Annotated in this window: 45 protein-coding genes (2 of these 45 cut by a window edge); 13 read left to right on the forward strand and 32 right to left on the reverse strand. The window is 45.8% G+C overall.

Annotated elements, in window-relative coordinates; genetic code table 11:
• From JT717_RS05275 to nirB, 3 genes are all read right to left on the reverse strand, one after another.
• Positions 1–1,329, reverse strand: the 5' portion of a protein-coding gene (locus JT717_RS05275) for an alginate export family protein (RefSeq protein WP_240347850.1). The gene continues 213 nt to the left of window position 1, outside the view; the window shows 1,329 of its 1,542 coding nt (coding positions 1–1,329); its start codon is at positions 1,327–1,329; its stop codon lies off the left edge, out of view.
• Positions 1,330–1,590: 261 nt separating this feature from the next.
• Positions 1,591–1,947: a nitrite reductase small subunit NirD gene (nirD, locus tag JT717_RS05280; protein ID WP_205509159.1), complete on the reverse strand. Its 357-nt coding sequence runs from the start codon at positions 1,945–1,947 to the stop codon at positions 1,591–1,593.
• Positions 1,948–2,443: 496 nt separating this feature from the next.
• Positions 2,444–4,945 carry a nitrite reductase large subunit NirB gene (nirB, locus tag JT717_RS05285; protein WP_205509160.1) on the reverse strand — a complete coding sequence of 834 codons (2,502 nt, stop codon included), beginning with the start codon at positions 4,943–4,945 and terminating at the stop codon, positions 2,444–2,446.
• A gap of 327 nt (positions 4,946–5,272) precedes the next feature.
• Between nirB and JT717_RS05290 the strand changes: the two genes are divergently transcribed.
• The 7 genes from JT717_RS05290 to JT717_RS05320 all read left to right on the forward strand — a co-directional run bounded on the left by JT717_RS05290 (position 5,273) and on the right by JT717_RS05320 (position 10,351).
• On the forward strand, positions 5,273–5,962 hold the full coding sequence (locus tag JT717_RS05290) for a Crp/Fnr family transcriptional regulator (protein WP_205509161.1): 690 nt from the start codon (positions 5,273–5,275) through the stop codon (positions 5,960–5,962).
• Between the two features lie 72 nt (positions 5,963–6,034).
• Complete coding sequence (cobA, locus tag JT717_RS05295; RefSeq protein ID WP_205509162.1) at positions 6,035–6,775, forward strand: uroporphyrinogen-III C-methyltransferase; 741 nt, start codon at positions 6,035–6,037, stop codon at positions 6,773–6,775.
• Between the two features lie 349 nt (positions 6,776–7,124).
• A complete protein-coding gene (locus tag JT717_RS05300) occupies positions 7,125–7,736 on the forward strand; it encodes a GNAT family N-acetyltransferase (protein WP_205509163.1) in 612 nt (203 codons plus the stop codon).
• 701 nt (positions 7,737–8,437) lie between these two features.
• The gene (locus tag JT717_RS05305; RefSeq protein WP_205509164.1) at positions 8,438–8,902 is read left to right on the forward strand and encodes a hypothetical protein; all 465 of its coding nucleotides are present in this window, start codon (positions 8,438–8,440) and stop codon (positions 8,900–8,902) included.
• On the forward strand, positions 8,902–9,765 hold the full coding sequence (locus JT717_RS05310) for a glucose 1-dehydrogenase (protein ID WP_205509165.1): 864 nt from the start codon (positions 8,902–8,904) through the stop codon (positions 9,763–9,765). The genes JT717_RS05305 and JT717_RS05310 overlap by 1 nt, the downstream gene beginning before the upstream one ends.
• A gap of 16 nt (positions 9,766–9,781) precedes the next feature.
• Entirely contained in the window at positions 9,782–9,997 is a 216-nt protein-coding gene (locus JT717_RS05315; RefSeq protein WP_205509166.1) for a hypothetical protein, read from the forward strand.
• Between the two features lie 141 nt (positions 9,998–10,138).
• Positions 10,139–10,351 carry a YtxH domain-containing protein gene (locus JT717_RS05320; protein ID WP_205509167.1) on the forward strand — a complete coding sequence of 71 codons (213 nt, stop codon included), beginning with the start codon at positions 10,139–10,141 and terminating at the stop codon, positions 10,349–10,351.
• Between the two features lie 163 nt (positions 10,352–10,514).
• Here JT717_RS05320 and JT717_RS05325 read toward each other — a convergent pair whose 3' ends face one another.
• The 9 genes from JT717_RS05325 to JT717_RS05365 form a co-directional block, all read right to left on the reverse strand.
• Positions 10,515–14,153, reverse strand: coding sequence for a PKD domain-containing protein (locus JT717_RS05325; RefSeq protein WP_205509168.1), 3,639 nt, complete (start codon positions 14,151–14,153; stop codon positions 10,515–10,517).
• Positions 14,154–14,923: 770 nt separating this feature from the next.
• On the reverse strand, positions 14,924–15,688 hold the full coding sequence (locus JT717_RS05330) for a polysaccharide deacetylase family protein (protein WP_205509169.1): 765 nt from the start codon (positions 15,686–15,688) through the stop codon (positions 14,924–14,926).
• A 71-nt stretch (positions 15,689–15,759) separates the two neighbouring features.
• Positions 15,760–16,590, reverse strand: coding sequence for a polysaccharide deacetylase family protein (locus JT717_RS05335; RefSeq protein ID WP_205509170.1), 831 nt, complete (start codon positions 16,588–16,590; stop codon positions 15,760–15,762).
• Between the two features lie 217 nt (positions 16,591–16,807).
• The gene (locus tag JT717_RS05340) at positions 16,808–18,796 is read right to left on the reverse strand and encodes a polysaccharide biosynthesis protein (protein ID WP_205509171.1); all 1,989 of its coding nucleotides are present in this window, start codon (positions 18,794–18,796) and stop codon (positions 16,808–16,810) included.
• 424 nt (positions 18,797–19,220) lie between these two features.
• The gene (locus JT717_RS05345; RefSeq protein WP_205509172.1) at positions 19,221–20,393 is read right to left on the reverse strand and encodes a DegT/DnrJ/EryC1/StrS family aminotransferase; all 1,173 of its coding nucleotides are present in this window, start codon (positions 20,391–20,393) and stop codon (positions 19,221–19,223) included.
• 102 nt (positions 20,394–20,495) lie between these two features.
• Entirely contained in the window at positions 20,496–21,122 is a 627-nt protein-coding gene (locus JT717_RS05350; protein WP_205509173.1) for an acetyltransferase, read from the reverse strand.
• A 155-nt stretch (positions 21,123–21,277) separates the two neighbouring features.
• Complete coding sequence (locus JT717_RS05355) at positions 21,278–22,552, reverse strand: DegT/DnrJ/EryC1/StrS family aminotransferase (RefSeq protein ID WP_205509174.1); 1,275 nt, start codon at positions 22,550–22,552, stop codon at positions 21,278–21,280.
• A gap of 15 nt (positions 22,553–22,567) precedes the next feature.
• Positions 22,568–23,176, reverse strand: a complete 609-nt coding sequence (locus JT717_RS05360) for a sugar transferase (RefSeq protein ID WP_240347851.1) — start codon at positions 23,174–23,176, stop codon at positions 22,568–22,570.
• Positions 23,160–24,335: a glycosyltransferase family 4 protein gene (locus tag JT717_RS05365; RefSeq protein ID WP_205509176.1), complete on the reverse strand. Its 1,176-nt coding sequence runs from the start codon at positions 24,333–24,335 to the stop codon at positions 23,160–23,162. The genes JT717_RS05360 and JT717_RS05365 overlap by 17 nt, the downstream gene beginning before the upstream one ends.
• A gap of 138 nt (positions 24,336–24,473) precedes the next feature.
• Here JT717_RS05365 and JT717_RS05370 point away from each other — a divergent pair, with 138 nt between their 5' ends.
• Positions 24,474–25,475 carry a GNAT family N-acetyltransferase gene (locus JT717_RS05370; RefSeq protein ID WP_205509177.1) on the forward strand — a complete coding sequence of 334 codons (1,002 nt, stop codon included), beginning with the start codon at positions 24,474–24,476 and terminating at the stop codon, positions 25,473–25,475.
• 60 nt (positions 25,476–25,535) lie between these two features.
• Here JT717_RS05370 and JT717_RS05375 read toward each other — a convergent pair whose 3' ends face one another.
• The 14 genes from JT717_RS05375 to uxuA all read right to left on the reverse strand — a co-directional run bounded on the left by JT717_RS05375 (position 25,536) and on the right by uxuA (position 43,498).
• Positions 25,536–26,561 (reverse strand): polysaccharide deacetylase family protein, encoded by a 1,026-nt coding sequence (locus JT717_RS05375; RefSeq protein WP_205509178.1) that lies wholly within the window; start codon positions 26,559–26,561, stop codon positions 25,536–25,538.
• A 55-nt stretch (positions 26,562–26,616) separates the two neighbouring features.
• Positions 26,617–27,843: a hypothetical protein gene (locus JT717_RS05380; protein ID WP_205509179.1), complete on the reverse strand. Its 1,227-nt coding sequence runs from the start codon at positions 27,841–27,843 to the stop codon at positions 26,617–26,619.
• Between the two features lie 10 nt (positions 27,844–27,853).
• Positions 27,854–29,017: a glycosyltransferase gene (locus JT717_RS05385; protein WP_205509180.1), complete on the reverse strand. Its 1,164-nt coding sequence runs from the start codon at positions 29,015–29,017 to the stop codon at positions 27,854–27,856.
• 36 nt (positions 29,018–29,053) lie between these two features.
• Positions 29,054–30,151 (reverse strand): glycosyltransferase, encoded by a 1,098-nt coding sequence (locus JT717_RS05390; protein ID WP_205509181.1) that lies wholly within the window; start codon positions 30,149–30,151, stop codon positions 29,054–29,056.
• Positions 30,148–31,344, reverse strand: coding sequence for a glycosyltransferase family 4 protein (locus JT717_RS05395; protein WP_205509182.1), 1,197 nt, complete (start codon positions 31,342–31,344; stop codon positions 30,148–30,150). Before JT717_RS05395 ends, JT717_RS05390 begins: the two co-directional genes overlap by 4 nt.
• Before the next feature lie 32 nt (positions 31,345–31,376).
• Positions 31,377–32,330 carry a glycosyltransferase gene (locus tag JT717_RS05400; protein ID WP_205509183.1) on the reverse strand — a complete coding sequence of 318 codons (954 nt, stop codon included), beginning with the start codon at positions 32,328–32,330 and terminating at the stop codon, positions 31,377–31,379.
• An 81-nt stretch (positions 32,331–32,411) separates the two neighbouring features.
• Positions 32,412–33,302: a glycosyltransferase gene (locus JT717_RS05405; RefSeq protein WP_205509184.1), complete on the reverse strand. Its 891-nt coding sequence runs from the start codon at positions 33,300–33,302 to the stop codon at positions 32,412–32,414.
• A 227-nt stretch (positions 33,303–33,529) separates the two neighbouring features.
• Complete coding sequence (locus JT717_RS05410) at positions 33,530–35,335, reverse strand: ABC transporter ATP-binding protein (protein ID WP_205509185.1); 1,806 nt, start codon at positions 35,333–35,335, stop codon at positions 33,530–33,532.
• A 263-nt stretch (positions 35,336–35,598) separates the two neighbouring features.
• Positions 35,599–37,956, reverse strand: a complete 2,358-nt coding sequence (locus JT717_RS05415) for a GumC family protein (RefSeq protein WP_205509186.1) — start codon at positions 37,954–37,956, stop codon at positions 35,599–35,601.
• A gap of 11 nt (positions 37,957–37,967) precedes the next feature.
• Positions 37,968–38,813 carry a polysaccharide biosynthesis/export family protein gene (locus tag JT717_RS05420; protein WP_205509187.1) on the reverse strand — a complete coding sequence of 282 codons (846 nt, stop codon included), beginning with the start codon at positions 38,811–38,813 and terminating at the stop codon, positions 37,968–37,970.
• A 47-nt stretch (positions 38,814–38,860) separates the two neighbouring features.
• Positions 38,861–39,862, reverse strand: coding sequence for an SDR family oxidoreductase (locus JT717_RS05425; RefSeq protein WP_205509188.1), 1,002 nt, complete (start codon positions 39,860–39,862; stop codon positions 38,861–38,863).
• A 9-nt stretch (positions 39,863–39,871) separates the two neighbouring features.
• On the reverse strand, positions 39,872–41,170 hold the full coding sequence (locus tag JT717_RS05430) for a nucleotide sugar dehydrogenase (protein ID WP_205509189.1): 1,299 nt from the start codon (positions 41,168–41,170) through the stop codon (positions 39,872–39,874).
• Positions 41,171–41,204: 34 nt separating this feature from the next.
• On the reverse strand, positions 41,205–41,702 hold the full coding sequence (gene nusG, locus JT717_RS05435) for a transcription termination/antitermination protein NusG (protein WP_205509190.1): 498 nt from the start codon (positions 41,700–41,702) through the stop codon (positions 41,205–41,207).
• A 626-nt stretch (positions 41,703–42,328) separates the two neighbouring features.
• Positions 42,329–43,498 carry a mannonate dehydratase gene (gene uxuA / locus JT717_RS05440; RefSeq protein WP_205509191.1) on the reverse strand — a complete coding sequence of 390 codons (1,170 nt, stop codon included), beginning with the start codon at positions 43,496–43,498 and terminating at the stop codon, positions 42,329–42,331.
• Positions 43,499–43,646: 148 nt separating this feature from the next.
• Between uxuA and JT717_RS05445 the strand changes: the two genes are divergently transcribed.
• The 5 genes from JT717_RS05445 (at position 43,647) to JT717_RS05465 (ending at position 49,136) form a co-directional block, all read left to right on the forward strand.
• On the forward strand, positions 43,647–44,672 hold the full coding sequence (locus JT717_RS05445; protein ID WP_205509192.1) for a LacI family DNA-binding transcriptional regulator: 1,026 nt from the start codon (positions 43,647–43,649) through the stop codon (positions 44,670–44,672).
• A gap of 91 nt (positions 44,673–44,763) precedes the next feature.
• Complete coding sequence (locus tag JT717_RS05450; RefSeq protein WP_205509193.1) at positions 44,764–45,576, forward strand: rhomboid family protein; 813 nt, start codon at positions 44,764–44,766, stop codon at positions 45,574–45,576.
• 33 nt (positions 45,577–45,609) lie between these two features.
• Positions 45,610–46,566, forward strand: coding sequence for an alpha/beta hydrolase (locus JT717_RS05455; protein ID WP_205509194.1), 957 nt, complete (start codon positions 45,610–45,612; stop codon positions 46,564–46,566).
• Positions 46,567–46,720: 154 nt separating this feature from the next.
• On the forward strand, positions 46,721–47,593 hold the full coding sequence (locus JT717_RS05460; protein WP_205509195.1) for an AraC family transcriptional regulator: 873 nt from the start codon (positions 46,721–46,723) through the stop codon (positions 47,591–47,593).
• Positions 47,594–47,606: 13 nt separating this feature from the next.
• The gene (locus JT717_RS05465) at positions 47,607–49,136 is read left to right on the forward strand and encodes a hypothetical protein (protein ID WP_205509196.1); all 1,530 of its coding nucleotides are present in this window, start codon (positions 47,607–47,609) and stop codon (positions 49,134–49,136) included.
• Positions 49,137–49,256: 120 nt separating this feature from the next.
• Here JT717_RS05465 and JT717_RS05470 read toward each other — a convergent pair whose 3' ends face one another.
• The 6 genes from JT717_RS05470 to JT717_RS05495 form a co-directional block, all read right to left on the reverse strand.
• On the reverse strand, positions 49,257–49,868 hold the full coding sequence (locus JT717_RS05470) for a NanQ anomerase/TabA/YiaL family protein (RefSeq protein ID WP_205509197.1): 612 nt from the start codon (positions 49,866–49,868) through the stop codon (positions 49,257–49,259).
• Between the two features lie 144 nt (positions 49,869–50,012).
• The gene (locus JT717_RS05475) at positions 50,013–51,437 is read right to left on the reverse strand and encodes an alpha-L-fucosidase (protein ID WP_205509198.1); all 1,425 of its coding nucleotides are present in this window, start codon (positions 51,435–51,437) and stop codon (positions 50,013–50,015) included.
• 191 nt (positions 51,438–51,628) lie between these two features.
• Positions 51,629–52,804 (reverse strand): glycoside hydrolase family 88 protein, encoded by a 1,176-nt coding sequence (locus tag JT717_RS05480; protein WP_205509199.1) that lies wholly within the window; start codon positions 52,802–52,804, stop codon positions 51,629–51,631.
• 84 nt (positions 52,805–52,888) lie between these two features.
• A complete protein-coding gene (locus JT717_RS05485; protein WP_205509200.1) occupies positions 52,889–54,760 on the reverse strand; it encodes an alpha-L-fucosidase in 1,872 nt (623 codons plus the stop codon).
• A gap of 75 nt (positions 54,761–54,835) precedes the next feature.
• Positions 54,836–56,029, reverse strand: coding sequence for an alginate lyase family protein (locus JT717_RS05490; protein WP_205509201.1), 1,194 nt, complete (start codon positions 56,027–56,029; stop codon positions 54,836–54,838).
• A 77-nt stretch (positions 56,030–56,106) separates the two neighbouring features.
• A protein-coding gene (locus JT717_RS05495; RefSeq protein WP_205509202.1) for a glycoside hydrolase family 31 protein crosses the window boundary here: on the reverse strand, positions 56,107–57,671 show its 3' portion. 583 nt of this gene lie beyond the right edge of the window; 1,565 of the gene's 2,148 nt are visible here — the last part of the coding sequence; its start codon lies beyond the right edge, outside the window; its stop codon occupies positions 56,107–56,109.

Raw genomic sequence — 57,671 nt, forward strand, 5'->3', positions numbered from 1 at the left:
GTTTTTGTCGATATTTATTTTATCGGGATCGGCGGCATTGGGTACATTCTCTGCCAGCCGGAAATTATGCGCATCGAGGCTTACAAAAAAGAGGTTGGCCTGATACTTTACCTTAAAGTAAGCATCCTGCAAACCACCTACCGGCGAGCCGGTGCCTACGTAGTAGTAGTCCATATACCCCCAATGTTTATGCGGTGTTCCGTACAGCGGATCAAAGCGGCGCGATTCGTTAGCGGGTGTGCTGGCATCGTTACCTGATAAATAATCGAAGCCGGGACCAAAGCTGAATCTGCCTTTTTGCAGCGTAAGCATTGCCGTATAATGCGCAGCGCTAAGGTCTTTTCCATCGCGGTCTTTTCCGCTTTGAAAATAAGCGCCTGCCTGCCAGGCTTTCTTCAGGCCCGATGCATTGCCAATGGTACCATTGATCATTAACCCATAGGTAAGCCGGCTGTTTACGCCCTTCACATCATATCTTCTGCCATATACATATCCACCTGAAGCGCTGCCTGCAGAATCGAGGCGGTATTTGGAGAAATCATCTTTAAAGAACAATCCTGCAAATTTCGTTTGGCCGAATTTGCGGCTCACGTACAGCATTTGCATGGATTTGTATTGCTGGTTCATGCCATTGGTGCTCACTGCATTGGCCAACACCGGCGCACCAGCTTTGCTGCTGGCTGCGCTTACCGAACCATTGGGCGCCAAAGGCATCAATCCTGCAGGCGTAGCTACCAGTACGCCACTTGAATTGGTAACATAAGCGGGCACATTACCGGCAGTATAACTTGTTCCGGTATAACCGAAGGCATCGGTGTTCTGATTAAAGCCGGCGCCCAGGTCAAGCTGCCAGCCATGGTGTAAAGCTTTTACGAGAACCGCATCGTGGCGGCGGGCCTGTTGCAACCAATCGAGGTCGCCCAGCAAGCGCACATCATCATATATTAAAGCCTGGCGGCCTATTTTAAAAGAAAGATTGTCGATACCCTTTGTTTTAATGGTGGTATCAGCCACATTCATGAGGGTAACTTCTGCCCAGGCTTCATGAACCATCAGTTTGTTTCCATCGGCGTTATTGATAGTGGAAGCATCCTGCCCCCAAACGCGCACGTCCTGAACGGCGAAGTTGAAGTTTACGCGGTCCCATTTGTAGCCGAAGATCAAACGGGCGCGTTGTGAGGTGAAAAAAGCAGGGTCAGTTCCTTTGGCATTGAGTGTACCGAGTCCATCACGTACCTCGGTACGCGTTCTCAGTTGTCCCGCCAATGAAAATTGTGCAACACTGGTGATCGGATCTCCTAAAAAACACACAATTCCGGTTACTGCCATGAAAATTAATTTTTTCCTCATAATTTTGTTTTGGTTGTTTAAGACGATGATTCATTTGTCGTGATTTGCTTCCCCCCGGTCAGACTGCCATCTGCCGGGGTTTTTTATTCGGTTTTGGCGTTTTTTGTTCTTACCATGCAGTGAATTTTAATAAGCAATTTGGTTTGGGATATGGCAGGCAATCGTTCAAACGCATAAGCAGGCAACCGATAGAATCATCTCTTACAACCGGCCCGGCTTTCCTGCCGGGCGTCATCATTACTACTCGTTATGTTCTATACCTATATATACCAGGTCATTTTCAATTTTTACAGGATATGTTTTTATGTCGCCGCAATCATCTCCACTTAAACATTTCCCGGAACTCAGTGAAAATGTCTTTTTGTGAAACGGACATGCCACCTTGGGCTCATCATTTTGTGTTCCGATCATGCCGCGGCTTAAGGCCATTTGCTGGCGGTGCGGACACATATTCTGCGTTGCATACCACTCACCACGGCGGCTGAAATTGAACAAAGCAATTTGTTCATCCTGGTATTTTACACATACACCTCCGTTTTGGGGCACGTCTGTTGTTCGGCAGGCTAAAAACCAGGTAAGTACTTTTTCTTGTATCATAAACGTGTGATTGTGTTTACAAAAAATTCCCTGTTCAGCTTTCACTGATCATATTTTTCTTATGGCGTTAAATGGGGAAAAATTCAACTGGCAATGGGCAACGGGCAGTTAGCAACCGGCAATTAGCAATTCGTGCATTTTCGAACTCGTCAACAGGTTCAAACTACCCGAACTTTTTTGTCCATTGCTTATTGTCCTTTGCCTATTGTCCTATAGCAGGCAAACAATCGTTAGAATATGCAGCAAACACCAGCCAATAGGCGGTCAGCCACATAGTAATTGTGTGTGTGAGTGTTTTAGTATATCAGAAACGTTATCAGAAGAATTGGCAATGATCTTTCGATCCGGTGCACGTTGCCAACTGTATGTGTTGCTTATTATCTCTTGCCTTTTTGTCAATGGCCTTTTATTACCCAACCTCATTCCGCCTTTAGGGCTAATACGAATACCTGTATTTTCATTATCACATTATCAACTTATCACATTATCACATTGCTTATTTCCATTCCTTCGCTCTTTTCTGTTCGCGCATGGGCTCAAACTGTATCGAAGGATCTTTTGCTTCCGGTGCATTTACGAAATGGGTGAAACGTTTGCGGATCTCAGGATTTTCTACCGCTTCTTTCCATTCGCATTTATAATTATCTACCAGCGTTTGCATTTCTGCTTCCAGTTGTTCCGCAATGCCCAGGCTGTCGTTCACCACAACATTGCGCAGATAATCGATGCCACCTTCCATTTTATTCAACCAGGTAGCTGTACGGGTCAAGGGATCGGCCGTTTTGATATAGAACATCAAAAAGCGATCGATATATTTAATACAGGTTTCAGAATCAAGGTCGGTAGCTAATAACAATGCATGCTGGGGTTTTGAACCGCCGTTGCCGCACACATAGAGGTTCCATCCTTTTTCTGTAGCAATGATGCCGAAATCTTTGCTTTGCGCTTCGGCACATTCGCGGATACATCCTGATACAGCCGACTTCAATTTATGCGGTGCACGCAGGCCGCGGTATCTTTCTTCGATCTGAATGGCGAAGCTAACGCTGTCGTGCAGGCCAAAGCGGCACCAGGTACTGCCCACGCAGCTTTTTACCGTGCGCAGCGCTTTGCCATAAGCGTGGCCGCTTTCGAAACCGGCCGCGATCAGCTCAGACCAAATGGCTGGAAGATCGTTCACATGGGCGCCGAAAAGATCTATGCGCTGACCACCGGTGATCTTTGTATATAGATTGTATTTCTTGGCTACTTCACCTATTACGATCAGTTTATCGGGCGTGATCTCACCGCCGGGGATGCGGGGTACTACTGAATACGTACCGCCTTTTTGAATGTTTGCCAAAAAGCGGTCATTGCTATCCTGGGCAGTATCGTTTCCTTTTGCAAGGATCATGTCATTCCACAAGCTGGCTAATATCGAGGCTACTGGCGGTTTACATAATTCGCAACCATCGCCGGTACCCAGTTTATCCAACACTTCGTCGAAGGTCATCAGCTTATGCACTTTAACCAGGTCGTACAATTCCTGACGGCTGTAATTAAAGTGTTCGCAGATAACATTCCGTATATATTTTCCCTGCGATTTAAGCGCATGAGTGATCAGGTCTTTTACCATGGGAACGCAGCCACCGCAGCCAGTACCCGCTTTTGTGCATTTTTTAATGGCATCCATGGTTTCATTGCCATCGCATACTGCGCTGCAAATATCTCCTTTGGAGACGCTTTCGCAACTGCAGATCAGGGCATCATCAGGCAGGCTTCCTACACCGGCGCCGCCTTCATTACCAGATCCGCCGCGGGCGCCGAGGATCACATCTTCAGGATTCGGCGGCAATACCACTTTGTTCTTGGTTGTTTGCAGCAACATATTATATGCGTCTGCATCGCCTATCAGAATGCCACCTAATAAATATTTTCCGTCGGGAGAAACATTGATGCGTTTGTATACGCCCTTCATGGAATCTTCCAGCACAATGGTCTTTCCTTCTGCAGCAGCTACAAACGGATCGCCAAAGCTGGCTACATCAACACCGATCAGCTTCAGCTTGGTGCTCATATCAAAACCGGTGAACAGTTTGTCGCCGCCTGTTAAGTTAGCAGCTACCACTTCGGCCATTTCATAACCTGGAGCTACCAGGCCATAGATCATACCATTATGTAAAGCACATTCGCCGATGGCGAAGATGAAGGGATCGGCTGTTCCTAATTTATCATTCACTACAATACCACCGCGGTGACCAGTTTCCAGTCCGGCCAGTTTGGCCAGCTCATCGCGGGGTTTTATACCGGCAGAAATGACCAGCATATCTACATCCAGCCTGGTATCGTCGGTGAACTGCATGCCGGTAATGAACTGGTCGCCGAGTATTTCCGAAGTATTCTTGCTGGTATGAATAGAAAGGCCCAGTGATTCGAGTTTTGTTTTTAAGATATTGGAGCCGGCCTCATCGATCTGGCGGGGCATAAGGCGCGGTGCAAATTCAATTACATGGGTATTGGTAACGCCCAGGTCGAGCATGGCTTTAGCAGCTTCCAAACCCAGCAGACCGCCGCCGATCACTGCCCCGGTCTTTGCTTTTTTAGCATAAGCGGTCATTAGTTCCAGGTCTTCGATGGTGCGGTAAATAAATACACCTTCTTTTTCAACCCCGGGAATGGGCGGAACAAAAGCTGCAGAACCGGTAGCCAGGATCAGATAATCGTATGATTCAGTAATACCGTGGTGAGAACGCACGGTTTTATTATCGCGGTCGATATAAGAGATGGGATCTCCCAGGTAAAGCCTGATATTTCTCTCGGCATACCAGTCGAGACCAGCCATGGTAAGATCGTCGGCTGTTTTTCCGGCAAAATATTCGCTCAAATGCACGCGATCATAAGCCGGGCGGGTTTCTTCGCCAAAAACAACAATTTCAAACTGCCCGGGTTGGGCTTTGGCTGTCAGTTTTTCACAAAACTTGTAACCAACCATTCCATTGCCAATAACAACTATTTTCATAATCTGCGTATTTAAGGTCATTTAATTTTCCGCAGCAATCGTTAAACATTAAATAAAATCACATGTAATACTAAAATGGCAATTCGCTAAAAAATTAACCGTTGTTTTGTGATCTGTGTAATAAAAATAAGGCGTTTTTGTTATTATTTTTACTGTGAATTAGAATATCATTAATATATTTATTTTGCCAATGTGTAATTAATTGAAATTTTCCAGGAACTTTGAGGGCAGAAACTGCAACTCCCGGTTCTTTTTGCCGCTAATGCGGTTTTGCGGCAGAATTTGGGTAGAAACTTATATTAAATTATTTTACATATAAACTTTCCTGTGAAAAGAAATAAACATGGTTGTGATCTGAAAAGCTGTTTTCTGTGCCGGCTCTGCTCAAAGGACTGGTTGCCGGCCATTGATGTGCATCGTCAAAGCTTTCATGTGAACAAAGGCGAAATACTGTTCACTGAAGGAAGCGAGGTTACCGGGATATACTTTATATATAAAGGCACTTTCAAAGTGCATAAAAAATGGACCGACGACAAAGAGATGATCGTTCGACTGGCCAAGAACGGCGCCATCCTGGGGCATCGCGGTTTGGGTAATGATATATACTATCCGGTGTCGGCAACAGCCCTGGAGCCTTCAGAAGTTTGCTTTATTGATCTCGGCTTCTTTCAATCGACCCTTAAGGTGAATTATCAATTCCTCTACGAGCTGATGATGTTCTTTGCCGGCGAATTGAAGGAATCAGAAAAAAAGATGCGCAACCTGGCCCATATGCCGGTCAAAGGCAGAATAGCCCAGGCCCTGCTTTCGATGTCAGCAAAATTCGGAACAACTGCAGAAGGGTTTATTGATATCACGCTGAGCCGGCAAGACCTGGCATCCTATACAGGTACTACTTATGAAACGGTATTCAGAATAATGAATGAACTGGTTTTGGAAGGCAGCATTGCTTTATCGGGTAAAAACATTTCGATCTTAAATGCCGATAAGCTGCATGAACATGCCGGTTCATCATAAACGGTTTCCGTTCTGCACCAACCTTTGTTCGATGGAAACAAGATATTGTTTTAATTAAAATAATTTTTAGTAGTGGCAGCTTCAAACCAACCCGAACTGATTGTAGCAGGCGCAGGCGCCGGTGATCCCGAACTCATAACATTAAAAGCATACCGCCTTTTGCAGGAAGTGCCGGTCGTATTATATGATAACCTCGTGAACAAAACGTTGTTGGATCATACCAAACCTGATTGTGAGAACATCTATGTGGGTAAACTGCCCTACGGTGAATACACGCCACAGGAGCAGATCAATGAACTGATCAAAGAAAAAGCTTTTTCAAAAGGGAAGGTCTTACGCCTGAAAGGGGGTGATCCTTTTATTTTCGGAAGAGGGTTCGAAGAGATCCTGTTTGCCCGTGAACACGGTATTAAAACAACGTTTATCCCCGGTATTACCAGTATGCAGGCCAGTGGTTTGTATGATATTCCCTTAACATTCCGCAATATCAGTGAAAGCATCTGGGTGGTTACCGGCACTAAAAAAGACGGCTCTTTATCTGCCGATCTGCAGCTGGCCATTCAAAGCAAAGCAACCGTGGTGATCTATATGGGCATGAAGAAACTTCCGGAAATTGCTGCAACATACATCAGCAAAGGGTATGGCGATATGCCGGCTGCTATCATTCATTATGCGTCTTTGCCCTATCACAAAATGGCTAAAGGAAAGATCAAAGACCTGCCACAACTGGCAGCAGCCCAGCATATAACGCATCCGGCATTGATCATCATTGGTCCTGTAACCGACACCGCTTTATTATCAGGCGGCCAATGACCGGCTACACTTGGTCAATATATACTAACGAAAATCATAAAACGTTATATATTATAATAAATACTGTCCACTGTCATTGTTAATTACAGGATTCCTACCGAGCATGGTTGCACTAAGTGAATATATGTAGCACTGCGTAGTGGTTGCGTAGTATAAATACAACTTTCACATTTTTCTTATTGTCATCGGGCACTGATGCGGTGTTATTTAACCTGGTGCTGCTTTAAATAGCAGCAGCAAAGATTTTAGCGATTACTGCGCCTCCATTTTTTATTGAAGTTATCATTAAGGCTCTGGTTAGGCACTAAGAGCTCCCGGGCAAAAAAACCGGGAGCTTAAATTTTTCTTTATGGAATTAGTATGCTCTACACCAGGTATTCCAGGTCTGAAGAACGGATTGATCGCTTCTACCGGCCTGACTGTTCAAAAGGAAGTTGTTTTTAAAAAACACTTTCAACAACCTTCATATGCCCTGTGCCTGCGCACCATTAACATACCCCACGACATGCCGGCCATTTGCAGCTGGGCATGGAAACAAAGCCGGGCGGCTGACACCCTTGCCACGAGCTATCAGTATGCTGACAGCTCAGATTTTGTTCGTTCTTTCATGATATTATTAAATAACCGGCTGGCTGTTTGCCAGGTAGATATCTGCGAGGCAGACAAAGACGAGCTCTTTGATGCCTACCCGGCTACCACCGGCGATTATATTATCAGGATATTAATGAACAGCAACAAGAAAACGGTTCGCCCGCTCCAACTCAAAGCCCTTCAAACCTGTATGGAGTATTTCTTTTCATTTCCTGAGATCAGGCAGGTTATTGCAGAACCAGAGGCTGACAATAAACTGTATAATGACATTTTGTTGAAAGCCGGATTTCAGTTTGAAGACCAGGTATGCAATCAATATGCACTGTGCAATTTGTTTGTTTGTACAAGGCAAAGCTTTATATCAGCATAAAGCGGGCTACCTGATAAAAGAGTATACGAGACTACCACATCTCTTGTATCTTTTTTAGCTTGTTTCAGCCCTTACCATTGACCTTATCCTGCAACCAGGCACATGAAGCAATGTGGGCTATGTATTTATTAAAATAATCGCAGCCCATTGGCTGAAATGTTCCTGGCCGTTACCATTGACCTTGTCCTGAAGCTAAGAGTTTCAAGTGAGTAAAAGAGAAAAGCGCTTTCCATAGATCTCTTTTTACTCTTTTACTCCTTTACTCTTAGCCACCATCGCCTTGTTCTGTTTTTACCTTATCCTTACTTAACCTTGTCCTTGAACGTTGTGAGGCTGCCTGTAATTTCGCGCGCCATCATGGCACTGGTCGTTGCTGTTATACAGCAGCTTCATCAGCATGTGTGCAACCCGTTACTAAGACACAACCTTATCCGTTATACCTTGTCCGCCCATGAAAAAGCCATGGGTCATGAAGCAGCATTATATGAATTATTAAACCCGTTTTAAGGAGGGGATCAGCCATAGATCTCCTCCTTTTTGCTTTAGCACTTTTCATTGCGCATTGTCTAACCATCACTCATAACCTGCCTTCACCGGCATCTTACGCCAGACGCTGCTGCGTTTTTTCCGCTGTAGATTAATCTCCCCATCCCCTGCTATCATTACAGGCACGACTTTTTTGCGCATATCAAAAAAAGTATATGACGTTGAAAGCTTTTTACTGGAAGTATTCTCTATGGGCTGCCATCGTGAATACCGTGAGCATAATTGCTTTTTTGCTGGTGCGCGAATACGAGAATGTCTGGATCCTGTACATTGGCAATATGCTGTTTGCTGCTGTTGTGCTCGTTGGCGTGTTCAGGGGTTATCACAGGGTACATGACAGTGCCAGTGTGCGGTCATCATCGATGATGGGCATTAAGATCACCATCTACGGTGTGTTGCTGGCAACACTACTATGCGGCCTGGTGCTGTTAATTAACTCAATGTTTGCAGGCTTAAATGATGCCAGCAATCCGCCGCAGAGCGGTCAGGGGGATATGCTGTTTCATATTGTATCCAGTACCATTGGTGGGAATGCGATCTTAGGGGCATTGGCGGCGGTGCTTGGTGCAACGGTAGTTAAAAAGAATCAAAAGACCGAACAAGGCAAAACACTGTATTAATGCAACATGGACAGAAGAAAAGGAAGGTACGCCCGGCCCAGAAAGTGAAACGGAAGCAGGGGAAAGAGAAACAAATGCAACCCCAGCCTGTGTATGAAAAGGAAAGAGATGTTTTGCGGCTGCGAAATAAAACCGCCATTATAACCGGTGGCGATAGTGGCATAGGAAGAGCGGTAGCTATTGCCTTTGCCAAAGAAGGCGCTGATGTTGTAATAGCCTATCATGAGGACAATGAGGATGCCCGGTTAACGGCTGAGCGGGTGGAAGCGATCGGACAAAAATGCCTGTTAATTGCTGGTGACATAGGTAAACCGGCACATTGTAAAAAGATCGTACAACAAACCATAAATCGTTTCGGCCGGCTCGATATCGTGGTAAATAATGCAGGCATTCAGTTTCCCCAGGATGAATTGTCTGCCATTACACCAGAGCAGCTGAAGAAAACTTTTGAGACGAATATTTTCGCCATGTTCTACCTGGTGCAGGCAGCGGAACCATATTTACAGGAGGGCGCTTCTATCATAAATACAAGTTCCGTTACGGCTTTTCGCGGCAGTTCGCATTTACTGGATTACTCGGCTACCAAGGGCGCCATTGTAAGCTTTACACGGTCGCTATCGGCCTATTTTGCGAAAAAGAACATAAGGGTCAATGGCGTAGCACCCGGCCCTGTATGGACGCCCCTCATCCCGGCCACTTTTCCGCCGGCACATGTTTCCTCGTTTGGATCCGACACACCGTTAGGCCGCGCCGGGGAACCGGTAGAAGTAGCCGGCAGCTATGTTTTCCTGGCCTCCGAGGAGGCTTCGTATATAACGGGACAGATACTGCATCCGAATGGCGGGGAAATTGTAAACTCATAACTTAAAACAACACAAAATGAAAGTCTTAGGAATCATCCTGATCGTCATTGGCATTGCCATGATCATTATAAGACAGGTAAACGTTACCACAGAAAAAGAAGTGGCCGACCTGGGCCCTATTGAACTGAATAAAAAAGAAAAGAAACAAGTGGCCTGGCCCACCTATGCCGGCATTGGCGTAGCCGCGATAGGCGCGGTAATACTGGTTGCAGCCTCCCGTAAAACCAGCTGACCGGGCCTTGCCCTCAATGGGGATTTTTATGCACAACAGCCCGCCTGATATCCGGCTCTCAGTCAAGATATTAAAGAGGGAACAGGATTTGAAGCAATTAAAATCATCAATACATCTATTACTTATTTAAAATTTATAATCATGACTACAACAACTAAAGTTATTCTGGGCCTGATAGGTGCCGCTGCTGTAGGCGCTGCTGTGGGAATGTTATTAGCACCTGAAAAAGGAAGTGATCTTAGAAGGAATATTAAAGATCAGGCCGGCAAATGGGGCGATAAGCTCACCGACATGTGGCAAAATGGTAAAAGAACTGCTGAAAAAGCATCTTCTCGGATGCAAACCGAAATGTAGTCATTTCCGGTTGATGGTCCGAAACCATATCCCGGGCAGGCTTAGGCCTGCTCTTTTTATTTATAGGTATTAAGTACACTTTCATAAAAGCTTATTACGTAAAACAAAAACCCTTCCGGAGTACCGGAAGGGTTTTTTATTCGACTTTACATCATCTATATAGTTACTGTTTCAGCAGTTTGGTCATAACTGTCTTATTCCCCTGCCAGGTAATTACGGTATATACCCCGGGCAGCCAATGAGCACCTACAGTAACCGTTGTATTATTGCTCAGGTTATACAGGGAGGTTACCCTTTTTCCTGTTGAATCATAAACATGCAGGAAGATGGTATCGGTATTGTTGCTGGTGATCCTCAACTGGAAGGTAGTTTTTGATGGATTGGGATAAGGCACTACCGTTAACAGACCGAGGTCAGGTTGTTTAATTTCCAGCGCCGTTACGGTAATCGTTTCACTGTCGGTTGCGCCCTTATCATCGGTAACCGTTAATCTGAACACATAGGTCCCTGCCACCAGGTTGCGTAATTCGGTAGTGGCTGCATTAGGTGTCACCAGCATAAAGGAAGAAGGACCACTTATTTTTGTCCATCTATAAGAAACGATCCTGCCGTCAGGATCATAAGATCCCGAGCCGTTTAATGATACGCTGGCATTCGGCAGCTGCACGGTAATATCGTTTCCGGGCATAGCTACCGGGCTTTGGTTCCCCGGCGAGGCCGCTTCATTTACCACTACAGTTACATCATTATTCGCTGTGGCGCCCCTGTTATCAGTCACCGTTAATCTGAACACATAAGTACCGGCTATCAGGTTACTTACCTGGGTGATCGCTGAACCAGCACTGTTGATAAGGAATGAGGAAGGTCCGCTCACCTTGGACCAGGCATATTTTGTAACAGAACCATCAGGATCAGTAGAAGCCGTACCATTGAGGGTAACTCTGTTGGTTGGCAATGTAATGGCCGTATCCGGTCCGGCATCAGCCACGGGTGGCCTGTTGGCCGGGGTCGTGCTGTTATTCACGATCACATTTACCGTATCTTCAGCAGTTACCCCTTTGTTATCGGTAACTGTAAGTTTGTATACATAGGTACCGGCCACCAGGTTGGTCAATGCCGTTGTAGCTGCCCCTGCATCGGCAATGGTGAATTGCGAGGGACCGCTCACCTTGGACCATGCATACTTTGTAATAGAACCGTCAGGATCTTTAGATGCACCGCCATTGAGGGTTGTGCTGTTCAATGGCAGGGTAAGGTTGATATCGGCGCCTGCATTTGCAACAGGACCCAGGTTAGCGGCATTCACGGTTACGGTAACTTCATCGGTACCGGTGGCGCCTTTATCGTCAGTTACCTGCAGGCGGAAAACATACACGCCTGCCGCAAGCCCGGTTATCGTTGGTTTATTGGAAGCTCCGTTGCCAATACTGAATTGTGAGGGCCCCGCTACTTTCGTCCAGGCATAACTTACGATACTGCCATCCGTATCCCTTGAAGCCACACCATCGAGGGTCACATAATTCACGGGCAGCGTAATAGCAATATCAGAACCTGCATTGGCGATCGGGGCCACATTGCCAGAGGCCGGAGGTTGCGACCCAATGGGATCGGAAAACAATTGGCCCATTGGCACATACTCCAACGGTAAGCTGGCGCTCTGCCACTTTAACCCTATGTTCGAACGATTGTCTGTGTTAAAATACTCGAGCCTGATATCGTATTTCTGCCCTGCAAGCAAATGAATAGGCGGAGAAGTTTGTACGCCGGGATATGGCTCGCTCCAGCTATCTATCACCAGTTTACCATCGATATACAACCTGATGCCGCCACCGGTCTCTACATGGAATGTAAGAGGCTCTGAATAATGCGGCATCACCTTGCCCGTCCAGCGAATGGAATAGCTGTTGCTGGTAATTTTATAATGAACGCCTAATTTATTCCAGTGGAAGAAATATATTGAAACGTCTGTTCTGGTGAATGCTGGTTTCGATAAGTTGGTATCATTAAAATACTCCGCTTTCAACCCGTTCCCATTTCCCCAGATGGTGGGCGCAAAAGGGGCAATATTCGTTTTACCTGACCTGGTAAGCATATAAGACTGACCAAGTACCGGTTGCACCCGCATCGTTTCATTGGAGCCTGCGAGCGGACTAAGTAAATAATCCACCGCACTGGCCAGGAAAGAAAGCGCGCCGCCTACAATTCCTTCTGTAGTACATTGAATAATATCTACTTTCTTTACGGCTTTGGGCGACTGATTTATAATGCCCGCTTTGCGATGCCCCCTGATGGTGCAGTTCCTGATAAAGATAGGCCATGATCCATCCAGCGGGCCTTCTTCCATCCTGATGGCGTAATCGAGGCCCGCAGCATCGATGATCAGGTTCTCGAACCGTATGCGATTGCTGTTAGCCGAAGCGGCTTTGATCTGGATCTCGCTGTTATAGATATGACCATCCCGATAGAAATAACAGTTTGAATAGGCACCATGATAAATGCCCATTTCATTATTATAGAGTACAAAATCTTCAATAACGTGTACTTTCTCATTGTTTTGCCAGGTTACCAATCCGCCGCAACAATTGTGCGCCATATTTCCTTTAAATTCCCAGGCGCTTTCAATGGTTCCTTCCTGCCAGAAATAAGCGCCGCCACTACGGAAGTCACCCGTCATTCCGATAGCTACATTATTATTACAAACATTATCATCGCCCACCCCCAGAATAAAGGCGGTTACAGTAAATGTAGGTGCATCGCTGTTGTCAATATCAGCTGCATCATGAAGGAATGAACCTCGTGCCACTATATTGTTATTCCAGGTGATACCATGGGTCAGATCCATTACATCCCACCAGAAAGCGGTCTCCATGAAATTGTAAGCCACATTGCCTTTCATGGTGATGCCATTGGAGGAGTGGGGTACATAGCTATGGCTGCCTGTATCGCGGATAACACAACCTTCCACCATCGATCCCACGCTACCGTTACCACAATGGTGAAAATGAAGCCCATAGCGGCCCAATACAAATTCGGGGGTTGAATCGCCGGTGCGGTTCTTTCGCGGCCCGATATATCTTATTTGTACGTTCTTAATGGTTTGTGGTACCGAGGTGCGAATGAAAATATGCGTTCTGCCCGTAGCGGTTCCTTCAATACGTACGTTCCTGGTAAGATTGATCACCTCGGCGGTCCAGATATTGATCTGCGGATGCGCACGTACTGTTGCTGCATTCAATGTAACAGAGGAACCGGAAATACTTCTGATGGTACGATCTTCAAAACCATTGGTATATGCGTTGCCGACAGTTGGAGACTCGGTTGGGGCAATGGTAATATCATCGCCCACCTGCCATCCCGCCGGCGTGGTGTTCAATGAAATAGTAGTTGCGCCAGAGCTGATATTGCCAGCAGCGCGTACGAACGCCGTTTTAGCAGCGCCCACAAGATCTAACAAACCTGATCCCATGGCCCACAAGCCAACGTCGGCGCCTATTACGTCCATACCGCCGCCAACAAATTTGCTTTCGTCGATATTGATAAACCGTAAAGTTTGAATGATACTGGCAGAAGCAGGACGCATGATCAATTTGCCTTCTACTACAACATTGCCGGTCGATTGAAGTGTTGTGCTTTTGCTGCTGTCGAATTGTAAGGTAGCGCCGCTGCTAATACTTACACCGGCATAGATTCCTGAAGTAATATCGAATGTAACGGTATGTCCTGATGAAATGAGAGGAGTATCTATAGGCCCTGGTAATTTACCGCCCCAGGTAGCAGGATCAGACCAATTGCCCGATTGCATACTAGCGATTGTGCCGAAGAGTGCGAATGTTTGTCGCGGCGCACACTCAATCACATCGGGTCGAGTTTCTTTTTTCTTAGCACCTAACTGCGAGGTCAAACAAACTCCGGTTGCAGTCAAGGACGCATCCCGGAGGAACTTCCTTCGAGTAGTGTTGATCATAGGAGTATTTTACGTTTTTCTTAAAGAGTAGTTTCGTAGTTTCACTAGTGAACTAACAATTATAATGCCTGAAACCGGGTCGATTAAAAGATTCATAAAAAAATAGACTAAAGTCAAACACATGTTTTCATTTGAAATATGAAGTCAACTTTTAATCAATTCAATTATTCATTTCTTTCTTCAAACCCTCTTCCCTGTTAGTTTATAGTATAAAACAACCGCACTCTTAAAAAAGTGTAAGAAAAACAACCAGCTTAAAAAAAACAGCAGCATTTCGTATATCTACCGGTAAAATATACTAGCGCACCATAGATACTATCCCATAAAACGAGTAAGTACTTGTGCTTATAAAAATGTGGAAAAGCGCTGGCTAACAGAAAATTAAAGCGACAGAAAGGAACCGGATGCCGAAAGGTATTGACTGTACGCCGTTAAAACAGCAACACAAAAGAAAAAGGGCCGGTCCTATTAAATTATTTTTTAATAGAACCAGCCCTTGCCGTTATAATATATAAATAAGGAGTAAACAGCTGACGGTGGTCAGTTACTAATAAACGTAGTGGCTACAGTTTATTGCTGCTGTTGTCCATATACCCAGTAGGGTTTGGCTACTTCAGCATTTTTTCAAAACGGTTAAATATCTTGATGTAGCCCCATACACAAACCTTAAACTTCCAGAAAGGAAACAGTCCACTCACATGGATGCGGCTTACAAAAAATCTATTCTCCACCGGGATCTTATCTACCCAGTTACTTACCCGGAATGCCAGCCGGATGCCATGCTGCTGCAGCAATTGGAACATAGCCAGTTTCTTCTCTTCTTTTTGCTGATTATAGGCGCCAAAGGTATATGCGTGGCATGGCTGCACCGGAATGCCTAATTCCTGTAAGCGGGTCTTTGTTTTAATGAGATCAGCTTCTATTTCCGGCAAACTTAAGGAGGAATAGCTCTCATGCATATAGGTATGCCATCCGAACTGAACCTGGTCTTTGCTCATTTCAATGGCTTCTTCCGCGAACATGAATTCGCCCATTGGGTTGGGCGCCACCTGTTTATTATCCGGTGATCGAATGAAACCGGCCACCAGGAAAATGTTCGCCTTGATATCATATTCCTTTAAAAGCGGGTACAGGTTGTTATAGTTATCTCTATATCCGTCGTCGACGGTGATCATTACCGGCCGTGCAGGCAATGGCTTTTTCTGTTCCACATGCGCCAGCAGCTCACTGAGGAAAATGGTTGTGTAGCCTTTTTTATTGAGGTACGCAAACTGCCTGCGCAGCTGATGGGTGCTAACAGTCAAAAAATCAGGTTTATCAGTGCTTATCTTATGGTAATTCAATACCGGTAATCCGCCAAAAGCCGACCCCATTTTAAAAAGTAAAAAGGCGACTACTAGCAACACAATTAGCCCTGTAACAATTAAATATACCATTGTACTGTCTACTTAAATATTCGTTCAAAGCGGGCAATGATGCGGATGAAGCCCAGCAATGTCATTTTGAATTTGAACATAGAATAGGTGCCACTTATAGTTGACCGCTTAAGCAACAAGCGGTTCACGTTCTTCATTGGCAGTTTATTCAGCCGGTCGCCTGTTTTAAATGCATAGCGCACCCCATGCTTCTTCAAAATACCGAACATGGCTTTCTGTTTTACCGGGTCATTTTTCAGGTAAACGGCGAACGAATAGGCGAAACAGGGTTGATAGGGTATTCCCAGCTCATCGAGCCTTTGTTTGGAAACCCGCATGTCTTCATCAATCTCTTCCAGGGTCATTCTATCGTAACGCTTGTGGTACATGGTATGCAAACCAAATTGAATGTGGTCGCGGCAAACGGTTTTGGCCTCTTCCAGCGTCATAAACTCCCCTTCGGCCCGCGGCCCCATGTTGCCAGGCGTTTGTACAAAACCGGCCACGATAAAAATGTTGGCCTTGCAATTGAACTCCTTCAATAAAGGATACAGGTCTGTATAATTGTCCCGGAAACCATCATCCAGGGTGATCATCAGCGGTTTTGGTGGTAATGGCGTTCCCTTTTCAAAATAATCGATGAGGTCGCTGATGAAGATCGTATTGTATCCCTTTTTGGTGATATATTCAAGCTGCTCACGCATGCGCGAAGTGGCAACATTTATAAAATCGGGCGTCTTCGTACTGTTGATCCTGTGATAGACCAGCACAGGCAGTCCTCTGAAAAAAGGGCCTGCATACATGTACATAAGAATGAAGAGCATTACCAGGATGATCACCGGTATTATAATAGATGCCATAATTGATATGTATTGATGATAATTATTTATAATGCGATAATCCTGGGAAATTGGACCGGCGCCGGCAAAGGATACTGTCTGAGGAAGACTTCAAGTGAAAGATGTGCCTGAAAGGAGATTGGCCGGCAGCAAATAAGAACAGGCAACAACCATTATAATACATTGCTTAGCGGGTTCTCATCAATATATTATGATTGTTGCCTGCGTGGTTGGTGTTTCAATCGGCGGCCGTTGCTGTGAAGGCCTTATTAAGTTGTAGATCGAGTTTCTCGTACTGCGAATTCTTGCTTTTGAATTCCGGAACCAACTCCTTCATTTTCTTAACAATGCCATAATTATCCTCGAGCCGGCTCAGGCTGATCAGATCCTCAATATCCCTTACTACTTTATGCGAAGAGGGAATGATCTTGGCTATTTTGATCTTTTCATGGTGGGTAGGCAGGGTCTTTTCTTCTGCATTCAGCAGCTCTTCATATAACTTCTCACCAGGCCTTAAGCCGGAATAAACGATCTTGATATCTTCATCGGGCGTTAAACCGGCCAGGCGGATCATCTTCAATGCGAGGTCAACGATCTTAACCGGCTTGCCCATATCGAATACAAAGATCTCAGCGCCCTTACCCATGATCGCCGCTTCCATGACCAGCTGTACGGCTTCCGGGATCGTCATGAAGTAGCGGGTGATCTCGGGGTGGGTAACTGTAACCGGACCGCCATTCTGGATCTGTTGCCTGAAGCGGGGGATCACAGAACCATTAGAGCCCAGTACATTGCCGAAGCGGGTGGTAATGAATTTTGTTTTGGTATTGCCATTCGCACCATGTTTACTGTCATTATTGATCAATCCCATAATGGTTTGATCAACCAGGTTGTCGGCCACACTGCTCAGCGACTGAACATACATTTCCGCAATCCGTTTGGAGGTACCCATCACATTGGTTGGGTTCACCGCCTTATCGGTTGAGATCATCACAAACTTGTGCACGTTGTACAATACCGACAGATCGGCGATGATCTTGGTTCCCATTACATTGGTAAGAATAGCCTCGGAGGGATGTTTTTCCATCATAGGCACGTGCTTGTAAGCAGCGGCATGGAAAACAAAATGCGGGCGGAATTCCCGGAACGGTATCAGCATCCGGTTGCGGTCGCGAATATTACCTATGAAAATCTTAATATTGGCATCAGGGAATTTTTCTTCCATCTCCAGCTGTATTTCATGCAGCGGCGATTCCGCCTGATCACACATAACCACCATTTCCGGATGGAAGGATAATACCTGCCGAACGATCTCTGAGCCAATGGAACCCGCTGCGCCGGTGATTAGGATCCTTTTCCCCGTAAGCTCTCTCGATATCTTTTCGTTATTTATAATAATAGGCTCACGCTGTAACAGATCTTCGATGCGCAGTTCCTGAATTTGCTTCAGGCTTAATTTACCATAGATCCATTGGTCGGAAGGCGGAACAGTAAGAACTTTAATACCGAATTGTAAACATTTTTCAATAACTATCTTTTTATCATTGTTATCAAGCTGCTCGTTCATCAATATGAGCTTGTCGATCTTCTTTTTCGTTTTCAGCATGTGCAGCTCCCTGATATGGTATACCCTTTTCTGCTGAATGGTAACATTGGCCCGGTTCAGATCTGTTTCAACAAAGCCCGCAATGACAAATTTATTGGTGATGCTCGATTCAATGGCCTGCTTTACCAGCATGGCCTCGGTATCACTGCCAAATATCAAGACATTCTCCTTTACAATGATAGCGTTATGCTTTACATAATAATAAAATCCGCGGACCATTGACCGCAGCATCATATGCAGCGTACAACTGATAAAGAAGTTGATCAGCAGCACGCCTGAAATGTTCAGGGTATTAATATGGTATTCGCGGTTCACGACCGATACTACGGCAATGGGGTATAATACGCCGGTGATCAAAACAGCCAGGGAGATCCGCATTACGTCATAGACATTTGAAAAGCGGAGCATACCTGTATGTATACGCATAAAATAAAATACCGGCAATGAGATCGCACAGTAAAGGGTGGTATACACAAAAAAGTGACCGCGCATTATTTCAGAAAACTCAAATTGCTTTACGACAAAATAGGATAACGTAAAGGAAAAGCCGGTAATGACCAGATCGATGATCAATATAACCCACCTGGGTACTGGCCGGGAGAAAGAAAGAAACTGCTTCATGCTATTGACCAATATGTTTACAATGTGATTGTTCCGAACGTGGATTTCCAAGGACTAAAATGGAATTACCATGAGCAAAAAGCAAAGGATGATCACGGCGGAATGGATATTACGCAGGAAATATGGATCAGGCACTTGAACTAAGCACAGAAAATGGATTGTAAACAGCAGGAAGTTCAAAGGATTAACACAAAACCAACAACATATATATGGCTTTATACAAGGATATCGATGTATGGAAGATTAAAATAATAAGTGGAAATGATGGATTTGAAAAGGAGGACATTTCAAAGGATAAGTCGGATGCTTCAGGACGTTAGTATCCTTTTTTCGCGGACATTTATTGGAAATTATTGGAAAGATGCTCTATTCTTAATGGAGGATATTCATAGGAACAAAAAGACTGACGGAAATCAGGCGAAAGTTACAATGAAATCGGATCACTAGCAATATTTTTAATCGTTTTTTTCATATTCACCACTTCCCTTATCCGCTCTACCACCCTGTTCAACTCCACGTCAGTCAAATTAGAGCCTGATGGCAAACACAGTCCCTGCTCAAACAAACGTTCACTTACACCATTACCATAATAGGCGGCCTGCGCAAATACCGGCTGCATATGCATCGGCTTCCACAGTGGCCTGCATTCGATATTATCTTCATGAAGATGATTTTGAATATCGATCCTTGAATAATCGTTGCTATCAACTAATATGGTCGTTAACCAGTGATTGGAATAAAAATCATTTCCCGGGTCTGCTATAAACTGAATTCCTTTTATATCACCCAGGGCTTTTTTATAAAAATCGAAATTATAACGGCGTTGTGCTACGCGCTGCGGCAGCACTTCCATTTGTCCACGGCCAATACCTGCACTCACATTGCTCATGCGGTAATTGTAACCAATATGCGAATGCTGGTAATGCGGTGCATGATCCCGCGCCTGGGTTGCCAGAAAACGGGCCTGCTTAACATAGTCGGCATTGGCAGAAATAAGCGCACCGCCACCCGAAGTAGTTATGATCTTGTTGCCATTAAATGAAAGAATGCCAATATCACCAAAAGTACCTACTGCCTGACCCTTATAGGTTGAACCCAATGCCTCTGCTGCATCTTCGATCACAGGGATCCCATACCGGCGGGCAATGGCCATGATCTCATTCATCTTTGCCGGCATACCATATAAATGCACGACAATGATCGCTTTCGGTTTTTTGCCCAGTTTAATGCGATCCTGGATGGCCTCTTCAAGACATTCAGGCGACATATTCCAGGTAGTTTCTTCACTGTCAACAAATACAGGTGAAGCTCCCTGGTAGGCAATAGGATTGGCTGAAGCGGAAAAGGTCATCGACTGGCAGATCACTTCGTCACCGGCTTTTATACCCAGGATAACCAATGCCAGATGTATAGCCGCAGTACCAGCGCTCAATGCTGCCACATGTACATTATTCCCTAAAAATACTTCCAGATCGTGTTCAAGGCCGTTTACATTGGGTCCCAGCGGTGCGATCCAATTGGTAGCAAATGCTTCCTGAACATACACCATTTCTTTTTCTCCCATGTGAGGCGAGGACAACCAAATTTTCTCTTTCATTGAATGCGACTTATTTGAGCAAATTATAATGCTTTCACAGATAAACCAAGTTCGGCAAACAGATCATCGTATAATTAACCGCAACATAATTTAAGATGAGGATCAGGGCTCGTTCACTTTTATTATTCTGCCCGGATTACCTACCACTACTGCATGATCAGGTATATCGCGAATGATCACGGCTCCCGCCCCAATTGTTACCCACCTGCCTATACGAACACCGGGAATAACAGCAGCACCAATACCAATATGCGTTCCTTCCCCCACCCTTACGTTACCGGCCAGGGCAGCGTTGGGCGAAACATGTACAAGATCTTCGATTATGCAATCGTGATCAATGGAACAATTTGTATTCAGAATGACATGTTTCCCTATATGACTATCCGAATTCACAGTAACATTCGCCATTACCACGCTGCCCGCACCTAGAGAACTGCGCGGTGAGATAACTGCAGCTGGATGAATGGCACTGGCAAATGACATAGCCTGTAATTTCGTGGCGGCAACCGTTTTTCGAATGCTGTTCTTACCGATAGAAATAATAAACTGATCACCGGCTCTAACCCCTGCCTGCTGCAACGTATTGTATACAGGATATTCCAGTAATGAGGTTACCAGTGGATTATCATCAATTAATCCATAGGGAATGCGGCCCTGGGCTTCCAATATCTCACAGATCACTTTTCCGTGTCCGCTTGCGCCAAATAAAATGATCCGATTATGCGACATAAATTATAGGGCATCCGAAGGGAGCATCTGAACCTTCAGCAATACAGGGTTTAGGTATATTATGAAGGCACCAAACTGTCATGTAAAATACACACTTAAATTTGGTGCCGCAAGATAATAAATATGCAGGTAATACGAGCTTGTATTTGCATTAATTATATATCACCGCTCAACAGTGTTTGCTGCTCGGGAATCCGCATAGAGTTACGCAAGGCTTTTAGCGGATGTAATTGTTTCACCGACCCAATAACTGCCTCGGTTACCGTTTTACATTCGTCATTGGTCAATTGCGGATAAATGGGAAGAGAGATCTCGTTGCTGTATAAATTATAAGCCGAAGGGAAATCATTTATATTATATCCTGCCTGCCTGAAAACGGTAAGCATCGGCAAAGGCATGAAATGTACGTTCACGGCAACCGACCTGGCCGCAATATTTTCTATGATCTTATTCCGTTCTTCCTCTGTAATATCCTTTATGCGCAATGGATATAAATGATAGGAGGAAGTGCAGCCTGGCTGCTGGTAGGGCGGACAAATAGCCCAGTCATATTGCGAGAAAACATTTGTATAATAATCGAAAACCCTTTTTCTGTCGACCAGCAATTGGTTCTCATATTTTTTGAGCTGCGCCAGTGCAACCGCCGCCAGCACATCAGGCATATTCATTTTGAAGCCCGGATAAATGACATCATATTGCCAGCCGCCGGCCTTCGTTTTTGTAAAAGCATCTTTGGTTTGCCCGTTCAGGCTCCACACGCGAAGCGTCTTATACACTTCGCCATTATTGAAAGGAGCAGGCATATTCAGGGCAATGAGGCCGCCTTCAGCGGAAGTGATGTTTTTCACGGCATGTAATGAAAACACCGTTACATCGGCACATGAGCCTATTGGCTTCTTTTTATACGTTGCTCCCAGCGCATGGGCCGCATCGTCCATGATCATAATCCTACCGAGCTGGCGCTGTGTTTCCGTTGCTGGCTGGAATTTCTTTTGCACTTCTTCCTCATTCACCATGTTATAAATAGCATCATAATCGCAGGGCCAGCCGGCAAAATCAACCGCAATGATTGCCTTTGTTCTTTTGGTAATAGCGGCTTTTATTTTCTGGCAATCTATATTGAAATCCCTGCCAACATCCACCATCACCGGTTTTGCGCCCACATGCATCACCGCCAGGGCGGTAGCGCAATAGGTATAAACCGGCACAATCACTTCATCACCTTTAGTTATGCCGTACCAATGCAGCATAAGCATCATACCCGAGGTAGCGGAATTAACAGCAAGCACATGATCTATATTGCAATAAGATGCCGTCTCCTTCTCGAGCTGCTGCGTAGCAGGGCCGGTAGTAAGCCAGCCGCTTTCCAAGATACTGGTCACTTCCCCAATGATATCGGCGTCCATATAAGGTGGTGAAAAACGAATCATAATCAATCAATGTTTTTAATTTCCATCAAATTTTGTCATGGTAGCGTGCCCCTGCTGACTAACCCCTTCACGCTTAACCACCTTCATTGCAGTAAATAAAATAATTTTCAAATCCAGTGCAGGATTTACATTATCTACATACCATACATCCAGATCAAATTTTTCTTTCCACCCTATTGTATTACGACCATTCACCTGCGCCCAACCTGTGATACCCGGGCGCACTTCGTGCCTTCTTTTTTGTTTGTCATTATATAAAGGTAAATACTCAACCAGCAAAGGACGGGGACCAATGAGGCTCATTTCACCTTTAATGACGTTGATCAATTGCGGAATTTCATCAAGTGAGGTTTTCCTGATAAAGCTGCCTACAGCAGTCAGGCGTTCCGCATCTGGTAACAAGTGCCCGTTCGCATCCTTTTTATCGTTCATGGTCTTGAACTTAATCAGCTTGAATATGCGACCGTCTTTACCAGGCCGCGGCTGAACGAAAAAAGGCTTGCCATGGTTGGCAAAAAACAATAAAATAGTAACGATTATAAATAAAGGCAACAGTAAGCAAAAGGCAACCAGGCTTACTATAAGGTCAATCAGCCGTTTTAAAAAATTACGATACACTTGCATGAGCTTTTAACTGGTCTTGGTATTCTTTCAATAACAGTTCCCAAAGATATTTTTGTTCGTAGCGGTCTACGATCATCTTCCTCGCGTTTGACTGCAGGGTTTCATATAAAGCCTTATCCGTCAACAGCCGCTCCATGGCCTTCTGCAACTGAGGTACATCTTTGGCCGGAATGATCAAACCGTTCTTACCATCTTCAATGATCTCATTACAGCCATTGATATCCGTTACAATAGCAGGCAGGTTAAAACAGCCCGCCTGCATGGGCACATTGGGAAAACCTTCGCGGTACGAAGGGAAAGCCAATGCCTGGCTGATCATTAAAAAAGGCCTGATATCCTGTTGAAATCCGGCATGTATAATTAACTGATCTGTTTCAATGATCTTCCTGGTAACCGGCGCCAGCGGGTCTAATTCCGGTTCGTAGGGACCAACCAGTAATAATTTAATATGCGGATGTTTTTGCCTGAGTGCACTGAACGCTTCTACCAGCTCATCAATGCCTTTGTCTTTTACCAGCCGGCCTACAAATACAAATACAAAGTGCTTATCCGTGAGTCCGTATTTTTTTCTCAGTGCATCCGCTGTTTTTTCCAATTCTTCAGCCGGTTTAAAAAACCGGGTATTGATGCCGTTGCTGCTGCCATTGCCCAGCACTTTCATTTTTTGCTGCTTGCAGAACCGGTTCTCCAGAATAAAACCCGCCAGTTGTTTGGAATTGGGATAAACATGTGTGGCGCAACTATAGGTGAGCCGTTCTACGAAATCGAGCACTTTCCTTTTCACCCCGGTATTTTCCATTAAAGGCAAACCGGCTACGGTATGCATGCGAACCGGTACGCCCGCCATGCGCCCGGCAATCATACCCAGTAACCCGGCCTTGGGTGTATGGGTATGCACAATGGCCGGCTTTTCTTTTTTCAGTAACCGGTATAATTTCCATAATGCTTTTACATCCTGTACGGGTGTAATGGCCCGGGTCATAGTAACCGGCGCGGTTCTTACGCCTTCGCGAACACCCACCTGTTCCAGCATTTTATCTGGTGACGAAACGGCGAGCACTTCAAAATGATCGGACATATACCGTAACTGATCTTTCAGCAACACACTTAATGATACAGGTACGGTGGTTATCCGGATCAGCTTATGTGATGATTTCATATTGTACCTTTATGCAACTGCAAATTCTTGATAAGGAAAAAATATTGTATTTTATTTTACAATCTGCGCCCAATTGTTTTTATTGGTATCGCAAATAATCAATGCGTTCAGCGTTTCAATTACTTATAATTCACAACCATGCAAATACGACCCGCAACCCCCCAGGACAAACCAGCCATGATAGATCTGTTGAAAAAATCGCTGGGTGAAGGACTTATTCCAAAGTCAGAAGCACTGTGGACCTGGAAACATGAGCAGAATCCTTTCGGCGCTTCCTTTGTGCTGCTGGCCGAAGAAAACGATACCATCATCGGCTTAAGGGCTTTCATGCAATGGCAATGGAAATGGAAAGGCAAACTGTATAAGGCCATTCGTGCGGTTGATACAGCCACCCACCCTGCTCACCAGGGTAAAGGCATTTTTAAGAAGCTGACCCTGCAACAATTGGAACTGTGTAAACAGCAGGGCGTTCATTTCGTATTCAATACCCCCAATGATCAAAGCCGCCCCGGCTATTTAAAAATGGGCTGGGTTCAACAAGGCAGGATGCCCTTAAAATTCAAAGTACCCAACCCGGTAGCACTGGCCCTGGCCGTGGCATTTAAAAAAGGGAAAACCGCTCCGGTTGCTGAAGATCCTACGCCCGTTCAACAGTGGGAACCAAAAGTATTCGAGCTGATGAACCGGTATGCCGGCAGCAACGATGATCAATTGCAGACCGTACTTTCTGCGGAGTACATCCGCTGGCGTTATGCCGACAACCCGCTGTTCAGGTATAATTATTTTACCGACCATGAGAACTTCCTGCTCATTGGAAGGATCAAATCACATTCATTTACCAGAGAGCTGCGCCTGGTAGACTGCATCTTATTCAACAATAGTTCTTCAGACAGGCGCATCAACTCCCGGATAAGCAAGGCCATTCTACCCTACTGCAAAAAAAATAAAATACAGGTCATTTCATTTTCAGGACAGCAGTACCAATCATACAGATCTGCGCTTAACTGGATGGGATTGATACCTGTTCAAAACCGTGGTCCCATTGTAACAGTAAGAGATCTGAATATGAATGAGCAATTTCCCGATCTATTGGACATTAAAAACTGGGGCTATTCCTTAGGCGACATGGAACTGTTTTAACAGTCCGATGTTCGGTACTCAGCCGGGTTTTCACCGGCTGAGTTCATATCCACCACCGCGTTATTGCAGTACCATGGCGTTTTGTTTTACCACTTTCTCTTCTTTGCTTCCACGCAAATAGGTATCATACTCACCCATATTCCAGCTCGTCATTCCATATTTCTCTTTGCACCTTCTATATTCCTGTAAAAGCACTTCCAGGCTTTTCAAATTCTGCTCGGGGTGGTCACCGAAGTTTTCGGGGTGCCACCATAAATGATACACTTCTTTACGCTGCGCGGCTATGCGGATCTCCTGGCATGACCTGCGCAGTCTCATTTTATTGGCCAGCTCAGAGTTCGGGCTCCAGGGCCGTAAGAACCTGCTCGCAGGTAATTGCAGCGGCTCACCTGCAATAACTTTTATATCACTTAAGGGATAAGAAGTTCTTATACCACCTACCTGCATATACGCATCTGCAGTACGGAATGCCCTGCGCAATAAACCGGCGCCGCCATCGGTAACCGGCGACCAGAACCATCCTGATGGATTGGTACGAACGGTCTTGATGCCATTGTCGTAGCAAACTTTCAGGTAATCGGGATTGAACTGGTTGCGTGGAAAGACCAGCGAACGCATGGATGCATTGAACTTTCTGGCTGCCGCAACAGCTGCTTTCAGATCGGCATCAAAGGCCATCTTCTCCCGTTGCTGTTCCAGGCAGTAATAATGGCTGAAGGTATGCGTGGCCAGTTCCTGCCCCGGATACTCCATGATCATTGCCACTTCTTCGGGCGCAAAATGCGCCCATTTGTACTGCGATGGCATGCCATGTTGCCGAACCCATTTATAGGCTGAATAGTTTTCCTGAACATAGTCGGGCTCAATGGAAGGAGCCAATGTTTCCCACTCCTCCTGATCACCTGCAAACAGGCTACCTACCGTAGCCCATGTTACGTGTGCATCATATTTGGCAAACAATTCCAGCATTTGCGGAACTGCGCGTAATGTATTTTTATAACATGCTTCACGTGCCAGCCGGTCTCTTTTGTCCAATACCCCCCAGTGTAGTTCAAAATCCAGTGAAATGGTGAAAATACTTTGCATAAATAATGATTAAAAAACTGAGATCTTAGGGTTTAATTTTTCAATGTATAATTTCTTAAGGTCTGGTAACAGCCAGCCGCACCTGCTTAGCCGGCAGAGCTGGCGTTTCGCGGTTTTGCAAGGCCCGCCGCCGTTTCATGATCTTTAATTCTTTTTTATAATCGAGGAACATAACGATCACAAACAGCAGGAAGTACATGATCATACTTTTTTGCCGGATGATGATGCCCATATTTGACATAGTACTCGACAAAGCAATGGAAGAAGCCAGGAAGGAAACTGCGCTTGTTTTTAACAGCGCCGACCCCTTTCTCAAAAATTTTATAAATCCTTTCTGGAACAGCTTTGCAGTTAAGGCGAGATAGAGCAAATTTTCAAAAGAAACTACCAGTCCCATAGCGCCCGGCGAGTCTACAAACAATGGCCGGAACCAGAAGGTGAACAATTTTAGCACCAGCGGATAATTCGAAATATCTATACCCGATCCGGCTTTGGATAGTTCATAGGCCCGCACGGAAGAAAACTGGTTGAAACTTTCCATCACATTATCACCGTCAATTTGCGCAAAGGCCATGATCTTATCGTACAACAGGACCAGCGCTGCAAGACTGCCCACAAACACCAACAGCTTTTGGTATAAGGGTACTTTCTGGCGGCCGGTGAACATACCCACTACAATACCTACCGCCATGAATAAAAATACGTGCGGGCGTACATGATAAATGATCAGCAGGCCCATGATCAAATGCAGCTTGCGGGTTTTTAACCGGCTAAGCCCATACATTACCATGCCCAACCCAAAGAAGATGATCGATCCTTTGCCAAGCGATACTGTCCAGAAATGCATATTTGGCAGAAAGATCAGCAAAGTGATCAGGTCGATGCCCATGAACTTATGCCTGAATTTGGTATTCTCTTTTATGTACACATAAAAGTAAACGAAACCCCAGTAACCCATCCAGGCAAATATGGCATACATCATCTCAAAGCTGAAGCCGAGGTAGTTGACAAAAGGATAAGCTACAAAATCAATGAAAGGGGTTCCGGTACCATAAGCACTGAACCAGGTATAATACTGCGTTTGTGTGCGATGGAAATACTCCTGCGAATCAGATGCGGAGAACAGCTGAAAAACATAATAAATGATCGTAAACAGCGTATGGAACCAGTACAGGTTTTTCATTAACCCAACCTGAAACCAGGGCATACGCCGTTTCATTGCTTGCAGCATCGGAATGGATACCACAAAAAACAGGATCACCAAGAGTATTCCGCCTATCACAGTCCTATTTTTATTTTTTGATCAAATCGTTATATATCGTTTCGAGTTCGGTCACCATTTTTTTCATGCTGAATGACTTGATAACCGTTTCGCGGGCCTCCGTTTTCATACGCGCTACTTCCCCGGGCTGCTGCAGTAATTCCGCTAACCGGTGAACCAGCTGCATGGGTTGCTGAACCGGCACCAGCAAGCCATTTACTCCATCCTGAATAACTTCGGGAATACCACCGGCAGCCGTACATACCGGTACGCAATTCATACTCATCGCTTCGAGCAGGGCAATCGGCAATCCTTCAAATTCCGAGCTCATCATGAACATATCCATTGCTGTAAAGTAGGGGCGGGTCTCCGCCTGCAAACCGGCAAAAAACACATATTGATCTGTACCTAATGCTTTTGCTTTTGCATGGATCTCATCGCGCAAAGGGCCGTCGCCTACAATGATAAAAAAGGTATCGGGGCGTTTTGCATGCAGCGCCTGTGCAATTTCCAGCCAGACGCCTAACCGCTTTTGCGCCCTGAACACACAGGTAATACCGATCACTGTGGCATTCGCAGGAATATTCAGCTCTTTGCGAATATCCCTGTCAACAGATGCTGAGCGCGCATACTTGGCTGTGTCAGCACCGTTGGCAACGACCTGTACAGGCGGCTTTGCCTTGCCATAATTTATTTTAATGGAATTGGCTACTTCTGCAGAAACAGCTATCACTTGCTGCTGGTTCGAAAAACTGAGCTTGTTCATGTAATAGGTAAGCTTATGATAGCGCTCCCATTTATTATGCTCGGTATAAACAACCGGTACACCGGTGAGCCGGCCTGCCAAACGGCCAGCCATGCCGGCCCAGGGAAGGTGGCAGTGGATCAGTTGAATATTATGTTTCCGTACATAAGCAGCGATCTTGCGCACCGCCAGCAATATAGAGGCATTGTTCTTTGCTGCAATACAGGCTACCGTTCCTCCTTCTTTTTCTATTGCCGACACCATCTGGTTCTTCCAGGGAAGGAAGTAGATATAGTGAAATTTAAACTGTTGTTTATCATGCTGGCGTAAGGTTTCGGGCAGTAACATCTCTGCGCCCCCGCGGCCCAGGGATTTAATAATGTGTAATACGGGAATAGGTTCTTTTTCCTGGTACAATTGACGGATATATGTTTTGTTCAAGGTATCCATGTATTAAGTTGTTCGGCGGTTAAGTATACGCAAGGGTTATGCGCTCAGTTTTTTTATTGAATGATATACTTCCAGGAATTTACCGGCAATGCCGGTGTTCAGGTAATCATTCATCACCATGTTCCAGGCATTTTGCACCAGCTGCTGATTGGTTTGCGTATCCTGCAGCGCAGTCAAAACGCTTTTCACAAACAACGCCTCATCGCCCTTTGGCACCAGGTAGCCGGTCTTATTGTTAATGACCACTTCGCCAATACCACCTACGTCGTAAGCGACCACCGGTGTTTTACAATAAAATGCTTCCAGGATCACCCCGGGCAGGCCTTCAATAATGCTCGGCAGCAGCAGTACATCTGCATTTTTTATAAACTGCATCGCATCGTTCCTGAAACCATAAAAATGCACTTTGTGGGAGAGTCCTTTTTGTTTAACCAGCTCTTCTATCTGGCCCTGCAAAGGCCCGCTGCCAACAAAGTGTAAACTGGCGCCTGGTTGCTCTTTCTGTATTCCTTCGAAGATCTCCAATAAACGAACATGGTTTTTTTCGTATGTAAACCCACCCACATGCACCAGCGCCGGTTTAGACGCCTGTTCTAACACATTTTCTTCAGTGGCACGAAAATTTGTTTCTTCTATACCAATGGGTACTGTTACAATGTTTTCCTGGTACTGTGGAAACAATTTCGCAAAATCAGTTGCGGATGTTTTGCTTACCGAAACGATCCTGCTGGCGTAACGGAAGAAAAAGCCATTCAGCATTTTGGCCGAAGCCGTTTTTATGTAGAGGCTGATGGTACTGGCATTGCGGAAAACGATAGGCTGTTTCCATCTGTAAAACAATTTGGATAACACAGCATACTTTAAAGTATCGCCTGCATTGGCCTGAATAATATCCGGTTTTTCTTCTTTGATGATCTGCGCCAGCTTACGCCAGGCTTTAAGGTCCCAGAAGCGCTTTTTCGGCGATCCGTTCAGGTGTTTTGTTATGCCGGTAAAAGGCAGAGTTGCTTTACCGGGAAAAACGAATACTATGATTGCTTTATGCCCTCTTGCATTGATATGGGTAGCCAGCTGTGCGGCAAACATTTCAGCCCCGCGCAATTGGGGTTTCTGAACCAGATGAAGTATTGTCAATTTTTTGTAATGATCATGTTGAGTAAATAATCTTCCATTTTCGCGGCAATTGCCGACAACTCAAAATGTTGCCGAGCATGCTCATTTGCTTTTACCGCCATCCCATTGGCCACAGTTACATTACTGTAGTACCACAATAAAGCCTGCGTTATACTTTGCACAGACCCGGTCTTGAAGCAGTAACCTGTTTGCATATGGGTGACCAATTCCTGGTGAACGGGAATATCACTCACAAGCACCGGCAAGCCAGAGAACATCGCTTCCAGGATGGCGCCGCCAAACCCTTCACTGTGTGAAGCAAAAACAAAACAATCGTACTCGTTAATAAGCGATGGCACATCGCTGCGGTTACCTAACAGCACTACATTGTTCTGCAACCCAAGCTCATTGATGAGCGTCGATAATGATCCTTTCATGGGACCATCGCCGGCTATATGAAGAACAGCCTGCGGGCATGTTGGCAAAAAATCCTTAAACGCCAGGATCAGGTCGCGCTGGCCTTTCACCGGCACCAGCCTGCCTACGTTTAAAAACCGGGGTGGTTTGCCGGCGAATGTCTGCGGAACCTGGAACCGGTATACTTTACTATCGCGGCCTCTGCCTATTACTTTGATCTTATCGCTTGCAATGCCCAATTCCTTTGCATTCGATTGCTTCACGGCCTCTGTGATCGCCAAAAAACCTTTACAAAACCGCGCTGTCGACCGGTTCGCCCACTTGAAGAACGACACGATCATTTTTGCCTTCCATGAAAGTGCGGAATTATAAGCATCGGAATAGAGATCACTTACAAAATTACCTATTACGGGAATATGATGGAAGCGTCCCACCAGGCGCGCGACCAGCTCTGAGCGCGTTAAATAAGCGACTATAATATCCGGTTGTTCCTGCTGAACGATTGCCTTCAATTGCTTATAAGCCTGCGGGAACCCGTATTTCTTTTTTAATCCTACCGAATGCACTGTTATGCCATGGTCAACAAACCGTTGTTTTAAGTGCTCACCGGCATATAAGTGGCAAACTACCGGCTGCATGTTCTTAAATCGGATCGCGTTGGCAAAAAGACTTTGCTCCGCACCACCGGTCTCGAGGGTATCAATAACAAATAATACTTTAAACTTTCGATGATCGTTACCCTTGTTTATACCCTTCACGCTTTTTATGGTCTTATCAGTAATAGTGTCCGTTTGCATCTTGTACAATCCCTGTTTGGTGTGGGTTGAATTTATTTGGAAGTTACCACTGCTTTGCCTGCATTGATGTAACCCGGTTCCGGGCTCTTGAATTTTTCAGCTTCCCGACTGGCTTTTTCGTCTGTAACAAATTCCAGGGTATCGGGGTCCAGTGTTCTTCCGCCCATATCCTTGATCCCATGCCATAAACCCATCAATCTGAATTTCACCCGCTGATATCGGTCAGGCGCCAGTATGGCGGTAATGATGAGCAATTTAGCCTGGTGATAAACATAAGCAATGAATTCCGGCAAGGAAAAATGCTTCTTTATTATGAACGTATGATTTCGTGCAGAATAATACCCACGCCATAAAGTGGTTTTGGTGAATTGTTCACCGCCGCCCAGTAGCCGGCGATCATCTGCTCCGTTCTTCAGCACGCCAAGCCTGAATCCATTTTTCCTGATCCTGATCGAATATTCATGATCATCGCACATCATAAAAAAGTCTTCACACACGGTGCCGATCCTTCTAACCACATCGGCTTTAATAATAGCGCCGTCGATCATGGCGTATTCAGCCTCCTGCAATTTGATGTTCGGTTTAACCTTCACCTTTTTGCCCATGCGGAAATTAGCGCCATGCAATCCCAACATCACGAATGGTGTTTCCTCGATATTCTCAATAAGATCTTTAAGAGCATTGGGTGCATAGAAAGTATCATCATCCATTATCCAGAAATAATCAAAGGTATTTTTCGCCAGTCCATACGTCATTCCTTTTGAAATAGCGCCGGCAGACCCTGTATTACTTTCCATGAAAATGCAATGAATATTATTCTCCCCCTGCAGCGACCGCAGGTATTCCTGCGTACCGTCTGTACTGTTGTTATCAACTATAACGATCTCTGCCGGCTTTACTACCTGCGCCAGTACATGTGCTATAGCTGTTTTTAATGTTTCAAGCCGGTTAAAGGTCACTACGATGGCACAAACACGTGTATTCATAACATTAATTATGGGATTAATTACTTGGCTTCTGAGAATCCACCGCTTCAATGGCTGGCAAGCTCCTTAGAAGATAACATACTATCTTTTATACCATCTACCCAAGCCGTAATCGCGTAATGCTTTGCAGGTATTTTTAGTTACCAGCGATCCATAGCGAAAACCATATTTATAACTTACGAGGCTTCTTGCCACTGATAAGAACAGGATGGAAACGAATGCCAGGTAATACTTGTTCTTAGACATTACGAACAGGGAATTGCGGAGGCTGTAATAATCCCGCCACAATACACTTTCATCTTTTTTTCTCACGCTTCTTGTTCTCTTGTAATTCACGCGGTTGAATTTCTTACGCACGTGCTTGAACAGTCCGGTATGCACCAGGATCTTGTAGCCGGCTCTTTTCTGCGACAGGTCATGATCAAGATCTTCGAAGCCAAAGAACAATTTGGGGTCGGGCACTATTCCTTTTAATACGCTTTCTCCGCGGATAATTTTGATCTGTCCGCCACCGATCGTATCTACTTCGAGGAATTCTCCGCTTTCCAGTTCCTCGTTGGTAGTTCTTACCACCAGGCCGGTGCGCTTGTTTAATTTATGACCTACCACACCCACCTGTCCGCATTCACTGCCAGATTTATACGCCAGTTGTAACAGCTTTTCGAAAGTATCTTCGGTCTCAGGGGGGTCATTATCATCTGCCCATAAGATCCATTCGTATCCTTCCGCGGCCAACTCTTTCAATCCTCTGCTGCCACCACCTGCGAACCCGGAATTATAGCTCATTTTAATATGCGCCACATTCGGATAAAGCTGGGCCAGCCGGTTCTTCGTTTCATCATTGTCGTTGTTATCAACAACCAGCAACTTATCCGGCGGCCTTGTTTGATTGAGCATTTTTTCAATAGTATCCATCAAAATATCAGGCCGCTGATAAGTAACCACAAATGCAGCAAATTTTTTATTACTCATGGTGCGTTACATTTAAGGCGCCCTGGTGGCGCCAGTTCCAAGGGATTATTTAAAGTTTTAGTCGGTTAATAGTAAAACTGGTAAAAGGGTGGCATGCCATTGGCCGGCAAGCTCCGGAACCCGTTAGGAACCGGCTTGCTTTCAAAGCCAATAGTAAGGTCAGGACATAGCATTCGCCAGGGAACCCCCATCCCGAACATCTATTGGGTTAGATTTTACACGCCCAATTAAAAACCCTGTAAGGAAACCATCTTCTTGAAGCGGGTTGATTTGTGTACCATTTCTTCGAAAGAACCGGATGCGGTGACCCTGCCTTTTTCGAGCAGGTAAATGGTATCTGCTTCTTTTATGGTAGATAAACGGTGTGCTATCAGTATAACTGTATAATTACCGTGTAACTGTTCTATATTCTGCTGGATGATTTTTTCGGTTTCTGAATCAAGCGCAGAAGTAGCTTCATCGAAGATCAACACCTCGGTATCTTTATATAACTCACGGGCGATGGAGATCCGCTGGCGCTGACCACCGGAGATGAGAATACCATGATCGCCCAGACGGGTTAACTCTTTCTCCGGCAAGGAATCTACAAAACTGCGCAGCGAGGCCATCCGCAATACGTCGTTGAACTTTTTGATATTCTCCGGTGTGGGATCGGCCCAGAAAGTGATATTATTGAAAATGGTATCGTTGAACACCACCGGTTCCTGGGAAATATACCCTATCATATTGCGATAGGTATTCAGGTTATACTGGTGGCTGGGAATGCCATCGATATACATTTCGCCGGTATCGGGTCTTATCAATCCGGCAATCATATTGGCCAGGGTTGTTTTTCCGGCGCCGCTCTCCCCTACCAGGGCTATGGTTGACTTTTTCTCCAGTTGCACATTAATGCCATCGAGCACCTTTAAACTATCGAAGGAAAGTGAAACGTTCTTTAGCTCGATCTTATCCTGCAGTGTTTTAAATGCAATGGGACCATGCACTTCCTGTAAGGCTGCCATTTCCTTGGTCAGCGAGTTAACGGCATTGATACCACCGCTGTTCTCGATAAAGTTCTGCCAGTAATTTTGCGTCATTACCAGGAAGCTGAGCGCACGATAGAACAGCAACAAGCTCAGAATGATACTGCCCAGATGAGCGCCCATCCAGTTCAATTGAACAAAGATCACGATCGTGACAATTATTACAATGATCGGCTCCTTGATGCTCGTTGCAATGGCGGTCATGTGGCCGATCTTGCGGTTCAATGCCTCAGCCTGGTTAATTACATTCTTTAATTTTCCGGAATACCGGCCAAAAGTATTCGTAGACTTGAGGTATTTGAAGTAATGGGTGGTCTGGATCAGGAAACTATTGAAATCACTTCCTTTTTTCGACAGCTCGTTAGAGGCCCGCTTGGTGCTTTTATAGATATTATTATACAGGAGATTTGATAATACGGCTCCAAAGCAAACCAGCACGGCAAATTGATAGTTGGCTAAAAATGCCAGGAACATGTAGGTCAATAACATCACCGCTGCCTGCGCTGCCGTAAAATAAAAACTGAACGATAAAAATAGCCGTTGTACTTCGGTTGTAAGTGTATTCTGGATCTTACCGGAATCAATTTTCAAAAAGGCACTATAAGACAATCCTTCCAGGTTATTTACCAGGCGGTAGCGCACTTTTTTAGTGAACAACTCGCGCAGGCCGGCATAGAACTTCATCTGGATATATTTCATGATGCCTTTGAATACGAACATGGTCACGAGGCAGATCAGCACGGTGGTCACCGTTAACTCAAATCCCATTTTTTTAATAAGACCAATAACATGCTGCAATTGTCCCAATGACTCCTGGGTATCGGCCGCAGCCTGTGCTGATTGGCCATCCCCTACCGCCTTCAATAAAGGAATGAACATGGCCAGGCCCATCCCATCTAAAAAACTGATGAGTATGCTCAGGCCCAGGAACAGCAACAACTTGTTGCCTATGATGCTATAATAATATTTAAAATGCGTCAGGAAATTGATCTTCAAAGAAAATTTCATCGGTTCTAGAATTTTACCCGTGCGGGTATCGCCCCTCAGGATTAGGTATTGTTAATGCTTGGCGCTAAACGCTTACCGCTTAACGCTACTGTCTCATTTGTGAAACCCGCGTTAATGCACAGCGTTAGCTATTTTTCTACATCTTGACTTTGCGCCCAACCTTTAGCGTTTTATGCCTCGCGCTTATTCGCCACTGGCGGATCTCGCGCTTGTCCCCGCCTCCGGCGGATTCACTGTTGCGTTTGCCGTTCCGCGTTTAATATTTACGCTATTTTCAAATTACTGTCGGCATTCTTTTTCTTCCTTTTCCCTTTTCCCATTTGCCCGTATTCGTAACCGTAACCATATACATGCTGGAATCCATACCCCGGTTTAATACCGTTTATGATCAGCGAAATGTGGGGCAGCTTTTGATCTTCATGCAACTGATTGATAAGTTTAAGCGATGGCCGCAGGGTAAACTTATGCCGCAATATGAAGAATGCAAGATCTGCATGTTTGCCCAAAGATAAAGCATCTGATACTGCTTCTACCGGAGGCGTATCCAATATAATATAATCATAATGAGCCCGCAGGTAATCGAACAATGACTTCATGCGCGGAAGCAGAATGATTTCGCCCGGATTCAACGGCAATGGCGTACCTGCACTTACGAAAACCAGGTTCTCTATTTCAGGAACCGCTTTCAGCACATCATCGATCTGCACTTCGCCGCGCAGGTAGTTGGTAATACCGTTCGACTTCTTCATGCCTAAACGCTCAGACAATCCGGGATTGCGCAGGTCGAATTCAAGCAATACCACTTTCTTACTGCTGATAGCCAGCGAACTTGCCAGGTTCAAACTCACAAAACTCTTTCCTTCACCACTTTTGCAGGAAGTAACCATCAGCACTTTCTGCTCGGGACCATAGCCCATGTAAGATATATTGGTGCGCAGGGTCCTGAACTGCTCAGCGATCGGCGATACGGTTTCTTCAGCAATTACCAGGTCGGCTTTGCTGTTATCGAGTATGATCTCACCGGCAATAGGCAAAGAGCTAACGCCCTGCACATCTTCCCGGGTCTCAATCTTTTTGTTCAGCATGAATTGTATCACCAAGACCATCACCGGCAACAGAATACCCAGCAAAAAGGCCATGGCATAAATTACGTATGGCTTCGGGTTTACGCTTTTGCTGATATTCCAGTCAATAATGCGTGTACCGGCAATACCGGCAGAAGCATATTCCATTTTCTTGTCCTCGATCTTTTGCTGCAGGAAAGTGTACAGGGCATCTTTTACGCCCAATACGCGGTTGGTCTGGTTCAGGTCTTTTTCCTTTTCAGCCATGCCCTGGAAGCGGCCGGTCTGGTTTTGCTCCTGGGAGGCAATAAAGGCATTGCTTGTTCTTAACTGCTGACGAAGGCTATTAATGCTTTGATAAATGCTGTTCTTTAAATTATTCAAACCTGCATTGATCTCCGGTAAGCGAATGTCTTGTGGCGTTCCACGATCGAGGATCTCTTTTCTTCTCAGTACCAGTTTATTGTAGGTATCAACAAACTGGCTCAGGCCCGGATCCATCAAAGCGGCAACGTTTGGAATGATCTGTTCCTGGCCGCTTTGTTCGCGGATATTTCCTTCCACCTGGTTCAGCAGGTTTTCTTTTAACTGGTTCTCGCTTTTACGGCTGTCGAGTGTAACCAGGTTACCAAGGATCTGGTTAGCCGAAGTAGGCACATCATTTACCTTGTTGGTAGATTTGAAGTCTTTTACCTTATTCGCCTGTTGCGACAGTTCGGAAGATACGGTAGCCAGGCGGTTCTCCAGGAACTCTATCTCTGTACGGAGGGCTTTGCTCTTGAATTCGAAATTCGCTTTATCATAATTGTGCAGCAGCACTTCAACGATCTGTTTTGCCCTTTCAGGTATTTCGTCGCGAACTGATAACTGCAACATGGCCATACCGCCCTTGGGAAGTGCGCTGGCATTGATCCTGGATGAATATTTTGATACCGCTCCTGACAAACCCGGGAAACGGAGCAGGTACATTTCTTTCGGAATACTGGTCAGGGGCCTGGGTTCAATGGTGATAGTGTCGTGATTAAACACCAGTGGTTTGAAGTAGGAGCCATTTACCGATCCCTTTTCATGCTGCAGCCGGAAGCCATCTTCACGCACCAGCAATTTATAAACAGGTGTTTTCTCATCCCTGTCCCAACGGCTCACCCTGATAATGAACGGTAACGAATCAAGATGCAGCTGTTTGTCGAGCACACGGCCCTCGGTCATTACTTCTATGTCGAGATTTAGTGAATCTACGATCTTCTCAATAAGCGCAGCCGATTCCAGTTTGAAGATCTCGCTGTTGAGATCAGGTTGCGGCGCTGCAGCAGCAGGGCCCTGGCTAAAGGCCGATCCGCCCAAAATATTGCTGGTTACTTCACTGGGCGATTGCACCTGAATATAGGTAGACGCCTGGTAAAGCGGGGTCGTATATCGAATATACACGAAGGCAACAGCTAAACATACGCCGGCAGATAAAATAAGCCAGTAGTAGCTTTTTGCCAGTTTTGAAAAAAGTCGTTTTGCATCAAAGCCTTTACTTTCTTCCGGCTCATCATAATACTTCGGCTCCATGGGGGTAAGTTTTAGTTGTTATTATTTCGAATAGTAACTAATGTCAGGGCAGAGAGCACGATCGTTACTATTGAGGCAAATACCGTGAAATCTTCTTTGAAGATAGAATTAGAACGGGCCTGCACATAGATCACATCATTCGGCCGCATTTGAAAAATGTTCGGATCCTCCAATACACTGGCTTTGCGCAGATCGAATTTTCTAACTGTTCTTTTGCCATTATAGTCGCGGAACAAACGAACATCGTACCGCTTGGCCGTGTGGGGCAGATCACCGGCCGCAGCCAGGGCCTGGAACAGCGTTGCATTTTGCGCCGAAAGAATGAAGGTACCAGGCAGCCTCACTTCGCCCAGTACGGTTACCTTAAAGCTCGTAAAACTTACTTCCACCAATGGATCTTTCAGGAACGGGCTAACCAACTCTACTAATTTTTGTTTTGCCTGCAGCGTAGTTAACCCCGCGAGCTTCACCTTACCCACAACCGGCATTTCAATTTCGCCCTGCGCATCCACTTCATAAACCGGAGTGGCCGCAGTTCCTCCACCGCCCATACCGGCACTAGCACCCATGGCAAGGCCTGCACCGGCACCAATACCCGCTGTAGCAGAGGCCATGCCGTGCTTATTGAATAAAGCAGCGCTTTCCGCGTCTTTTACAATAAAGGAGATGTCTAACCGGTCACCGCGTTCAATAACACGCTGAAGAACGGGCAAAGACCTTAACTCATAAGCTTCTGCATCAGGCAGATCATTGAAATAATTCAATTTTTTACCGGTGCTGCAAGAAGTGGTGAACATCAAAACAAACGCTGCAAAACAGAGTACAAGGGTAGCCGGACGTACGGGGTTTCTATTCATTGAAAAGGTTATTTTATAAATGCCGGTTGCTGATAACGTTAACTATTTTACGATGTAACTTTTATAAATGAGGACTGCTTATACCACTCTACGGTTGTTTTTAATCCGCTCTGAATGGTTACTGCAGGCTGATAACCCATCAGCTGTTCTGCTTTGCCCACATTGGCAAGGCTATGGCGTACATCCCCTTTGCGTTCTTCGCGGTAAAGAGGCTGCAGGTTGATCCCTGTAATATCACAAATGTATTTCCACAATTCGTTCAGGGTGGTTGCTTCGCCTACGGCAATATTCACTACTTCATGTTTTTTAACATCGGCTGCAAAGCAGGCCCTGATATTTGCCTGTACGGCATTTTCAACATAAGTGAAATCGCGGCTGGTAGCACCATCGCCGTTGATGTAAGGCGCTTCCTTATTCAATGCGCTTTGGATGAACAGGGGAATTACTGCGGCATAGGGACCACGCGGGTTTTGGCGCGGGCCAAACACATTGAAGTAGCGCAAACCGATGGTGTGAAAATCGTACACCCGGCTGAACACCTGTGCATACAACTCGTTCACATACTTGGTGACAGCATAGGGTGAAAGCGGATTACCGATCTTGTCTTCTACTTTAGGCAGGCCGGGATGATCGCCGTATGTGCTTGAGCTGGCCGCATACACCATTCTTTTTACACCGGCATCACGGGCAGCCACCAGCATGTTCAGGAAGCCGCTTACATTCACTTCGTTACTGGTGATAGGATCATTGATCGAGCGCGGTACCGAACCCAGTGCTGCCTGGTGCAATACATAGTCAACGCCTTCCAGTGCACGACGGCAGGTATCCAGGTCGCGAATATCACCTTCGATCAGGCTAAATTCAGGACGCGCAAGCCATTGTTCTATGTTATCCATGGAGCCGGTGCTGAAATTATCCAGCACCCGTACTTTGCCAGCGCCATGGGTTAATAAATACTCAACAATGTTCGATCCGATAAAACCGGCGCCCCCTGTAACCAGTAAGCTGGCCTGGCTAATATCTTCCGTATGGTATTTTTGATTATACATAATTAAGAGTTATAAACGTGCATCAACTAATTCTTTATCCAGGTGCGCTTTCACATCGAACAGTACGCAATGATCGCTGCATAACTTCTTGATGGTCTCGTAACTGAATTCCTTATGCGATACGGCCAATACGACTGCATTGTACTGAGATTGGTTCTCAGGCAGTTCCTGAACAGTTTTTACGCCATATTCATGCATAACTTCTTCAGGGTTGGCCCATGGATCGTAGATATCAACCTGTACATTGTAAGTTTGCAAGTGCCTGATGATATCGATCACCTTGGTGTTGCGAACGTCGGGACAGTTTTCCTTAAAGGTGATGCCCAATACCAGGGCTTTGCTGCCAGCAACAGGAATGCTTTTTTTCACCATCAGTTTTACCACTTCACCGGCTACATATGCGCCCATGCCGTCGTTCAGGCGGCGTCCGGCCAGAATGATCTCGGGATGGTAGCCTACTTCCATCGCTTTTTGCGCCAGATAGTAAGGGTCAACGCCGATACAGTGGCCGCCTACCAAACCCGGACGGAATGGTAAAAAGTTCCATTTGGTAGAAGCAGCGGCTAAAACTTCCTGCGTATCGATATTGAGGAGGTTGAAGATCTTAGCCAGTTCATTAATAAAGGCGATATTGATATCCCGTTGTGCATTCTCAATTACTTTGGCAGCTTCGGCCACTTTGATGGAAGGCGCCAGGTGGGTGCCTGCTACAATGATGCTACGGTATAAATTATTTACGATCTCACCAACTTCAGGAGTAGAACCGGAGGTTACTTTTTTGATCTTCGTAACCGTGTGTTCTTTATCGCCCGGATTGATGCGCTCGGGCGAATAACCGGCAAAGAAGTCAACATTGAATTTCAGGCCCGATACTTTTTCCAGAATGGGTACACACTCTTCTTCGGTAACTCCCGGATAAACTGTTGACTCGTATACTACGATGTCACCTTTCTTCAATACTTTACCCACGGTTTCACTCGCTTTTACCAGGGGAGTCAGGTCCGGGCGGTTATACTTGTCGACCGGAGTAGGCACCGTAACAATAAATACATTACTTGTTTTGATGTCTTCAAGCTCATCGCTTACCCATAAACCCGTGAGGCTATCCGCTTTCTTCTTCAATACGGAGGTAAGGTGCTCACTGCTGATCTCCAGCGTATGATCATTCCCCGACCGCAGCTCGGCAATCCGATCTTTGTTGATGTCGAACCCTACCACTGCATACTTTTTAGCAAATTCAACTGCTAAGGGTAATCCTACATAACCTAACCCGATTACCGTCAAATGAAACTTCTTAGACTCTTCCATTCAAAAATTCAGTTTGTTGTTATAAGTATTATTGTTACGACCCCTTTGTCAGGTTGCTTTTATCTATAGCCACCAGCGCAAATCCCAACGAAGGTAACATCACTTTAACTAATCTGTTGTTCACTTCCATCACCTGACCCTTTTGTTGCATTAAAGGGCCATTGATTATCGTCACCTCATCATTTATATTAACATCGATCCGCTCTACCTGTATATTTTCATAATCTTTCAGGAACTGCTTTACGGCCTCAATTTCTTCGTCCCTGATAATGGCCGGCTTACCCTGAAAGGTTACAAAACCCAGCACGCCATCGGTTTGCAAAACCGGGATATGGGCCTTGGGCGCCAATCTTACCATTACATAGGATTTAAACAGGGGTTCCAGAATGATCTTTTTCCGGTCGCTCCAGTTCCGCTCACTCTTCTGCAAAGGACAATAGTTCTCAATTTCTTTTATCTCCAGCAACTCAGCCACTTTCTTCTCCCAGCGCGGCCGGGTATATAAGGCGTACCAACGTAAATCTGTATTCATACTCCTAGCTACTATTTTATTTCCACTTCCAGCGCAAAGCTCCCGCTTCCCTCAGTCACATCTTTACTGAGAATCAAAAAATTACAAAGCAACAAATCAGTTATACAATATCCAGATCACTATCTTTTCTTCGTTCGTCACGAGGAATATCAGATCGTAATAGGCTATTGAGGTCCAATAAAGCAAAAACGGTACACAAGTAAATAGTAAACCAGAGGCTATTCGAAAGGATTGGTTCAGAGGCTTTCGAAGGAAATCGGGGCCTTTGGGGTGATTCGAAAGGAAAATCGGGTAACGACCGGTAATTCTAGAGGATGTTGGACGATCAGAGGTTAATGAAGTCGCCCAAAAGTAGGTAGTTTTTTGGTATTATGCAATATCAGCCGTTGATTTTTATATACCCTAATGTGGTAATAAACAAAATACCCACTTGTCTTAAAACCAGCGTAATTGCCTGGTACACACATCGTATAAGCTACATTGTAGTTTTCACACGAACTAACTTATCGTATTATATACAGCCCCTTTACATAATTACTTAATAATAATACAAACTGAAACAACCTTTTCCAAAGCAGCTGGCTTCAGAAAAGGTTGTTCGCTGTTAGTAAACCTTTATTTCTATGTTACTTCATCGATCTGTTGATGCCCATTTCTAGGCCACGCAATTCGGCCAGCCCACGTAAACGCCCGATCGCCGAATAACCGGGATTGGTCTTTTTATGCAGGTCGTCGAGCATCTGGTGACCATGGTCGGGGCGCATTGCCAAATTCACCTTCCTTTGCTGCATTACGGTTACCAGGTTCTTCACCACACTGTACATATCCACATCACCTTCCAAATGGTTGGCTTCATAAAAATTGCCATCGGCATCGCGCTGGGTGCTGCGCAGGTGTATGAAGTTGATACGGTTGCCAAATTGCAACACCATGGCGGGCAGGTCGTTATCGGCCCGAACACCAAAAGAACCGGTGCAGAAGCAAAGCCCATTGCTGGCATTGGGCACCGCGTCGAACAACTGCTGAACATGCTGCGCAGTGCTTACTACCCGTGGCAATCCAAAGATGGCATATGGCGGATCGTCGGGGTGAACCACCAGTTTAACCCCTACCTCATCGGCCACCGGCGCTACTGCCTGCAGGAATTCGATCAGGTGCTGCTGCAATTTTTTCGCATCAATCCCGGCATAGGTATCCAGGGCTGCCTGGAATTGCTGCAGGGTGAAACTTTCTTCGCTGCCCGGCAGACCGGCAATAATATTCCGCTGTAACAATTTCTTTTCATCCTCTGACATGGCCGCCAGGCGTTCCCGGGCTTTGGCCAGCTCGGCAGCTGTGTAATTTTTTTCTGCTCCGGGTCTTTTTAACATGTAAACGTCAAAAGCTACCATGGCCGCTTTTTCGAACCGGAGTGCTTTGCTGCCATCTTCAACCGTGTATGCCAGGTCGGTACGGGTCCAGTCGAGCACGGGCATAAAGTTATAAGTCACCACATAAATACCGCAGGCCGCCAGGTTGCGGATGCTTTCGCAGTAATTGGCAATATATTGCTTGTATGACCCTTTTTGCGTTTTGATATCTTCATGCACAGGAACACTTTCCACCACTGACCAGGTTAAACCTGCTTCTTCAATAACCTGCTTTCGTTTCAGGATCTCTTCTTTTGTCCATACGGTTCCATTAGGCACATGGTGTAGCGCCGACACAACACCTGTACAACCAGCCTGCCTGATATCGGCCAGGCTTACCGGGTCGGAAGGGCCGAACCAGCGCATTGTTTGTTCAAATTGGTACATAAAGTAATTGTTTATAACACTTTTTCGCAAGGATACAATTTGTATGGATAGAATACACAAATTCCTGTTTCAAATTCTTTGCAAACGATTTCGAAAAATCTTGCAAAAATAGCCCGTAATTCTTAATCTTTGCGGGGGACGCTCCTATATGGATCAAGTGAATTTAAAGAAACTGGCGAAAGAATTGAATCTGGCCGTATCAACGGTTAGCCGCGCTTTGCGGGACAGTCATGAAATCAGTCCGCAAACCAAAGAACGGGTGCGCGAGTTGGCGCTGAAGCTGGGATTTCAACCAAATCCGCATGCCAGCAGCTTACGCCAGAATAAAAGCAAGACCATCGCTGTTATTATTCCGGAAATTGAAAACAATTTTTTCTCCCAGGTCATCAATGGTATTGAATCGGTAACCCCCAGCAAAGGTTACCATGTACTTATTTATCTCACCCATGAAGATTACAATAAGGAAAGGGATATTCTGCAATTGCTGCGGAATGGCCGGGTAGATGGTATAATGATCTCCGTATCGAATAGCACCACCAACACCGATCATATTGATGCCTGGCGGCAGGCCGGTATTCCGCTGGTACTGTTCGACCGTACCTGCGAAGAGCTCGATGTGCCCAACATTATGACCAACGATGCCGAAATGGCGTTCAAAGCAACGGAGCATTTATTAAAAAGAGGTTGCAAACAGATCGCCTTTTTGGGAATGGCGGGCAACTTATCCATTTCGAATCGCCGCAAAGCCGGCTATCTTTCTGCGCTGGAAAAATACAAGGTAGCGGCGCCGCCGCAGATCGTAGAACTAGCTACCAAAGATTATACTAACCGCGAAATCCTGAACGAGCTCTTCCGGCGTCAGCCGCGGCCCGATGGTGTATTTGCTGCAATTGAGAAATTTGCCGTTAATACCTATGAAGTATGTAAAGAACTGAATTTACATATTCCGCGTGAAGTGAAAGTGATCAGTTTTTCGAACCTACAGGCAGCCGCCCTTTTTGATCCGGCGCTTTCAACGATTATTCAACCGGCTTATGATATCGGGCGCGAAGCAGCCAATATTTTATTCAAGATCATAGAGAAAAAAATGTTGATGCCTTATGAGAAAAGAATGATCCTGCCCTCGCAATTGATGGAGCGGGCATCAACGGCTATAAACAGTGAGCGCTTGTAGGCAGCCATTTGTACAGCGAAGGGTCCGTATTTAACAAATATTTGCAACTTTCTATTATCGTTAGTATGTTTATTATAAGGAACTTATTTACATGTCACCGCTTAGTATCATACTCATATTAGTTACAGGATTCGTTTCTTACCGGGGATTCAAAGATCATTTCTTCTTTGGGAAATACGAATTTGGGGTCGATAAGGTTCGCCTGTACAAAGATTATAAACGCCTGGTCACATCGGGCTTTTTGCATGTAAACTGGATGCACCTTATCTTCAACATGCTCGGCCTCTTTTTTTTTGCGGGCTCACTGATCTTCATACTTAAACCCTGGGGATTTTTACTGGTATATTTTGCAAGCCTTATTGGCGGCAACCTGCTTTCATTGCTTGTGTATAAGAACCAGGGCGATTATACATCGGTTGGCGCATCAGGTGCGGTGAACGGCGCCATCTTCGCCACCATTGCGCTGGAGCCCAATATCAGCATCATGTTCCTGCCGGGTTGGTTGTTCGGCCTGCTGTATATTGGTCTTACTATCTGGGGCGTTCGTTCAAAAAGAGATAATATCGGTCACGAAGCGCATCTTGGCGGCGCCATCATCGGTATGCTGGTGGCTATTGCCCTTCGCCCCGAGGCGCTGATCGATAATTGGCCAACCATTTTGATCATTGCCGTGCCTACCCTGGTATTCATTTATATCATTATTACCCGGCCCCACCTGTTGCTGATAGATAACCTGTTTTTCAAAAGGCATACCGATCATTACTCCATCGATCATAAATACAACGAGAGCAGAAGCTCACAGCAGCAGGAAATTGATAAAATACTCGACAAAATAAGCAAGCGGGGAATAAACAGCCTGAGCCAGAAGGAAAAACAAATGCTGAGGGACTTCAGTAAGAAATAACCGAACTTTACGCACACACGCTCAAACTGGATTATGAAGAAAGCATGGCTCCCGATGATCGTTCTCCTGCTACTGAATGTTTCCTTAATGGCAGCGGACAATGATACCAGTTTTACTGAATCAACCGTAGTACTGCATACGGCCAATGGAGATATTAGCGGCACCCTTACCCTTCCGGTTAGCCGGCCATCGGGTATGCCTGTGGCATTGATCATTGCGGGTTCCGGGCCTACCGATCGCAATGGCAATAATCCCATGATGAAGAATGAAAGCCTGCAAAAACTGGCGCATGCACTGGCCCTGAACAACATCGCCTCCCTGCGATTCGATAAAAGAGGCATCGGCGACAGCAAAAGCGCCGCGAAAAGCGAAGCAGACCTGCGGTTCGAAGATTATATCAATGATGCACGTGGCTGGATCGCTTTATTAAAAAAAGATGCCCGCTTTAAAAAAGTGTTTGTAGCCGGTCACAGTGAAGGATCACTGATCGGGATGATCGCTGCGTTAAATATGGCGGATGGCTTCATTTCCATTTCCGGTGCCGGCAGATCGGCCGATAAGATCCTGAAAGAACAATTAGCCAATCAACCACCGGCGGTAAAAGATCCGTCTTTCCCGATTATTGACAGTTTAGCCATGGGAAAAACAGTTGACAGTATACCCAAGATCCTGTTTGCTTTTTTCAGGCCCAGCGTACAACCTTATATGATCTCCTGGTTTCATTATGACCCGCAGACCGAGATCAAAAAACTTACCGTTCCGGTTTTAATTCTCCAGGGCACCAATGACCTGCAGGTGACGGTTGAAGATGCCAACCTGCTGGCAAGATCTAATACAAAAGCGCAGCTGGCACTCATTAAGAACATGAATCATATTTTCAGGATCGTAGAGGGCGACCGAAGGGAGAACCTGGCAACTTATATAACGCCCACGCTGCCCATCAGCGATGAACTGGTTAATACGATAGCGGCATTTGTGAATAAACATTGACCGGCCCCGGGAACCAAACCACCACCAGTAAGTGTAGAATGTACATATGTTACGGAAACGTTAGCGTAACTTTTTTACGATAGGCCTGAAAGTTAAGCTAAATTACCTCTGATTGTAGTTTTTATTGCCATTTGAAGTAAAAGTAGCTTAATACATGAGGCCGCAGCTTTTAAAAGTATCAAAAGAGATCCGCCATTCGTTCAGCGTTCGGCAGGACCTGGTTCCTTACATCAATAACCGCTGGCATTATCACCAGGAGGTGGAGTTGATCCACTTTAAAAAGGGAGAAGGAACCCAGTTTGTGGGAGACAGTATCAGACATTTTAAACACGGGGACGTAGTGCTGGTAGGTTCAGGCCTGCCTCATTACTGGCGTTTTCACGATGCGTTTTTCGATGAACATGAAGCGGCAACCGTAGATATCCGGGTATGTCACTTCTGTGAAAATTTCTGGGGAGAACAATTTCTGCAGCTCCCGGAGAACATTAAAATTAAAAATATACTCGAAAAAGCGAAGCGTGGTTTACAAATAACCGGTAAAACCCGCCATGTAGTGGCAGAATTCCTCGATGTGCTCCTGAATACTGAAGGACCCCACCGCATCATGTTGCTTACCCAGGCCTTAACGGCTATTGCAGAAAGTGACCAATTACAACCTTTATCATCCATCGGTTTCAAACACGAACTGCCCGAGAACGAAAATGACCGTATAAACGCCATTTACGACTTTTCTTTAAAGAATTTTAAACGGCCGATCCAGCTGGATGAGATCGCATCGGTGGCGAATATCAGCCCCAACTCGTTCTGCCGGTACTTTAAGTCAAAAACAAGCAAGACCTTTTCACAATTCCTCATAGAAGTACGGGTAGGGTATGCCTGTAAACTGCTGATAGAAAACAAAATGAGCATTAAACAGCTCTGTTTTGAAAGCGGATTCAATAATTTCACCAGTTTTCATAAGTATTTCAAACTAATTACTGGCAAAAGTCCGTTAAACTATCAGAAAGAATTTATTCAAAAACAGTAGTACCCTGATTGCTATGACCCAACCCATACGCCAGTTTTTGCTAGCGGGATCGCTTATTGCATTGACTGTAGGATTTCAACCAGCCACCACGCCGTGGAAATCGAAGTTTCTTACCGTAAATCCCCAGGGAACAATACTATACCATCCTGATGAAAAAGGGAATACAATTCCCGATTTCAGCCGGGTGGGTTATTACCAGGGGGACCGGCCGATACCGAATGTACCGGTTGTAATGACCGTTTCACCAGCTGATACCAGCAGCCAGGCGATCATTCAAAACGCCATTAATGAAGTGGCGAAAAGAACGCCTGACAAAAATGGTTTCCGGGGCGCCATCCTGTTGAAAAAGGGAACCTATAAAATACCTGGCACTATTTATATTACTACCAGTGGTATTGTACTGCGCGGTGAAGGCGATGGTGAGCATGGCACCCGGCTTATTGCCACCGGGAATACGCAGCGTTCACTAATAGAAGTGATGGGCGATGGCTGGTTAGAAGAAATTCCGGGAACGCGGGCCATTATCACAGATGCTTATGTGCCCACCGGCGCTACCTCTTTCCATGTAGAATCAACCGCCAAATTCAAAGTGGGCGATAAAATAGTGCTGCTGCGTCCTGGCACCGATGCCTGGATAAAAGACCTGAAAATGGATGTCATTGCCGCCAGAAGCGGTACCAAACAATGGCAGCCCGGCGAGTATGAATTATACTATGAGCGGGTGATCACCAAAATAAAGGACAACACCATTTTTATAGAGAACCCGGTAATGATGGCGCTTGAAAAAAAATACGGCGGGGGCTCCATCTTTAAATACGATTTTGAATGGCGTATTTCGAACGTGGGTATTGAACATTTGCGTTGCGAATCAACCTACGCCAGTGATACCGCTGAGGATCATGGCTGGACAGCCATTCAGATCAATAAGATCGAAAATGGCTGGGTGCGCAATGTAACCTCCCGCTATTTTGGCTTTGGCTGTGTTCACCTCGAAGCACTGGCCAAAAATATTACAGTCACCAACAGCCGTTGTCTCGATGCCAAATCAAAGATCACAGGTGGCCGCCGTTACTCATTCAATAATGACGGACAGCAAAACCTGATCATGAACTGTTACAGTACTGAAGGACGCCACGATTATGTGACCGGCGCCCGCGTTTGTGGCCCCAATGTATTTTATAATTGCACGGCTAAAAATACCCATGCCGATATAGGACCGCATCATCGCTGGGCTTCGGGCACCCTTTACGATAATATTGTCACTGATGGTGAAATAAATGTGCAGGACCGGGGCAACTGGGGCAGTGGCCATGGCTGGGCGGGCGTTACGCAAATTCTTTGGAATTGCACCGCCAAAAGGGCGGCTGTGCAAAGCCCCTGGGCCAATGGAAAAAATTATTGCATCGGCTTGAAAGGTGGAAAATATGCCGGCCGTTTAACCGGAAGACCAGATGGTGAATGGGAAGGCCAGAATAAACAGGGACTGCAACCCGGCTCATTATTTTTGGCACAACTGAAAGCGCGGAAAGCCATGAAGAAATAGACAATAGACAATTGGCAATAGGCAAATTAAAAAGGGTGAATCACTCCATTATAGTGATCCACCCTTTTTAGTTATTAAGTTATTAAGTTCTTTGGTTTAGTATTTAAACTCAATAACTTATTAACTGGCAGCTCTTACCTTAATAACGATCTTCTTCACCACCTTATTCCCTCCCGGCGTAATGTTCGGCCTATGCGCTTCACCGGGGAAAAAGATGATAAAACTGCCTGCAGGTAATGTATAGAATTTTCCTGGCGCGGTATAATTGGCCACATCCTTCTTTTCATCATAGGGCCTGGTAATGGAAGTAACTTGCGCTACCGGCCACTTGCCCATTTTCTCTTCGCCAACAATAATACACTGTACATCGATATATTTCTGATGTGATTCCCAACCCGTTTTATCAAAATCCTTACCCGGTTCTTCCGTCACTGATGCAAAGACATTATCCCGATCGATCGCATATTTTCCTTTGGCAATGGTTTGCAGGTTCTGCTCTTTCAAAAAAGCAAAGGCTTTATCCCAGTAGGTTTTATTGATGCGGTATTGGCGGGCAAACACTTCCTTATCGATCGATTTATGCGGTATGAGCCGAACGCCATTCAACCATTCCTTTTTCTTAAACCATTTGGCCGCTTTTGATTTAGTGATCGCCGTATCGGCAGCCTGCGCATAAACAGCGGGTGCAGCAGCAAAAGTCAAAAGAACAGCAAAAACCAGGGCTTTTTTCATTTGATAATATTAGGTCCCATAAATATAAGCAAATGTGCCATCCACCTGTTGGCGAATGGCACATTTTCGGCTGACCTTTCCCAATCACTTAAGCCTGAGAATCGGTTTACGCCCGATAGCGAAGCTTAGCGGTCAATTAGCACATTAAAGACCACTGGTGCCGGTACCGGTAAACTTCTTATCTGGCAGTATTCCTTTCAGCTGCAGTTTTATTACAGAAGCCATCTTATCGGGCGCCTGCTCTGGCAGGGTGATGGCAAGGCCGCTGCCGGAAGACGCTGTTGCCAGTTTTTTGCCCGTAGCCAGTAAGGAAGCTGAGGTAACAGCCTGGCTTACCCCAGGGATCACCAGCTTTTTATCTGCCGGCCAGTTAAACACACTCAGATATAATATAGTATTGCCATTTTGTTCTTTCTTGGTGCAGCGACCCCACGACAAAGGCGCCAGCGGACTGGCCTTAGTGCCATAGATCGCTTCCCCGTTCACTTTCATCCAGGCGCCTACCTGTTGTAATCGCGCAATACTTTCATCGGGAATAGTACCATCGGCTTTGGGGCCAATATTCAATAAATAATTACCGCCTTTGGAAGCAATATCTATCAGGTTCCTGATCATAACCTCAGCACTCTTCCATTCATGATCGTCTCTTTTGTAACCCCAGGTATTGTTCATGGTCATGCAGGTTTCCCAATCCTTGCCATCCAGGTCACCTTCTTTCGGAATCCTTTGCTCGGGCGTTTTATAATCGCCGGGAAAGTTGGGCCGCTTTAACCGGTCGTTGGTAATAATATTTGGTTGCAGGGCCAATAAGGCATTCAGCTTTTCGGCAAATTCATCGGTCATATTGGTTGGCGTATCCCACCACAATATGGCTACATCGCCATAATTGGTAAGCAATTCTTTTACTTGTGGCACGGCTACTTCATCAATGTACTGCGCCATGGTTTTGGTAGTTTGCGCAGGATCCCAGTGACCATTGTTTGCAGCTGTATATGCATCGATGGCGGCAGAATCAGGATTGGCCCAGCCTTCACTGGCCACTTTCCTGGCGGCAGCACCACCGGGATTGGTCCAGTCCTGGGCATGCGAATAATAAAAACCCAACTTCATTCCATACTTGCGGCAGGCTTCTGCCAAAGGCTTCAGCAGGTCTTTACCATAAGGAGTGGCATCTACCATATTCCATTTACTGGCGTTTGATTTAAACAAGGCAAATCCGTCATGGTGTTTGGCCGTGATCACGATATATTTCATGCCGGCGTCTTTGGCTAATTTCACCCAGGCATCGGCATCATATTTAACGGGGTTGAACTCCGCGGCAAACGCCTTGTAATCTTCTACCGGGATTTTTCCCCGGTTCATGATCCATTCCCCAATTCGTTTTATAGGCTGGCCATTGTAATAACCGGCCGGCACTGAATACACACCCCAGTGAATGAACATACCGAAACGGGCTTCGCGCCACCATTCCATCCGCTTATCGCGGCTTACACCTTGTGCGGAAGTTTGTGCAGTAACCGCCTGCCACAAACCACAAAACAACACAATGGCAGAAACAAATCTTTTCATATCAAATCTTTGATTGTTACGTTATTGATGCAACTAACTGAATATTCTCCTTCCTTGTAACGCAGTTTCCGGCATTTTATTCACCTATTTTATCCATCAGCTGGTGGAAAGCGGGTTCAAGTTTTTTTAATACGCAACCCACAATCTGCTGCTGGCCATTATTAACTTTATCAACTTTAATAAATTGTCAACTACTTTTTCTTCAACCGCAACAAAGCTTCCAGGTAATAATAGTCTGCATAGTTCAGCGGCACATCCACCTCACTGTTATGCGGTTTGGAACCGGTACTATGCAAGAGGATAAAACCTTTGTTCTCCCCTATTGGCGAGCGGTAATGGTTGGTAAGGTTTTGCAAAATAGTATTGGCGACCGACAGGTATTCTTTTTTATTCTTGCTGTACTTAGCCAGTTCCAAAAGGCCGGAGGCCAGCACGGCTGCTGCGGATGCATCCCGGGGCTCATTCGGAATACCGGGGGCATTAAAATCGTAATAAGGGATTTTATCCGCCGGTAAATTGGGGTGGTGCAGTATAAATGCAGCAATATTTTCAGCCTGTTTCAGATAGGCCGGATCTTTCGTTTCTCTATAACACATCGTATAACCATAAATGCCCCATGACTGGCCGCGCGACCAGGCCGATTCATGTGCATAGCCCTGGTGTGTATTCTTTTTTACCACCTTGCCGGTTGTTGTATCATAGTCTACAACATGATAAGAGCTATAATCGGGCCGGAAATGATTTTTCATCGTGGTGTTGGCATGACTAACCGCAATCTTATAAAAAGAAGAATCGCCGGTAAGGCGGGTTGCTGCAAACAATAATTCGAGGTTCATCATGTTGTCGATGATCACCGGAAATCCCCATACTTCCTTGTGATGATCCCAGGAGCGGATGCAGCCCACTGTTGAATTGAAACGCGTAGATAGTGTTTTGGCCGACTGAATGATCACCTCTTTATATGCGGCATCTTTGGTAAGTTGGTAGCCGGTGCCATAGCTGCAGTAAATCTTAAAGCCCATATCATGGGTACCGCCATTGAATTTTTCTTTTTCGATCAGGGCCGTAAATGCTGAGGCCTTGGCTTTCCATTCCGGCTTTTTGGTGAACGCATACAAGAACCATAGATCACCGGCAAAAAAGCCGCTGGTCCAGTCGCGTGATTGCACCAGTTTCAAATTTCCGTTTTCCAGGGTGCGGGGCGCTACGAGCTCGGTCTTATTGCCTCTTGCTTCGGCAAAACTGGTGAGCATTACCCGGGTTTGTTTTTCTGCATCGGCAAACACCTGCTTACTGTTCACAGCTTGCGCCTGCACCATTGTTCCTGTAATAAGAAAAGCGAATGTTCCAGAAAGTTTTTTAAGCATCCTATTATATTAAATTTTTAAAAAGTTTATTGAGCCTGTAACCGGGGCGATTGGGCCACAGCTCTGAATCCTCACATCGCTTCTTTACTGCTTACGCTGCAGCTGGATCTCAAGCAGTTTCATGAGCTCCCCTTTATCGATCGACACCGGTTTTATCATCAGTTCATGTATACCTGCCGGTAAGCTGATGGTATCGATCTCCTGCGCTATTACTTTTGTATCTGACCCGCTGCCAATAATTTTTATTTCTTTTGAATAATTGCCGCTTTTTAACAGAAAAGTTCCGCCGTGCCCTTCGCCGGCAAGATATTTCATATTTATGGTAAAGGTAGCTGCCTGTATTGTGCGGAAGGTCCAGCTCAGCCACTGGTCATTCGACCTCCAGTTCTGTACATAATACTTACCCGCTTTACCATCGCCATAACTGAAACGGCCACCATGTAATTGCGCATCAAATGCCAGTAAGCGATGTTCGGGCATATCGGGCGCCAGCACCCGCAAAGAATCTGTTCGTAAAGGTGTTTTTATGGTAAGCGCGATCACGGTCGTAAGCGTATCCGGCATTTTCGCCGGCAGCTTGATCACCAGGTCATTTTCATTTACCCGTGTCGCTGCCAATGATCTCTTACCGTCGAGTAGATATATTTTGTCAGCATTACTCTTCAATCCGCCCACATATAGTTTATTATCCGCAGGCCACTTAAATACATGCAAATAAAGCGTATGGCCTTTCATAGTAGATACGCCCCAGTCTTGCAAAGGGAGCGGACTGGCCGCTGCTTCATAAATACTTTCGCCGTTCTTATGTATCCAGGCTCCAATGCCTTTTAAGATCAGCTGGTCTTTGCTATCGAATGTTCCATCGCCTTTCGGACCAATATTCATTAATAGATTCCCGCCGCGCGACGCTGCTTTGGCCAATAAATGGATAAATGCGCGCACCGGTTTATGACTGTTATCATATTGATGATACCCATACGATTCATTGGTGGTAGGTATCGCTTCCCAATCCCCTGTAACCGGGTAGAACTCCAGTGGCCGGTCGGCCGTATTTTTATAATCGCCAAAACTGATCTCTGCTGTTCGGGCAAGCCGGCCATTCACCACTACTTGCTGATCTACTTCACGGATGGCTTTTAATATGCGGATATTTTCTGATATTGGTAATTTAGAGGGCGTATCGAACCATAAAATGTCCGGATGGTATTTAGTCAACAGCTCTTTGATCTGGGGGATCGCCTTTTCATTCACGTACTTCTGTGCCTTGGGCAATAGCTCAGGATGCGTATTGAACCAGTTGACGGCGCCATGCAATTGTTTGTCGCCACCCGGATTGTTATATTCCCAGTCGTTGCCCGGTGCATCGGGGTGCTCCCAGTCAAACGCATGCGAATAATAAAAGCCAAACTTAATTCCGTATTTACGACAGGCAGCAGATAAGGCCGCCATGGGATCTCGCTTATAAGGCGTCTGTTGCACAATATTAAAGTCAGAGATCTTTGAATCATACATTGCAAACCCATCGTGGTGTTTCGCCGTTATGATCATATATTTCATACCTGCTTGTTTGGCCTGTTTTGCCCAGGCATCGGCATCGAACAATACCGGGTTGAATTGATGTGCCAGGGTCAGGTAATCGGTCCTGGAAATTTTTTCTTTCCGCATCAGGTGTTCAGCATAACCGTCTACTTTTTTTCCTTTCCACTCACCGCCCGGTAATGAATAAATGCCCCAATGGATGAACATCCCGAAGCGGGCCTGCCGCCACCATTGAATGCGGTCGCTGTGGTTCTTCATGGAGGCCGTCCACCAGCCATTCACTGCTTCTTCGATCGCCTGCTGATCGCGCTCCCGGCCGCGATTGAACATTTCTCTATCTTCATCGCCCCCTGCCTGAGAGAAGGCATTTATGGTGACACAAAAGCATATCGATATAAACCAGCTTTGTCGTTTCATATCGCTGTTTTTTTAGAAGCCTACTGCAAAAGCAGCGTTTGAGGTTTTGATTTCGGCGTTTGGGGTTCGGTATTTTTATAACCAGATCAATGGATGGCGTATCGGCAAATTCCTGATCACTTCTTCTACGTTGGGTGTATGATCCAATCTTTTCCAGGTGGCGAACCAATCTTTATTTCCGTATCGATTGGCGCCAAAGACCAGGAAGGGCTGCGCTACCGGCCAGTTGTCCCAATACATTACATCCGGCGTTTTGGGCCATTTGGTTTTATCTGCAATGAAGGGATACAGGTATTCAATGCCTTTGCGGATATTCCTTCCATCAGGTGTTGCGTATGCATAAAGATCATCTTCTTTAGTAGATAGGATCTGGCAGATAGACGTCATGGCATCGAGGTTAAAGATCGAATAGCCATAGGGTTTTGTACGGCGGAGTTCCTGGGGAAAACTGCCGTCAGCAGCCATCTGGTTGGGTAACAAAACGTTTTTATACCGGTCGCGGCAAAAGCGCATCAGTTCTTCATTACCGGTGAACTTTGCAAACGCCGCGGTTTGCATCACCCAGCAGGTACCATGATTGTTGGTGGCATTCATTTCATCTTTGCCGTATTTATGGGTGGTAAGCCATTGCAGGTACTGTTCAAACCAATGGCGGATGGCTAAGAGTAATTGACGGTCCATCGTTTTGGCATTTTCCATTACCAGCAATCCCTGCACTACTTCCATCAACTGAATGGTATCGATGATGCCAATGCCCCGGCCGGTAAACCGGCCTTTGATGGCTTGCGCATATTGCAGGTGAGGATTCATCATGGTGGCCGTATCTACGAACCAGGCCTTACAATGCAGCAGTGCCTGTTTTACATACTTCTCATCTTTAGTGACTTCATAAGCCGAAGCCAGGGCTCCTACGATCTGGCTTAACCGGATCATAGCCTGGCGATGCGCCACGAAATTGCCGGGGTTCGTCATGCCATCGCGTTGGATGTAGGGGCTATCAGGTTGCTGCGGATCTGGCCACCAGTAATCACCTTCAGAAAAAAAATCGTGTTTACCGCCTGCACTGCGGGCCGACGATTGCGCCGTAACCGTAAGCGGTTCCTGCTGCAAAGCCCAGGCAGCTTCTTGCAGTATCTGCCGGCGAAGCGTTTTCATTACCTCGGTTTTATAATCAGCAAAGGGATCCTTCTTATCTATAAGAACAAATGACTGCATTGCATTTGCCAAGGCAAACAGCAGCCAGCAGGCGATCATTTTTTTAAAAATCATAATTAACTTTTTTGAAGCAACCTTGGGCATAATCGCGCTAACCGTGCCGCTGTACAAACCCTGGCACGGTTAGTTATTTATTTGGTCATACATTCAAATGTCACCTTGCCCACCGTGTTTGGCTTTCCTTTCACCGGTGCTGAAATACTGCCTTTCCATTTCCCTGATCTATCTTTCTCTACTATTATTTTCCGCCAGCTATACTCGCCTTTTTCATAATTGAACGTTTCGCCATCATCATCATATAGTAAATAACTAGCAGGCTTTTCACCGTAATGACGAACCGTAAGATCCACTTTCTGACCAGATGCCGGCGCATGTAACAGAGGTTGCATCATGGGAATAATGCCGCCGTCTTTTACAAAAACAGGTATTTTTTCGAGCCCGGGGCTAACTGTGATCACTTCCCCATCACCGGCAAATGCACCGGTATAGAAATCATACCAGCGGCCTTTAGGTAATACCACCTTGCGCGATTGTTGTCCCGCAAACAGGGGCGCTACCAGTAAATAATCGCCGGCCATGTATTGGTCTTTGATCTCTTTAGATACCGCTTCGGCATATGGATTCTCTTCGAGGCTGGTGCTGCCGCTTTCCTTTTTTGTTTCGGCCACAAAACCTTCTTCCAGGTTCATGGCTCTGAAAGGCGGAATACCCTGAAAATGATAACGCGCAAAAGCCGTGTACCAGTAAGGCATCATCTGCATGCGTAATAAAGCCAGCTGCTTTATGGGTTCCGCTACTTCTGCGTAAGACCAGGGCTTGGTGCCACTGGCCCAGGCATTGATCATGGCCATAGGAGAAAATACCACGGTTTGAAAGCGGCGCAGCCATTCTTCCGCCGATTTGGAAGCCCTTGCTTCCGGCGTCCATAATACGCCGGCAAAACCACTGTTAATAAGGGCGGTTATAAAATCTTCGTGATTATAATAATCGTTGTAAATGACATAAGGGAAAGAGGTACCACCAGCATTAGAGGCCCGAACGAGGCCAAAAGTTCTTTTATTCTGCTCCCGAAACAGGTCGGCGCTGTAACGCTGAACCAGCAAACCATAGGTCTGGCGCATTTGCTCGGCCGTTAAACCGGAAGGAAAGGAAGCCACATCGGGCCAGAGGTAATAATCATAGCCATCTACTTCATCGATCTTATACCCGCTTACGCCAATGGCCACCTGGTTCTTTTGTAACTGATCAAAAAATATTTTACGGCCCTCTGGCATCGTAAGGTCTGGCACCAGGCCATTCCACACGGTATGTGAGCCGGTATAAGGAAGGATCGCTTTATAGTTGGGTGCATCCGGCGATACATAGGGGTTTGTCCAGAGATTAACGCGGATATTGTCTTTCAACAGCGCCTGTACAAAACCGGCGGGATCAGGAAAACGGGTGCTGTCCCAGGAAAAGGTGCAGGGATAACTCTTGCTTTGCCAGCCCGGCTCCAGTCCAATAAAATCAAGCGGATAACCTTTCTCCCGGAATGCCGCTACCTCTTTCTTCACATCCTCTGCCGTGTACAAGGTCTTTACCCGTTGCGTGAAACCCAATCCCCAGCGGGGTGGTAAATAACCGCCGCCATTGAACAGGTTAAAACGGCGAACGGCATCCAGCGCGGTGGGACCGCCGAATACGTATACTTCTACCC

It is taken from the genome of Longitalea arenae (genome assembly GCF_016924755.1).
Lineage (GTDB): Bacteria > Bacteroidota > Bacteroidia > Chitinophagales > Chitinophagaceae > Niastella > Niastella arenae.

Excerpts from the sequence above, each read along its gene's own strand:
- nirD (WP_205509159.1), bottom strand. The coding sequence starts at position 1,947 with ATGATACAAGAAAAAGTACTTACCTGGTTTTTAGCCTGCCGAACAACA.
- nirB (WP_205509160.1), bottom strand. The coding sequence starts at position 4,945 with ATGAAAATAGTTGTTATTGGCAATGGAATGGTTGGTTACAAGTTTTGT.
- JT717_RS05300 (WP_205509163.1), top strand. The coding sequence starts at position 7,125 with ATGGAATTAGTATGCTCTACACCAGGTATTCCAGGTCTGAAGAACGGA.
- JT717_RS05305 (WP_205509164.1), top strand. The coding sequence starts at position 8,438 with ATGACGTTGAAAGCTTTTTACTGGAAGTATTCTCTATGGGCTGCCATC.
- JT717_RS05310 (WP_205509165.1), top strand. The coding sequence starts at position 8,902 with ATGCAACATGGACAGAAGAAAAGGAAGGTACGCCCGGCCCAGAAAGTG.
- JT717_RS05315 (WP_205509166.1), top strand. The coding sequence starts at position 9,782 with ATGAAAGTCTTAGGAATCATCCTGATCGTCATTGGCATTGCCATGATC.
- JT717_RS05320 (WP_205509167.1), top strand. The coding sequence starts at position 10,139 with ATGACTACAACAACTAAAGTTATTCTGGGCCTGATAGGTGCCGCTGCT.
- JT717_RS05325 (WP_205509168.1), bottom strand. The coding sequence starts at position 14,153 with ATGCAATCGGGCAATTGGTCTGATCCTGCTACCTGGGGCGGTAAATTA.
- JT717_RS05330 (WP_205509169.1), bottom strand. The coding sequence starts at position 15,688 with ATGGGGTCGGCTTTTGGCGGATTACCGGTATTGAATTACCATAAGATA.
- JT717_RS05335 (WP_205509170.1), bottom strand. The coding sequence starts at position 16,590 with ATGGCATCTATTATAATACCGGTGATCATCCTGGTAATGCTCTTCATT.
- JT717_RS05340 (WP_205509171.1), bottom strand. The coding sequence starts at position 18,796 with ATGAAGCAGTTTCTTTCTTTCTCCCGGCCAGTACCCAGGTGGGTTATA.
- JT717_RS05345 (WP_205509172.1), bottom strand. The coding sequence starts at position 20,393 with ATGAAAGAGAAAATTTGGTTGTCCTCGCCTCACATGGGAGAAAAAGAA.
- JT717_RS05350 (WP_205509173.1), bottom strand. The coding sequence starts at position 21,122 with ATGTCGCATAATCGGATCATTTTATTTGGCGCAAGCGGACACGGAAAA.
- JT717_RS05355 (WP_205509174.1), bottom strand. The coding sequence starts at position 22,552 with ATGATTCGTTTTTCACCACCTTATATGGACGCCGATATCATTGGGGAA.
- JT717_RS05360 (WP_240347851.1), bottom strand. The coding sequence starts at position 23,176 with ATGCAAGTGTATCGTAATTTTTTAAAACGGCTGATTGACCTTATAGTA.
- JT717_RS05365 (WP_205509176.1), bottom strand. The coding sequence starts at position 24,335 with ATGAAATCATCACATAAGCTGATCCGGATAACCACCGTACCTGTATCA.
- JT717_RS05370 (WP_205509177.1), top strand. The coding sequence starts at position 24,474 with ATGCAAATACGACCCGCAACCCCCCAGGACAAACCAGCCATGATAGAT.
- JT717_RS05375 (WP_205509178.1), bottom strand. The coding sequence starts at position 26,561 with ATGCAAAGTATTTTCACCATTTCACTGGATTTTGAACTACACTGGGGG.
- JT717_RS05385 (WP_205509180.1), bottom strand. The coding sequence starts at position 29,017 with ATGGATACCTTGAACAAAACATATATCCGTCAATTGTACCAGGAAAAA.
- JT717_RS05395 (WP_205509182.1), bottom strand. The coding sequence starts at position 31,344 with ATGCAAACGGACACTATTACTGATAAGACCATAAAAAGCGTGAAGGGT.
- JT717_RS05400 (WP_205509183.1), bottom strand. The coding sequence starts at position 32,330 with ATGAATACACGTGTTTGTGCCATCGTAGTGACCTTTAACCGGCTTGAA.
- JT717_RS05405 (WP_205509184.1), bottom strand. The coding sequence starts at position 33,302 with ATGAGTAATAAAAAATTTGCTGCATTTGTGGTTACTTATCAGCGGCCT.
- JT717_RS05410 (WP_205509185.1), bottom strand. The coding sequence starts at position 35,335 with ATGAAATTTTCTTTGAAGATCAATTTCCTGACGCATTTTAAATATTAT.
- JT717_RS05415 (WP_205509186.1), bottom strand. The coding sequence starts at position 37,956 with ATGGAGCCGAAGTATTATGATGAGCCGGAAGAAAGTAAAGGCTTTGAT.
- JT717_RS05420 (WP_205509187.1), bottom strand. The coding sequence starts at position 38,813 with ATGAATAGAAACCCCGTACGTCCGGCTACCCTTGTACTCTGTTTTGCA.
- JT717_RS05425 (WP_205509188.1), bottom strand. The coding sequence starts at position 39,862 with ATGTATAATCAAAAATACCATACGGAAGATATTAGCCAGGCCAGCTTA.
- JT717_RS05430 (WP_205509189.1), bottom strand. The coding sequence starts at position 41,170 with ATGGAAGAGTCTAAGAAGTTTCATTTGACGGTAATCGGGTTAGGTTAT.
- nusG (WP_205509190.1), bottom strand. The coding sequence starts at position 41,702 with ATGAATACAGATTTACGTTGGTACGCCTTATATACCCGGCCGCGCTGG.
- uxuA (WP_205509191.1), bottom strand. The coding sequence starts at position 43,498 with ATGTACCAATTTGAACAAACAATGCGCTGGTTCGGCCCTTCCGACCCG.
- JT717_RS05445 (WP_205509192.1), top strand. The coding sequence starts at position 43,647 with ATGGATCAAGTGAATTTAAAGAAACTGGCGAAAGAATTGAATCTGGCC.
- JT717_RS05450 (WP_205509193.1), top strand. The coding sequence starts at position 44,764 with ATGTCACCGCTTAGTATCATACTCATATTAGTTACAGGATTCGTTTCT.
- JT717_RS05455 (WP_205509194.1), top strand. The coding sequence starts at position 45,610 with ATGAAGAAAGCATGGCTCCCGATGATCGTTCTCCTGCTACTGAATGTT.
- JT717_RS05460 (WP_205509195.1), top strand. The coding sequence starts at position 46,721 with ATGAGGCCGCAGCTTTTAAAAGTATCAAAAGAGATCCGCCATTCGTTC.
- JT717_RS05465 (WP_205509196.1), top strand. The coding sequence starts at position 47,607 with ATGACCCAACCCATACGCCAGTTTTTGCTAGCGGGATCGCTTATTGCA.
- JT717_RS05470 (WP_205509197.1), bottom strand. The coding sequence starts at position 49,868 with ATGAAAAAAGCCCTGGTTTTTGCTGTTCTTTTGACTTTTGCTGCTGCA.
- JT717_RS05475 (WP_205509198.1), bottom strand. The coding sequence starts at position 51,437 with ATGAAAAGATTTGTTTCTGCCATTGTGTTGTTTTGTGGTTTGTGGCAG.
- JT717_RS05480 (WP_205509199.1), bottom strand. The coding sequence starts at position 52,804 with ATGCTTAAAAAACTTTCTGGAACATTCGCTTTTCTTATTACAGGAACA.
- JT717_RS05485 (WP_205509200.1), bottom strand. The coding sequence starts at position 54,760 with ATGAAACGACAAAGCTGGTTTATATCGATATGCTTTTGTGTCACCATA.
- JT717_RS05490 (WP_205509201.1), bottom strand. The coding sequence starts at position 56,029 with ATGATTTTTAAAAAAATGATCGCCTGCTGGCTGCTGTTTGCCTTGGCA.